This is a genomic window from Rhodococcus sp. F64268, from assembly GCF_023015605.1.
Taxonomy (GTDB): domain Bacteria; phylum Actinomycetota; class Actinomycetes; order Mycobacteriales; family Mycobacteriaceae; genus Rhodococcus.
In genome coordinates, this window is record NZ_JALKAI010000007.1 from 1 (window position 1) to 56,045 (window position 56,045).

Sequence of the window (56,045 nt, forward strand, 5' to 3'; positions counted from 1 at the left end):
AACTGCCCGGCCCGGCCCGCGGGGTCTATTACGACGCCTACGTGATGATCGACATCTACTCCCGCTACATCGTAGGAGTGCATGTGCAGACCCGCGAGTCCGGCATCCTCGCAGCGGAGTTCATGACAGAAATCTTTGCAGTGCATGGGGTTCCAGATGTGGTGCACGCGGATCGGGGTACGTCGATGACCAGCAAGCACGTTTCGACCCTGCTCGCCGACCTCGAGGTGGTCCGTTCGCATTCGCGACCGAAAGTCTCCAACGACAACCCGTATTCCGAGTCGCTGTTCAAGACCCTCAAGTACGGACCCGAGTTCCCCGAACGCTTCGGGTCCCTCTACCACGCGCGCGAGTTCATGGCTTCGTTCGTTCACTGGTACAACCACGAACACCGCCACACCGGCATCGGCCTGCACACCCCGGCCGACGTCCACTTCGGGTTGGCCTCGCAGAAGGCTGCCGAACGCTCCACCGTGCTCGACCAGGCCCGACGGAATCACCCTGAGCGATTCTGCACCTCGAAACGGGGACCGAAGATCCTCGACCTGCCTTCCGAAGCCTGGATCAACAATCCCGCCACCAGCGACGGCCTCGAAGCCATGACGGATCAAGCCGCCGCGTAACACCTGCTGGACTCAATCACCTTGACAAGTTCCGCCCGGGGTAGAACGGTTCGACGACGGGAGCTGCGGCAAGCTGTTCCCGTACTGGGGTGTCGAAGTTGTATTCGGGCATGCCGGTCACACAGATGCGCCAAGGGGCGTCCTCATCCATCCGCTTGTCGGTGAAGCGTTCGACTTCCCATCCGTCGAAGACATCCCAGGTGGGATATGGGCGACGGTTGTCGTAGTCGAGAATGGACGGGCTGCCTGCGGTCCAATGAGCCCGTTGCACTCGAAGTGATGTGTAGAAGCGGATTTCCATGCGAGTCCAACCGGCGTCAGTGGGCATCGCAGTGTGCATTAGAACGTCGCACACGTGGATTTCGGTGACGGGGCGACCCAGGTGGGTGGTGGGTTCGACTTCTAGGATGCGGTGGTTGATCGTGCCGGTTCGCGGTGTAGGTGGGGACTTGTACGCGTGGGCGACATCCTTGAAGCCGGGATAGAGGGTGGCAGGGTCGGCGGTGCGATCGTAGTTGTTTTCGCTCTCGATGTAGCCGCGGGCCACTTGTATTTCTGGTGAGTCAAGGTCGATGCCGTCTGGTGCGGTCCAGCGGTGGGACATGATCTTCGCGTCGGCTTCGAGTGCGGCGAAGGGGTCGGGCTCCGGCGGGGGTTGTGGAGTCGCTGCCGGTGCACACGCCGAGATGACGGCGACAAGCGTCGCGGTAGCGAGAAGCCGGACATACGTCAGGATCGAATGTATCGCTGCGGGAGCCATTCCGGACGATCCAGCGCTCCTATTCATCATCTTCGACAACTGTGGGCCACCCAGGGTAGAACGGTTCGACGACGGGAGCGGCCGGAAGCTCCTCCTCTTGAGGTGCTTCCGGGTTGTATCCCGGCATGTTCTCATCGCAGATGGTCCACATGGACCGCCCGTTGTCGCGGTAGCTATCTGCTCGTTCTATTTCGAGGCCTTCGAATACATTCCACGTCGGATAGGGAAGTCGATGCTCGTAGTCGAGTGCTGGAGTGGTGGCAGGGCGGGCGGTGGTCAGCCGGATTCGTAGGGGCGTGTACAGCCATCTACGGATGCGTATCCATGCGTGCTTTGTGGATATCGCGGTGTGCATATAGTTGCTGCACACCAATACTTCTGTGACGGGTTCGCCGATGTGGAGGGAGGGTTCGATCAGGAGGATGTGGTGGTAGACCGTCCCGTATTCAGGTATGGGAGTGGCTTCCCATGGGCTTTGGACATCCCAGAATCCGGGGTGGACGCTGGCTCGATCTGACGTGTGGCTGTAGGTGCGTTCGCTTTCGATGTAGGACCGGACCGCTTGTAGTATTCGTAAGTCGAGTGAAACCCCGTCTGGTGCAGTCCACCGATGTGACAGCAGTTTTGCGTCGGCGTCGAGTGCTGCGAAGGAGACCTGTTCGGGTTCGGGTGGTGTCGGCGCGGGGGCGGGTGTTGTGCAGGCTGCTGTCGTGAAGGTCAATGCTGCGGTGACGAACACGATGATGTTTTTTCGGGTGGTGGACTGTCTCATCGTGGGTTGCTCGACTCCCTTGTGGTAGGTGCGCTTCCGAATGTGGCGCTGGATTCCAGGTCCGTCGCTATGGGGGTGAAATCGTGCAGTTCGTTCTCGATTGAATGATTCACTGCAGGAGTCGTTTCGGAGGTGATTATCGTTCTACTCGCTGTCGTCGACAACGGTGGGCCAGCCGGGGTAGAACGGCTCGACAACGGGAGCCGCAGTGAGCTGTTCGGTAATGGAAGTATCCCGGTTGTATCCCGGCATGTGTGATGTGCAAACTCGCCACGGGGCGTCATCGTCCATCCGCTTGTCAGTGAAGCGTTCGACTTCCCAGCCGTCGAAGACGTTCCAAGTGGGGTATGGCAGTCGATGGTTGTAGTCGAGAGCGAGTGGGGCGTCTGGGGCCGAGTCAGCTTGTTGTATTCGAAGCGAGGTATCGAAAGAAGTCTCCATGCGGGTCCATCCGGCTGCGGTGGGCTTGGCGGTTTGCATATGGACGCTGCAGACGTGGATTTCTGTGGCGGGCCGTCCCAGGTGGGTGGTAGGTTCGACCTGGACGATGTGGTGGGTGATCGTCCCGGTCCGCGGTGTAGGTGGGGACATGTACGCCTGGGCGACATCCTTGTAGCCGGGATAGAGGGTGGTGGGGTCGGCGGTGCGGTCGTAGTTGTTTTCGCTCTCGATGTAACCACGGGCCACTTGCATCTCTGGTGAGTCGAGGTCGATGCCGTTTGGTGCCGTCCAGCGATGGGCCATGATCTTTGCGTCGGCAGCGAGTGCGGCGAAGCGGTCAGGTTCCGGTGGGAGCGACGGAGCGGTCTCGGGGGCACACGCCCCCATGACTGCGGCAAGAGTTGTGATGCCGACGGCCCGGATGAGCATCCAAGTCGAATGATTCACTGCGGAAGTTCCGGAGATGATCATTCTCCTACTCGTTGTTGTCGACGAGGGTCGGCCAGCCGGGGTAGAACGGCTCTATGGCAGGGGGTCCCTGAAGTCGTTCTTGCACTGGAGTATCCGGAGTGATTCCCGGTATCTGCGACATACAGATGCGCCACGGATCGTTCTCGCCCATCCGCTTGTCGGTGAAGCGTTCGACTTCCCAGCCGTCGAAAATGTTCCAGGTGGGATAGGGGAGTCGATGTTCGTAGTCGAGATTGGGTGGGGGGTTGGTGGCTCGCTCGGTCTGTTGGAGTCGGAGTGATGTGTAGAAGCGCCTTTCCATGCGGGTCCATCCATCAGCGGTGGTCATAGCGGTTTGTGTGTGGACGTCGCAGACATGGATTTCGGTGACGGGTTGTTCGAGGTGCGTGGTGGGTTCGACTTGGAGTATGTGGTGGGTGATCGTGCCGGTTCGTGGTGTAGGCGGTGATTTCTGAACATGGGCGATGTCGTTGAATCCGGGGTAGAGGGTGGCGGGGTCGGCGGTGCTGTCGTAGTTGTTTTCGCTCTCGATGTAGCCGCGGACCACTTGGAGTTCCGGGGCGTCGAGGTCGACGCCCTCGGGTGCGATCCAGCGGTGCGACATGATCTTCGCGTCGGCCTCGAGTGCTGCGAAGCGGTCGGGCTCCGGCGAAGGTGGGGGAGCGGCCTGCGGTGTGCACGCCGAGATGACGGCGGCGAGTGACGCGGTAGCGAGAAGCCGGACGTACCTGAGGATCGAATGTATCGCTGCAGGAGTCATTCTCGACGATCCAGCGCTCCTATTCGTCATCTTCGACAACTGTGGGCCATCCGGGGTAGAACGGTTCGACGACGGGAGCTGCGGTGAGCTGTTCCTTGACTGGAGTGTCGAGGCTGTATCCAGGCATACGTGTCACGCATATGCTCCAAGGGTCGTCGTCATCCATCCGCTTGTCGGTGAAGCGTTCGACTTTCCAGCCGTCGAAGATGTTCCAGGTGGGATATGGCAGCCGGTGTTGATCGTCGAGTATGGGTGTGGTTTCAGTTCGCTCGGACTGTTGAACCAGAACGGACATGTATGCGCGCCTTTCCATGCGCGTCCATCCGGTGGCGGTGGGTTCTGCGGTCTGCATGTACACGTCGCAGACATGGATTTCGGTGGCGGGTCGCCCTTGGTGCATGGTGGATTCGACTTGGAGGATGTGGTGATCGATTGTCCCGGTCCGGGGTGTAGCCGGAGACCTTGGGATATCGGCGACGCCGGTGTATCCGGGATAGAGGGTGTTGGGGTCTGCGGTGCGATCGTAGTTGTTTTCGCTCTCGATGTAGCCGCGGGCCACTTGTAGTTCTGGTGAGTCGAGGTCGATGCCGTCTGGTGCGGTCCAGCGGTGCGACATGACTTGTGCGTCGGATTCGAGTGCGGCGAAGCGGTCGGGCTCCGGCGGTGGAGCCGCTGCCGGTGCGCACGCAGAGATGACGGCGGCGAGTGTCGCGGTGGCGAGGAGTCGGATGGGAAGTCGGCTCGAATGCTTCACCGCGCAAGCCATTCCGGATGTGTCCGCGCTCCTATTCATCGTCGACGACGAGTGTGGGCCATCCGGGGTAGAACGGTTCGACGACGGGAGCTGCGGCAAGCTGTTCCTTTATTGGGGTGTCGAAGTTGTATTCGGGCATACCTGTCACACAGATGCTCCACGGGTCTTCGTATCCCATCCGCTTGTCGGTGAAGCGCTCGACTTCCCATCCGCCGAAGACGTCCCAGGTGGGATACGGGCGACGGTTGTCGTAGTCGAGAATGGTCGGGCTGCCTGCGGTCCAATCAGCCGGTTGCAATCGAAGTGATGTGTAGAGGCGGGTTTCCATGCGAGTCCAACCGGCGTCAGTGGGCATAGCAGTTTGCATCAAAACGTCGCACACGTGGATTTCGGTGACGGGTCGACCCAGGTGGGTGGTGGGTTCGACTTCGAGGATGTGGTGGTTGATCGTGCCGGTTCGTGGTGTCGGTTGTGACTTGTACGCGTGGGCGATGTCGTTGTATCCGGGGTAGAGGGTCAAGGGGTCGGCGGTGCGGTCGTAGTTGTTCTCGCTCTCGATGTAGCCGCGGGCCACTTGTAGTTCCGGGGCGTCGAGGTCGACGCCCTCGGGTGCAATCCAGCGGTGCGACATGATCTTCGCGTCGGCTTCGAGCGCAGCGAAGCGGTCGGGCTCCGGCGGGGGTGGTGGAGTCGCTGCCGGTGCGCACGCCGAGATGCCGGCGGCGAGCGTTGCGGTAGCGAGAATCCGGACATACGTGTGGGTCGAAAGAGTTTCTGCGGGAGCCGTTCCGGAGGTGATCATGCTTCTACTCGCCATCGTCGACGACAGTAGGCCACCCGGGATAGAACGGTTCGACGACGGGAGCTGCGGCGAGTTGCTCTGTTATAGGGGTGTCGCGGTTGTATCCCGGCATCCTTGTTCTGCAGATGCGCCACGGATCGCTCTCGCCTATCCGTTTATCTGTGAATCGTTCGACTTCCCAGCCATCGAAGATGTTCCAGGTGGGATACGGCAGGCGATGCTCGTAGTCGAGAGTAGGGTGAGTGTCAGTCGCCTGATCAGTCTGCTGGATCCGGAGGGATGAGGAGAAACGCGTTTCCATGCGTATCCAGGCGGTGGCGGTCGGCATGGCGGTTCGCATGTAGACGTCGCAGACGTGGATTTCTGTGGCTGGTCGGCCTAAGTGGCTAGTGGATTCTATTTGAAGGATGTGGTGGTCGATCGTGCCGGTTCGTGGTGTCGGTGGTGATTTCTGAACGTGGGCGACGTCGTTGAAGCCTGGGTAGAGGGTGTCTGGGTTGGCGGTGCGGTCGTAGTTGTTTTCGCTCTCGATGTAGCCGCGAGCCACTTGGATCTCCGGTGAGTCGAGGTCGACGCCGTCGGACGCGAACCAGCGGTGCGACATGACTTGTGCGTCGGCTTCGAGTGCGGCAAACGGGTCAGGCTCGAGCGGAGGTGGAGTCGCTGCCGGTGCGCACGCCGCGATGGCGGCAGCGAGTGTTGTGGTGACGATGAATTGGATGACCGCGCGGGTGCATGGTTTCTTCATCGTGTGGCGTTCGGTTCTCTATTTGTGGGCGCGACACTTCCGTAGGCATCGATGTAATACTCACGGAACTTCGAGAAGTCGATTCCGTGGGTATCCAAAATTATGTCGGCCAGGTTGGTAATTCGATCGAGCGGTGGGTCTCCGCTCGGGTACGTGAGGGTGCCGTCGGATCCCAGTATTCCCAGCGAGCGAAGGTCATACACGATATCTGGATCCTGCGGTAGCCCGTACCGTCCGACTGCATTCTCCAGCAGGTTGTACGCGTTCGGCGCGCTGTATCGACTGAAGTCTCCCGTGAACGGGGTTGCCTCCGGGTCTTCGAATGCGGGCACGAACGCGTCTCGGATGGAGGTGCTGTTGACGTCCATCATCAATCCGACCGTGCCGCTGAGGCGAGGATCGAGTGCGACAAGATTCCGGATGACCGTGTAGTTCGTATTGAACGTGTCTTCCCGGCGTTGCTGCACGAACTCGTCGATCCGAGCTCGATCGTCGAACATTTCCCTTCCGGCGTTGTAGATCCCGGTGTCGAGCAGCGCTTGGAGACGACCCGCGTTGGAGGCACCGAGGTACGAGGGACCTTCGACGAAATCGTCTGCGTAGTACCGACCGAATGCAGTCGCTGCGCTTCCGAATATGGCACTGGATTCCTGGTCCGTCGCCATGAGGGTGAATATGCGCCGCGCGGCTTCGTTGAAATTGGGCGATTCGAGGCTGTCTTGTTTCCAGTCACCCACGTTATCCGCCCTGACAAGCTCGGGGATGTACCCGTGCAACCCATCGGCGAATGCTCGAACCAGCCCGGGATTCACCTCACCGATGTTGGGGGTGTTGTCGCCGTGGACGTCCATCAAACGGTCGAAGTTCTCTTCGTGCGCGAGATACTGAGACAGATCGAGTGCAGCACGCTCCGCTCGGTCGACACGTGCGGGGTCGCCGGCAGCGTGGGCGTCGCCCATTTCGTGGGTCATCCAATTGGTGAGGCGTCCTGCAGATTCGCCGCCGTCGTCCCAGTCATGAGTGAACAGTGGTGTGAGGATGTCGTCGCGTTGAATGTCGGGGCGGCCGTCTCCGTCCAGGTCTCCTGCAAGCACGCGGGCACTGACGTCGTGGTTGCTGGCGGCGACGTCGAGCATCGATTCGCCGGCGTGACCGACCGTGATGGGGATGGTGTCGTACGGCCCGGTGCCGGATCCAATCGAATCGATCACGGATGCTTGCGATGCGGCAGATTCGACGAGCTTCGTGCCGAGTTCGGCACCGGGAGTGCCGCTCCCGGTTCCGACGAACTCCCAGAATTCGCGTCCGCGGATCACCGAGTCGATGTACGCGGCGTCCCCCGGATTGGCGAGTGCGTTGCGGTGCGCCGTGGCTGCGGCCCCCGGCTCGGACTCGAGCTCGCTCCGGACGTCGGGCGGCAGGGTGTCCATGAATGCGGACAAGGTGGGCGGGACCTGGTAGCCGTCGAGCTGGGCCGAGCCCGGACGCGCTTCGACGAGGTCGCGGACGTCCTGGGGTAGGCGGTCCCATCCGCCGCGGTCGTCGTCGACGTCGCGGACCTGTTCGTTCGACAGTGCGAGGATTCCGTTTGCGAGACTGTCGCGGGCGTCGAGTGCTGAGGTGCTGCCGTCGGCAAGGAGTTGCTGCTGCAACTCCATGACGCCATCCGCTCCGGCTTCGCCGTACAGGTTCTCGAGGTAGCCGAACGCGCCCGCTGGGAGAGCCGTGACGACCTTGCCGTTCGCAAGCTCCTCGAGAGACTGCGGGTCGAGACCTGCTGCGGCAAGGTTCGTGGTGAACCGTGCCAGATCTTCGGACGTGACCGTGCCATCGGTGAGCATGGCCCAGTCGTGGGCGGCTTCGTCGGGGGAGAAGGCTGCTGGTGCTGGTGTGACGTCGATGAGGTTCGAGATGATGCCGGTGATGCGGCGGGCATGGTCGTCGTCCACCTCGCCGACCACCCGCAGTGCGTCCTGAATCATGCCCCAATGCGCGGCGGCGTCGGGTTCTCCCTCGTAGACCCCGGTGAAGTCCGGCCCGGCGGTGACGCCCCCGTCACCGACAATGAAGCCGGCTCGTTCGGCGGCGGCGATTCTGTCGAGAGCTACGCGTGCTGCGTGTGCGAGATCTTCGTGGGCTCTTCTGGTAGCGGAGGCGATTTCGCGTAGTTCGTAGCAGATGGTGGTGTCGGACTTGCGTTCGCGGTCGAGGTGACCAGCTGCGGCGTCGGCAGCGATACCTGTCCATGCAGACCAGAGGTCGTTGGTGGCTGCGTGGATCGAGTCGCGGGCGTCCTCGAGTCGGGTGGCGACCGACTCGGTCGAGGTCGCCTGTTCGGACAGTGCAGACCATGTCCATTGACGCACATCGGATACCGAGGGAATCACGCGGACACTGCCCTCGCGAGCTCGTCCCTCAAGTATTCGTCGGTTTGTGAGTAGTCCTCACACACGCGGTTCATGGTGTCGTGCAGTGCCCATGCCCGATCAGCGAGGATCAGCAGTGCGCGACGGGTTGCTGCCTCGGCGTCGCCGAGCGCCGCGGCGACGGATGAGACCTGCAGGTATCCGTTTGTCGAACGAGCCCTCATCGGTGAGGTGTCTATCTCGCAGATCTCTTCTGCATGCAGATCGAAGTGGCGTGACACCGACCGGATTTGTGGCAGGTCGGCTTCGAGCGTGTTGGTCATCCCCATGATCCCCCATCGATCGGTCCCCTTGTCCGATCCGCCACAGACTAGCGCCTCGGTCGGTGTTCGCCAATTCCGCGGTCGGCCGGTCGAGGTGTCGGCACCCTTCGCTAGGGTTCGCAACCGATCTTGAATGCGCAGCGAGGGGGAGCGGTGGACGGGGACTATCGTCGGCAGAGCGACGTCATCGAGTTCTGGCGAGCGGTGGAGTTGTTCAGCCCTCAACAGGTACCGAAGGTCGACAAGTTCGACACCCTGTCGCCTGTGGAGAAGATGACGCTTCACGATCTGCTGCCGTGGGAACACGGCCACCGTCTGCGTCTACCGCCGCGCCGCGCCGGCTACGAGCGGCAGCACATCATCTACCTCGGCGTATATCGCATCGACGAAGTGTGGTCCGCTGTCGACGAGATCCTCGCCCCGGGCGACGAGAACTACGATCCGCGGCCGTCGGGGGAATGCGCCGTGGCCGCACTTGTCGTCGACAGATACGGCTGTGTTGTTTCCGGGTCCGAGGTGCTGTCCGGGCTGGCGTGGGCGGCCGGGCGTACCTGCAACCCGGGCCCGGCTTCCACGTCCTGGCTGCACGGACTGGACGAAGCGCAGAAACTTCTGGCCGAACTCCTCGACGACGAACAGCGCATCAACCCCCGTTGCGGATGCCGCCTCCCCCTGGACGCCGAACGGCTCTCAGCGATACGGCAACGTATCGCCACGCTTGTGGGAGTGAACGGCATGATCGACTGCGCCGAGATCCGTGTTCGGTCGGTGGAGGTCAAGCAGTCCGACGGTCTCGACGGCACCGACTTTCTCAACAGTTTCATCGCCGCCGACCTGGGGAAGGTGGCCGGTCGAGTCGCCGCCGGGGACATCGGCACAGGCCTCGCGCACTACCTCACCGAGGATGCAGCCCTCGACACGGCGCGGCGCGTCGACGTCAGTGCTGTGCCGGCTGCGTCGTTCGTGGCGTGCCGACCCGAAGCAACTCCGCCCGGCCGGTGGCCAGGAAAACCCGAACATCCCTTGGCGCTCGGGCAACAGTTCGCCGTCAACACGATCATGGATGAGTTACACAGCAACGCCGGGATTTTCGCGGTGAACGGGCCGCCGGGAACAGGGAAATCGACGCTGCTGCGGGACCTCGTCGCCGCGGTCGTCGTCGAACGCGCCGATCGACTCGCACATCTCGCGAGCCCGGCCGACGCGTTCACGGCGACGCCGCACCGCTGGAAAGCCGGCGAGTACACGAGGGTTGTGCAGCGGTGGGCAGACGCCTTCCACGGATTCGAGATCGTGGTGGCGTCGTCCAACAACGGTGCCGTCGAGAACATCAGCTTCGAGATGCCCGCGGTCGACGCCATCGATTCCGACCGGTTCGACACCGACTATTTCGCAGACATCGCAACGGCGCTCTTGAACGACACCGGCAAGGATTCGAAGGCCTGGGGGTTGACCGCCGCCCGGCTCGGACGAAAGAGCTACCGCACCGGATTCACGAACACGCTCTGGTTCGACGAGAAGAGCAGCGGAAAGAAAGCCACTCGACGAGGACTGCAGTCGATCCTCAAGGAATTCGAATCGGCCGGGCCGACCAGATCGTGGCACGACGCCGTCGCCGAGTATCGCCGCGCGCGGGACGTTGTCGCCGCGATGATCGATGAACGTCAGCGCGGCTACGAGCAGTATCGTGAACGAGCACACCGCGACAGCGAGCTCCGAGGAGTACTCGACCAAATAGCGGCCCACACAGAGACACTCCGCTCTGCGGCTGACATCGAGGTGGTGCAACGCGGTGCCATCGACCGCCTCCAGCAGGGCCGGGCCGCAGTCGACAACGAGCTCGCCGCGCACAACGAGCAGCGTGTCGCGTGGTGGCGGATGAGCCGCGGCGCACGTGAGCAGCGTCGGCGGTGGCAGTCGCACCGCACCCGATTGACCGACGCACTCGCGGGATGGGACGAGAAGTACACCGCCGCGTTCGTGGCACATCAGCAGACTCTCCAGAAACTGGTTGACCTGCAAAGCATCCACGGTCAACTCGTGCAGCGATCCGACGCAGTGCGGTATCGGCGTGACGAACTCGACCGCTCTCTCGACGAGTTGCGTCAGCGATGGGGCCGGGCGATGCCTGGGCTCGAGTGGGCCGACGACCCGGCCCGGGAACTCGCGGCGCCCTGGTTGGACGAGGCCCTGAACGAGGCACGGTCGCGACTGTTCGTGGCCGCGCTCGACCTTCACAAGGACTTCCTCGCGCAGGTGCCGAAACAGATGCGTCAGAGCCTGCACGGGGCGATGGACGTAGTCGCGGGGAACGAGCCACACGACCTGGACCCGGCTGCCGTCGCCGATGCGTGGCGTGCGTTGTTCTTCGTCGTGCCGCTCGTGTCGACGACATTCGCCTCCTTCGACCGGGTGTTTCGCGGGCTCGGACGTGAAGCGCTCGGCTGGTTGCTCATCGACGAAGCCGGGCAGGCGACACCTCAGAACCCCGTAGGGGCGATCTGGAGGTCGCGACGGACCGTCGTCGTGGGCGACCCGCAACTCGAGCCTGTGGTGACTCTGCCGTTCCGGGCACAGCAGGAGGTGCGGGGTGCGTTCGGCGTGGACGAACGGTGGTTGCCTGCGCGGTCGTCGACACAGTCCATCGCCGACCGTCTCACACGGTGGGGAACGACCTTGCCAGGCGACGACGAACCGATCTGGGTAGGTGCGCCCCTGCGTGTGCACCGGCGATGTGCCGAGCCGATGTTCTCTGTCGTCAACACCATCGCGTACGGCGGCACGATGATCCACGGAGGGAATCCGCAACCGGACCGTGAACTGCCGCCGTCGCAGTGGTACGACGTGACCGGGACGTCGAACGGCCACTTCGTGCAGGCCGAACACGACCGACTCGTCGAACTTCTCGAGGACCTGATGAGCAGGGATCATCCGATGAACGACGTGATCGTGCTCAGTCCGTTCAAGGACGTCGCGCGACGTCTCGCGGGGCTTCGTTCCCGGTACGACGGGATTACCGCCGGAACCGTGCACACCGCACAGGGACGGGAGGCGAAGGTCGTCGTCCTGGTGTTGGGAGGCGACCCGGCCCGTGAAGGCGCGAAGCGGTGGGCGTCGTCGAAACCGAACCTTGCAAACGTTGCCGTGAGCAGGGCGAAGCAGCGCCTGTATGTGATCGGGGATCGTTCGGCGTGGTCGCGGCACCCGCGGTTCGATGTGCTAGCAAGGGAATTGGGCGGCAACCCTGCGCGTAGTCGGTGACTTACCAGAACCGAACACCGCGCGCAGGTGTGGGCCGCGATACGGGCCAGACATGTCAGGACCAACCTCAGTTTCCGCTGAACGGAAATCGGTATGTAATTGCTCCGCATGGTTCGGAAGGGTCGCAGTTGTGACGTGAGTCATGACACAACTAGTGATTCGGAGTGATGAATGAACCCACGCGTGCCGGCGTCGGTCGAAGAGCCACACTCGTCTCGTGACGCCAAGACGGTGGTCGATCGATCACAACTGCGTAAGGTCACCTTGTCGAGCCTCCTGGGTACGACGATCGAGTACTATGACTTCTTGCTCTACAGCACGATGGCTGCCTTGGTACTGGGCGATCTGTTCTTCCCCGCGTCCAATTCGGCGGTCTCGACCATCGCGGCCTTCGGAACCCTCGCTGCCGGCTATGTTGCACGGCCGATCGGTGGTCTGATCTTCGGGCATTTCGGCGACAAACTGGGCCGCAAGTCGATGCTCGTGATCACGATGGTCATGATGGGTATCGCGAGCTTCGCCATCGGGGTGCTACCCACATACGAGCAGATCGGTGTGCTGGCGCCGATCCTCCTCGTGACGATGCGCGTGGTGCAGGGCGTCGCGGTGGGCGGCGAGTGGGGTGGTGCCGCGTTGATGGTCGCCGAGCACGCAGATCCCCGTCGTCGCGGGTTCTGGACCGGGCTCATGCAGCTCGGCTCGCCTGTCGGCTTCCTGCTGTCCACGCTGGCAGTGATGATCGCGACGCTACTGCCCGACGAGTCGTTCAACTCGTGGGGGTGGCGTATCCCATTCCTCGCGAGCGCATTGCTGCTGGTGATCGGCCTCTACATCCGGATGAGCGTGGTCGAGAGCCCTGTGTTCGAGGTTGCCGCGGAAAAGGCGAAGGAAGCTGCTGCAGCGAAACCTCCTGTGCTGCAACTCTTGCGCAGTCCGCGGCCACTGATTCTCGCATGCGCGGTGGGAATCGGTCCGTTCGCGCTGACTGCGCTGATCACGTCGCACATCATCTCGTATACGAAGACCATCGGGTATGACACGTCGACGGTCATGCGCGTCCTCGTTGTGATGTCGATGGTGTCGATCGTCGCGATCCCGGGTTTCTCGACCTTGTCGGACCGGATCGGCAGGCGTGCTGTGAGCCTCACCGGCGCTGCCGCGGCGGTGCTGTATGCGTTCCCGCTGTACGCGCTGATCAACTCGGGCGACACCACGCTACTGGTGATCGGCCTACTGCTCGGGCAGGTCATTCAGTCGGCGATGTATGCGCCGCTCGCTCCACTCCTGTCGGAACTCTTCGGCACGGGAGTCCGCTACACGGGGGTTTCGCTCGGCTACCAGCTCTCGAGCCTGATCGGTGCCGGCTTCACTCCACTGATCGCGGCGAGTCTGCTGGCGGCTTCGGACGGGTCGAGCCTACCGCTCAGCTTGTTGCTTGCGATCACGGCAGGCATCACGATCATCGCTGCATGGGTGGCGTCGGAGACGAGTGGGAAGGATCTTACGACCGGCGAGCACGTCGGCTGAGCGTCAGGTGGGCACGGAGGTCACCGCGATGGCGTGCTCCGTGACCAGGATCGTGGGCCTCCGGGCCGGTGTTACAGGCCGTGAGTCATGGAAACAATTCGTGGACAAGATCTTCGGCGGACAACGCCCTGCCCGGCTTCAATCCTCGGTGGAATATTCGTCGCTGGACGAACGATATTGCACCAAGAGCAAGCGGATCAGGCCGACGGCGACGATGGCCTGGCCCAGCATCAGTGCCGACGGCAGGACGATCAGTTCCCAGCCGGTCGACGCGAACGCCAGCGCCCACACGATGATCGCGGTGGCCAGCGCGATGGTTGTCAGCTGACCGACTCCCATGAGGATCATCGCCCATCCGCGCAGGCGCCGCTGAACGATGCAGACAGCACCGGCAACGGCTCCGGCGAACGAGGTGGGTATCCCGAGCAGGGTCGGAAAGACCACCATGATCTCGACGCCGCCTCCGACTTCGACCACCCCCGCGAACACCAACTGCGGAACGGCGAAAAGCCAGATCGGTACTGTGCACAGAACCGAGATGATCGACACGGTGCGGAGCATCTGCATCAGGTGAACGTATCCGAAGTGGGCCGCTGACGGCGGGTCCCTCGTCCGGACTGTCGGCGTCCCACTCGATCCTCACGCCGGGGGCGCTTGCTGCGGAGCCGATTTCGTCGTGGGCGTGGTGAGGCCCTCTCCGGATAGCGAACCGAGATCGACGTCTCGTCCGGCGAGTAGCAGAAGGAGGGTAAGCATCGGTCCTCGGATCTCAGGTCCGGTGCCTGTCGACCACGCGATGTCGGTCGCGCAGAGATGCGATGCGCTGAAGCGGTTCTTCTGGAACACTTTCGACTTCCATCCTGTACCGAAGGACGCGATGTGTGTCGCGGCGTCTGCGGCCACCTCCGGCGAGACGCTCAGCGTGCGGCCGAGTGGGATCGCGATGTCCTGTCCATGGACGAGAATGTCGACGAGCGGTTCGCGAGGGGAGAGTCTAGGCCGGTATCGCTGCCAGGATCGGACCCGGCGGGACGAGGTTGTCCGGACTCGCCGAGCAGGCCCTGGTCTCCAAGCAGACCGCCACGCACCTCGTGGACCAGCTCGAACGCGCAGGATACGTCGAACGAGTAGTCGACCCCGCCGATGCCCGCGCTCGCCTCGTCCGGATTTCACCGCGCGGCGAGGAACTGATTGCCGTTGCCCGCGCCGAGGAAGCCGAAATCGACAAGGACTGGACGAAGCACCTCGGAGCCCAGCGCATGCACGACCTACGCGAGACACTGACGCTGTTGCGCGGCATCACCGATCCGTCGGCATGATCCGAGTTCTACTTCGATAGGTGCGCCGGTCGGAGCGAAGCGAAACCTATACATTCCATGCACGCTGTAGGTAGTCTCCCGAACGGCCGTCCAGGTTCGGGAAGGGACAACTCGATGAAGCTCCTCAGATGCGCTGGTGCCGTCGCAGTGGCAACGACGATGACGTTGTCGGGAACGCTCGCTCACGCCGACCCGGCGCCCCCGGTCGCCGAGCCATACACCCTGCAGGAGCTCGTCGGTCCGTACCCGTCCGACCTTCCCGCGCGTGGCACCTTCATTCCGGTACTCGACGGATTCACCGGGATCCGCGATACCCGACCTGACCTGATGCAACGCAATCTCGATCAGACCGTGGAGATCAACAACGGTGCGTCGGCAGTTGCTCAGCAGCGGGCATTGTTCGACAGCAACCACGAACGACTGCTGTCGTTGTCGGACGGTCTCGGCGAGGGGCTCGGCGAGACGTTCCGTACGGCGCTCCATGAGGGACGGCTGCCCAAGGTGCAGGCACTTCTCGGAGGTGAGCTCGGGCGTGCCGTCGGCATCGCGAACCTTTCCCTCCTGGAGAAGCAGCACTGGAGCAATCCGCGGCCGTTCGAGGTGGCGCCCGACCGGATCCACTACTACTTCGGTGACGGAGTCAGCGGCGCTGCCGATCCGTACGCCGAGGTCGGAGGGACGAGTTCGTACCCCTCGGGCCATACATCGAGTTCGTACCTGATCGGCATCCTGCTGGCGGACATGCTTCCGGAATTGGCACCGCAGATCCTCACCCGAGCATCGGAGGTGGGCAACAGCCGGATCGTGCTCGGTGTGCACTACCCCCTCGACGTCATGGGCGGGCGCATCATGGGCCACGCTGCGGCTGCGGACCGGTTGAGTGATCCGGCATTCGCACGCTTGGTGGATGAAGCCGCGGCCGAGCTGCGAGCAGCCCTCGAATGGTCGGTGGGTGAGCCTCTCGACGAATACATCTCATCCGACACGCCGTATCGCCCGATCGGTACCGCGCTCGCCGAGTACAACGAACGGATGACGTACGGATTCGAGCGGATCGATCCGTCGATGACGAACGATATTCCTGCCGAAGCCGCAGTCCTGTTGCGTGGAGTCGCCCCCGACTTCACCGACGAGCAGCGGCTCGACATCCTGCGGCGCACCGCGATCCCCGCGGGTTATCCGCTGGATCAGGCGGGGCCGAATGGCGGGTGGATGCGTATCGATCTCGCCGCAGCATACGAAGCAGTCTGACGTGGGGCATTTTCCCGTGCGGGCGTCTTGTCGATCGATTCTTCGATTGCTGCGACAACCAGCGCAAGCTCGACAATCATGTGAGACAGGTGCGCGAGAAGCGTTGGTGTGACGGTCGCTCCGCAGGCTAGAACTGTCCCGTCCCGGTTCTTCGTCGCCTCCGACGATGGACGACGCTCCACCTGGGCCCCGGGTGGGAGTGCCGTCCAAGACAGGCGACCATCATGCCCCGAGCCCGCTCGTTCTCCGGCGCAGTGCGGAATTGTGCTTCCGTCGTATTCACCGCCGCTGTCCTGCTTTCCGCCGGTGTGGGTGCCGCGACCGCGCAGCCCTCGGCCCCGATGGTGGTTCCGTTACCGTCGGCCGACCCGTTCTACACGTACGACGGACCATTGGACGGCGTCGCACCTGGCACGGTGCTCGACACCCGGACGGTGCCGTACGGGTTCCATGATCAGGCGACACCCATCACGAGCACACAGGTGCTCTACCGAACCACCGACCAGTTCGACCGGCCGACCACGACGGTCGCGACAGTTCTACGACCTTTGGTGCCAGGACCGGACCGGATGATCTCGTACCACATGGCATACGACGCGCTCGGGTCCGAGTGCGATCCCTCGTATACCCTCACCGGGCACGGCACCTACAGTCAGGCAGGCACGTTCGAGCAGGCCGTGATCACCGGCTATCTCGCGTCCGGATACACCGTCGTCGTGCCGGACTACGAGGGCCCGGACCTCGAGTGGACCATCGGAGGCCAGTCCGCGTACGCGGCGCTCGACGGAGTGCGTGCCGCGGAGTCGGTTCTGGGACTTCCCGCGTCGACACCGGTGGGATTGGCCGGTTACTCCGGCGGTTCGGTGCCCACCGAGTGGGGCGCCGAGGTTGCGCCGACGTATGCGCCCGAACTGAACATCGTCGGCGCGGCAGCGGGTGGCCTGCCGGTGAACCTGGCCCACAATCTGCCCTACGTCAGTGGCAGCGCGGGCTGGGCGGGCGTCATCCCTGCTCTGATCGTCGCGTATCAGCGCACCTACGGCCTCGACACCGCGGCATTCCTCAACCCGTACGGGCAACAGATCGTCGACACGGTCAGCTCACAGTGCATCAACGCATTCGCATCGAAATACCCGGGGTTGACCGACACCGATATGCTCCGAGCTCCCTACACGTCGCTGCTCGAGGTCCCCGGCGTGGTCCGTGCCATCAACGACAACATCATGGGCACGGCGGGTACTCCGCGGGTGCCGATGCTGCTGGCGGTCGGAGACGTCGACGGCACCGGTGATTCGGTGATGATCACCGCCGACGTCGAAGGGTTGGCGCACCAGTATTGCGAACGTGGTGTCGACGTCACCTACGCGAAGTACGACCGACTCTCGCACGGTGAGGCATTCATGCCGTTCCAAGCGCAGACGGCGCAATTTTTCACCGACCGCTTCGCCGGCGCACCACCGGCCGGGAACTGTGCCGTGGTCGGGCCCGGAAACGACCTCGCCCCCACACCGGTTCCGTGACCGCCGGACCAAGCACATCTTGACCCAGCCCATCACTCGGATGGCAAGGACGCAGTGCCATCTCATTGCGGCGCTCACGGCAGCTGCTGAGCCGGCACTCGCGTGTAGGAGGGGTACCGGCATCTGCACGAGTGCCGAGCTGTACCGGGCGGCGGTGGCACGGCTGGGGCGCTGACGCGGCAAAGCTGGTCGTGACGCGGCGAGAGGATCGCTGAGGCCCTCGATGCGTGTGCTGCACAAATAGACAGAAGCGTCGTTCCGGAAAGGTTGTTTCTGTCTACATGTGACGCGGAACCGTGACACGACGTGCACAACGGGCGAATCGTTCCTGGTTAGGGGCAGGAGGATCTCGCCCTTACTGCTGCGCAAGCCTTCGACGAGTAGGCGTTCGAGGGCGCCGCGCTCGGACCGCAGCACGTCGAGCGTGCCGTCTTTGGTGAGTGTGCGTTCCACGACTCCACCGGGCCGGAACGCCGTGTCCAACGCGACTGCGCGCCGAGCTCTGCGCGGTCGACGGGATCACTGCGGAGGAGGTTTCCATCGTCGGCGATGCCATCAACGTTTGGGATCGCCTTCGCGCCGAACTGCAAGCGACCCTGGCCTCGAGCACGGACGCCGAGCGGATCTGCACGGCGCTGTACTCCCACGCGGACGTCACGCTGCGCATGACATTCACCGTCGCGACTACGTCGACTTCTACGGCAACGAATACCACGCCAGCAACGTCGGGCCAACCTTCCGCCCCGAACAGGTGCCGTTGTTGCCGAACTGGAAGCACCTTCCCGTCGGCTACCGTGGCCCGGGCGGGCACGATCGTGGTCAGCGACACCGACGTTCGCCGGCCGCACGGTCTCCGCCCGGAGGCCGGAGAAGTAGCAGCACGGCTCGTTCCTCGAATTGACCTGGGGTGGAGGAGGATCCATGGCGATCGCGAGCGGGTCCGAGTTTTCGTTCCTGCGGGGTGGCGACCATGTGACCCTCCGCGCCCCCGCGCCGGGTCCCGACGGCGAGGTCATCCGGTTCGACGAATGCTCCGGCCGCATCGTGGCATTCGAGTCGGGCTGACACGGACGAACCCGAGAAAGACTGAGCACGGCACCCGGTAATCTCCGTGTTCCCCCCTCGCTCGGTCCCCTCGTCCGATCGGCGACACAGAAGCGTTCGGGGTGATCGATCGCCAATTCGACGCAATAATCACCGGACCGTCGGATGGCGGAAGCAGCGAACTGCTCGTACGGCGGTCGGGACACTGGCCCGACCGAGCACATGTCGGTGCCCTCGCCTATCGTATTGACGGTTGATTCGATCGTTGGACGAACCGGGGAGGTCGGCCATCGGCAGAGGGGGGAGATTTGCGATGCAGTCATTTCGGTCTCGGCGGGTTGTCGGCGCACATCAGCAGGCCGCCAATGTCGGAGCGCAGTCCCAGAAATCGGCGCCGGTCTCGTCGCCGCAGGGGCTGATCAATCGGCGTAAACCTCGGTCCGGAGACATCCTTTCGGCGTTTCGCGCTCTCGATACGGCGATCGACAGACGTGCGCAGCTGGAGATCATGCAGTGGCTTCGCGACGAGTACGACACGCGTCAGGGCGGGGTGCTACTCGGTTGTCTCCAGCAGTGCTACTTGGGGCCTCCGTTCGTCGACCACAAGCTTGACCTGCTGCACGACATCGTCGAGCACTATCACGCGGCCGATGCGGTAGCCGATCCGTTCGCGCAGGCCAGAGGGTTGGTCCGTAGCGGTTCTTACGCCTACATCGAGGTCTACTCCGACGGTTCCTTGGTTCCGGTCCGGCCCGATGGAACGTGCAGTGGCGGCGGAATTCTCTGATCGATCGACGTCGAACCTTCGACGAAAGGACTACCTTCGAGAGTGAACGCAGTCAACATCGCCCCGATTGTGAACGCGGTCAATCGGATGCAGGGGCAGGTGAACGACCTGACTGTGCAGGTCGGTCGGGTCGACGCGAACGTCGGGCGGGTGTCTCACGACGTGCAGACCACGCGCGGGGAATTACAGGCCCTCACCGCCGAATTCCGGCAGTTCGTACATAATGCCCAGCTCACTGCCAACGTGCAACGGTCGGAGACTGCACTCGGCAACGCCGAGGCCGCCCTCGACCGCGAGTACGGGCACTACAAAGTTGTCCGCCGGACATCGGTCGGAACGCTGCAGGCCTTCGACGTCGGGAACGTCACCAACGACACCGTGCAGCAAATCTCCGAAGAGCTGATGATCCAGACCCCGCGCTACTGGCTGGCACCGGCGCTGGTGGCATTGGCGGCCTGGTCCCGCGACGACCGAGAGCTCGCCGACAAGTCGGTGCAGACGGCGTTCACCCGCGATGGCGCGAAGACCAGCCTGTTCTTCGCGTTGGTGCTGCGCAGGCAAGGTCGCGTCGATGCATCGGCCCGGTGGCTGCGGTATTACCTGTCGGCTTTGGATCCCCGCGCGCTGGGGCGCGAATTCGCCGTCGTCTATGAGGCGGCGGCTCACGACGCATTCGGCACGCACGGGTATGTCGTCGTCGGGACCCAGCTGTCCGAGTGGAACGGCAGATTGAGGACCGACCCCATCGGTACTCGGCGCGCAGGCGCGTATCTGGGTCGACGAACTGACAACCCTGCGGGGAGCAGTCGACGAGTCGATGTATCCGGCTCTCGTGCGGCACAGTCCGCAATGGCCGCAGTACAAGGAGTTGTTGGAGTACGCGTCGGCGCTCGGATTCGCCACCGAGAAGTACCGGCGTATCAAAGACACTGACACTCCGCTTGCGCTGTCCGTGCAGGACCAGCTCGACGACCTGCTCGAACACCTCGTCACCGAGTACGACGAGGAGGAACTGCCGTACCAGCGCGAGGCGGCATACCACCGTGCGGTGATCGATAACGGCGGCGACACGGGCAGGGCACACATCGACGCGGACTCGATCAGTGCCGCGCTCGAACAGACGATGGACGCGGTCTCGTTGCAGACTCAGATCGCCGTCCACCCGGACGCGATGGGGGTGTCTGTCGGCGCACAGAAACTGGCGATCGGCGTAGGACAAGATGATCTCCGTGCTGCCATCGGAGACTTCACCACCGGCTATCGTCGCGGATTCATCGATGTCGTTGAAATCGTTCTTGCACAGGATCATTCGCAGTTTGCGGTCGCTGTGGGGTTTCCGGGATGGAAGACAGACACTGCAACGACACAGGAAAGGTCCGAAGCAGGTCTCGGTGAAGTGTGGCATCAGAGCTACGCCGCCTACATCGAATCCGTTCGGTTCAAGCCCGGAACAGCGATCGGAGCGGCCGTGCTGGCGGGCGCGGTCGGGCTGTTCTGCATCGCAGCGTTCGATCTCGTCGGAATTCTGTTGACCTTGGCGGTCGTGGCCGGCGCCGGCTGGTGGGTGACCAAGAAGAAACGCGCCGCCGACGCGATGGTGCGACAGGCCGAGAGCGATCGGGGGCAGGCGCTCCAGTACTCGATCGATATCTACCGGACGGCGGTCGCCGAGTTCGTCGATGCTCGTCTCGCTTACCAAGAGGCAGACGGCAATGAACAGGAACTGCTCAACCTCGTCGACACGTGGCCGACAGTCGTGGGGCAGGAGAAGGGTCACTGATGAACCATTCCGATGCCACTATCGTTCGACGAACCAGGCTGGCCCCGTTCGTCCCCCCATCGCAGGAGACAGTGAGTACCACGACTGGGATCATCGCCAGGGATGCGGTGCGACGATCACCACGTCCAGCAGGCGAACGCTTGAGCCGCAATCGTGTGATCGCCGGCGACCTACCGGAGTGGTCGCCGATGCCGCCCGGGGAGATCCCGGTGGTGTCGCGTCGAGTATCCGAGACGAACCCCCGATGACAGTGGGTGCGGCGAGTACCTATGAGGCGTGGGTGACGGCATTGCGCACCTGGGGGCGCAATCCTCGGCACAATCTGGATGGGCTTCCCCCGTTGACGGCCGACTCCTTCCCGCCGGATACCTACCAGCGGCTGCTCACTCACTTGCACAACGCGCAGTCCGCGGTGATGATGCGCGCTGATGAACAGTACAGCCGGGACATGTCACGCGCTCGAGACGAGCACGAGATGGCACAGGCGTTGCTTGAGCTCCGCAGGGCGTGCGCTCGTAGACTGCAGTTGATCCGCCATCCCGGACTACCGCGCGAGTTGCGTCAACCGTTGGAAGAGGGTGTAGCCGAGGATATTCGGCAACTCCAGAAGCAACTGGAGGAGGGCGCCGTCAGCGGCGTCGTAGACATTGCCGCACGGGAACGACATCTGCTCATGGTGCGGCGGGCGCAGCTGACCGTCCTTCTCGACGCCGAGTATCCGCTCGAACGGATTCTCGACCCAACCGGTTCCGGCTGTGCCTCGGCGCCGAATGCCGACACGATCGGATCGGCGGCTCCCGCACTCCCGCCGACGACCGGGTCCGCACGCCGCCGCGTCGTCCTGGACTGACCGAACCCCACGCACCAACCGGGAGGCGCAATGCCCAACCAGATTTCGACCGCAGACGTCATCACTCGCTACTTGAAGGCGCGTGTACCCCTGATCGTCGTTCGAACGATCGAGAGCCCGCGTGCTCTCGACGTCCTCCGCGGGGTCGGCGGAGCGCTCGGCTCGATGTCGTTCTACTGGCATTCGCGGACACGCGGTCTGTTCGAACTGTCGGGGCAGGCGCCGGTCATCGAAGACAGATCGCTGGTCGGTGCCTTGGAGTTCACCGCCTCGACGTTCGTCAACCGCGCGAACGCGAACATCATCCTGAGCGACATCGAGGATGTTGACGACGACAGGCCGACGGCCCGGCATCTGGCGGAGTTGGTCCGGTTGGCCGACGAACGACAAGGATCGATCATCCTGATCACCGCGGGCCAAGTGTGGAGCGGCTTGTCTCGCCTCGGCATGTCGGTGGACCTCGACCTGCCGGATGTCGACGAACTCGAACAGGTGGTAACGGCGCTCGTCGACGACCACCGTCCGTTCATGAGCATCGAATGGGGAGTCGGGGAAGTCCGGCAGGCTGCTGAGATACTGGTTGGGGTGACACAGGCGGAAGCGGTCAATGCCGTGACGACGATGCTCGCCAAGGGTGCGTTGGGATGTGACGACATCGCCGAACTGTCCGAGTTCAAGGATCAGATGTTCGGCGAGATCAGCGGGATCGAGCGGGTCAAGGTCAAGGAGGGTGACTATCAGGTCGGAGGACTGTCCACGCTCCGCGAATGGTTGTACACGCGGCGTGAGTTGATTCGTGCCGACCTGAGCAGGTCGCCTCTCCATCCGCCACGAGGAGTCTTGCTCGTCGGCGTTCCAGGATGCGGCAAGTCGTTGAGTGCCAAGGCCATTGCATCCGAATGGAGGCTCCCGCTGTATCGCCTCGACATGGGGGCAATCATGGGCATGTATGTGGGGCAGTCAGAGGGGAGGCTCAAGGAAGCGCTGTCGATGGCCGATCGAGTCGCACCGTGTGTGTTGTGGGTCGACGAGATCGAGAAGGCCCTGGCGGATCGGGGCGGCGACTCCGGGGTCACGCGCCGATTGATCGGACAGCTGCTGTTCTGGCTGCAGGAGTCCACTTCCAAGGTGTTCATGGTGGCCACTGCGAACGACGTGACAAGTCTGCCTCCGGAACTGCTGCGGAAAGGACGGTTCGACGAACTATTCTTCGTCGACCTACCCGACGAAGCGGATCGAGCCGAGATCATCTCCCTCTATTTCCGTAAGTACCTGCAGTTAGAAGCGGAACCGACGTTGCTTGCCGAACTGGTGCAGATGTCGGAGGGGTTCGCCGGATCGGATATCGAATCCGTGGTGCACGACGTCGCGACAACGATGTTCGTACGAGGAGACACCCAGATGACCGACGATCTCGTGCGAGGAGTGTTCGCGAACGTCGTGCCGTTCAGTCGAACCAACCCGGAAGAGGTCGCAGCCATTCGCGCGTGGGGCAAGGATCGTGCATTGCACGCCGGCCGAGCACGTGCCGGTGCGAGGCAACCGATCGGGGTTGTCGGTCGCCGGGTGGTCATGACCGGCTAATTTCCGCGGGTTCGTTACCGCGCGATCAGAGCATCTTTCTGCGCCTCGACGAGTGAATGGGGGTAGTGGAGCAGCGACATTGCCGGTGGGTGTCAGTCCGGCATCGACGAGGAGCGCGTTGAGTTCGTCGGGGGTGCGTTGACGGCCACCGTCGGTTTGAGTGAGCATCTGCAGATCGATGGCCTTGGCCAAGAGGCTCGGGCATTCGGATGTTCGACCATTTCGACGAGAACCACGTGGCTGCCGACGGGCGTGGTCGCTGTGTCCCGGTCGAGGATCGTGGTACAACGGGCGTCGTCCCAAACGACCCTGAGCGACCGGAGTCTCGACTCCGATCGCACATGGCCATGGCATCGGGTTCCGGGGTTCCGGCCGCCGCACCCGGGTTGGTGCTGACCGGCTCGCTCGCCCTGTGTGCGCTGGTGGCTGTGCTCACCGTCGTCGGTGTCGGTGTCGGTGTCGGTGTCGGTGTCGGCGTCGGCGGCAATGCCTGCCCGCTCGGCTACCGTCGCCCAGTCCTAGCGGCGCACATCGGATATCGAGGGACATGTGGAGACTGCCCTCGTGCGTTCTGTTGTCAGATATCCGTCGGTCTGGGAGTAGTGTGGGAATTTTCATTCGGGCCGGTGAGTCATCCCACGACGGGATTAGGATTGAACTGCCGAGAAGCCCTGCAACAGAAAGAAGCTTCGCAAAACCGATTTCACTCTCGTCATAGAGCCGGAGGGCTTCCTCGTCGACAAGCAGACTGTATTCGCGCCTGGTGAGGCGGAACGTGCGAGTCAATGGGGATGCGCGCTCATCGGCGCTGATGGCGATTGACGGTTCTGCGAGCCTGGAAGGAGATTCCGACATGCGCCCCACCGGCCTCACCGCAAACCTGAACGTCCCGAACATCGAAGAAGCCCGTAGCTTCTACGCCGACTTTCTCGGGCTTTCCGTCGAGGAGATGAATCTGGGATGGGTTGCCCGGTTCAGTACTCCGGACGGGCGTGCAAGTGTTCAACTCGTCAGCGGGGACGAATCAGCGCCGGTGGATTCGGCTTTGTCCGTGCATGTCGGCGACGACGTGGAGGCTGCCTACGAGGAGGCAAAACGACGGGGGCTCGAGATTGTGCACCCGCTGACGACCGAGCCGTGGGGTGTACGGCGATTCTTCGTCCGCGCGCCGGACGGCACCGTGGTCAACATCGTGAGCCACTCGGACGACGGTCAATAGCTTTTCGGCGGCATCGACCCCGCTGCGTCAATCGGCTGCGTCGGGACCAGCAGTTCCCAGCCAGTCGAGGCGAAGCCGAACGCCCACACGACGATGACAAGCGCCAGCACCACCGTCGTCACCTGGCCGAGGGTCATGAGGACCTGTCCGGGGGTGGGACCGCGGCATTGACGGACTTCACGTTCCGCGCCGAGACCGTCACACGACGCGGGTCACTGCGATCGCGCGCTCGTGCAGACTGCCGAGGATCAGGGTGCCGTCGTGCTCGACGACTCCGGTGACCATGGCGTAGTCGGCTCCGTTCTGCTGCAGGTCGTGGACGATCGAACCGTCCGCTGCCACCCCCAGCACCCACGCGGTGCGGGCAGGGGCGGGCAGGAGCCGGTCGGGCAACATCCACAACGCTCTGCGTAAGAGACCCGGAAGCGGAAGTAGAGTGTCCAGCACAGGGTTTCGTGGTGATGCGAGAGTCACCCAGATCAATCCGTCGCTGCCGAGGGCGATGTTGTCGGGGAAGCCGGGCAGGTTGTCCACCAGTGTCGACTTCGGGGCCGCGCAGCCAGTAGCGGTTGAGTCGGTAGGCGGCAGTTTCTGCGACGATCAACGCTGAGCGGTCGGGCGTCAACGCCACGCCATTGGCGAATTGCAAACCGTCGAGCAGCGTCTCCACTTTGCCCTTGGGTGACAGGCGGAACAAGCGGCCGGTGCCGGAGTGTTCGACCAGATCGCCCATCCACTGCTCCAGCGGCCACCGACGCGAGGATGCGGTGAAGTAGATCGTTCCGTCATTCGGGGTCGGCGACCACATTGCTCGCGAAGTTCAGTGGCTCGTTGTCGACCGTGTCGACCAACACCGTGACCGAATGTCCCGGACCGGGCCAGTGCAGAAGTCCGCGCTCAGCGTCGCACACGAGCAGCGACCCGTCCGCGCCCGCGTGGAGGCCCAGTGGGCGACCGCCCGTGTCGAGCACGGCGGTGACCTTTTCGGTGTCGATGTCGACGCGCAGAATCTCGCCGGTATCGATACCGGTGTAGATGCATCCATCTGCGCCGAGAACAACGTCTTCGGGGCCGCCCCCTGACAGCGCGATCCGTCGTACCGGCGGTAGCGGGGGTGTGCTCGTTTTCCTCTTTGCTCGCGCTGGTGCGGAGGGCGGTGCCCAACGGTGAGGAGAAAGCCGCGTCGAGGAACGGGAAGTTGCGGTCATGTCATCTACTCCTACGACGCACGCGAGGTGAGCGTGATGGTACGGCGCTTCTTGCACATCCTTGTCGAACGGATGTGTCGGTGCAGGAGGTCGCTCGCGGTCAGGCGCTGCAACGTACGTCGCTAATTCCCGGTCGAGCTCTGTGTCCTGAGGCCGCTGGCGGCCGAACCGGACGTGAACACCTCTGCGGTGGCACTGTCGAACAACCGCATGGTGTCGGAGATGAAGGCTCGCCGCGTCACTCCCGTCGCGCGTAGGGCCGGCCCGTGGTCGAATGCGACGACCACCGCAACAGCACGCGCGAGGACGCGCCAGCCTTGCATGACCGCCACGCGGATCGACGCTGATGTATGAGCGAATCCGACACGCAGGCGATGGCACTGGAACGGGACGTGGTGGTGCTCGTCGTCGAGGATTCGCTCCGACACGTCGACCAGCAGCGCGTCGTCTCCGCCCTCGGCGAGGGCGCGGTAATAGCGCAGTGCGACGACCTCCGCGATGGTCAGGACCATGAGTTCGAACCGTAGACCCGTCAGCCGGCGGAGCTGCACGAAAGTGGTGTCGGACCAGTGCCGGCCAATTATCGGAATGCCGGCGGATTGCAGAAGTGACGCCAGCATCCGCGCATGGTTCTGCTCCTCGGCGACGAACAGTCGCACCGCGGCGGCATAGTCGGAGTTTCCTGCGGCATCGGCCTTTGCGATCAGGTGAGCTCCGTCGCCGCTCTCTCCGACCTGGAACTTCTGCAGACTCCGCGCCACCGCAGGATGCAGACGGCAGTCGTGGGACCAGTCCGGATCGGGTGTAACGGCGCGCCGCGACGCTCTTGCCATGAAGTCGGCGCACCAGGTCTCCATGAAGAAAGAGTAGCGCCGCCCCTGGCTGTACGTCATTGACCCAGAACGGTGTTTCAGTGAAACTGACCCACCATGGGGATAGCCGGGGTGGGAATCGATGGTCTGAGCACGCTACGTCAACGTCTCGGCCGCTGGATTCAGGCCAAGACGATCAAGGGGATCGAACCCGGACCATACGACATCGAGGTCCGTAAGAACCTCCGCGTCCCGATGGACGACGGCGTCATCCTCCTCGCCGACCTCATCACCCCGATCGGCGACATCGATCCGTGCCTGCCCACCGTCGTGATCCGCGGACCCTACGGGCGCAGCGGTGCGGTGGCGGGTTCGGCGCGCGCTCTCGCCCGCGAGGGTTTCCGGGTGTTGTTCCAGAGTTGCCGAGGCACGTGGGGGTCCGAAGGAGAATTCACCCCGCAGATCGACGAACAGCGAGACGGTATGGCCACACACCGCTGGGTCCGCGCCCAGCCGTGGCACACCGGGCCGGTCGCGACCCACGGCCCCAGCTACATGGGATTCACCCAGTGGGCGGTGGCCGCAGAACTCGAACGTGTGGACCCCGACAACGCCCCGGACGCACTCTGTCTACTCGTCACCATGCCCGACTTCGGTGCGATCACCTGGGACAACGGCGCATTCTCCATGCGCAATGCGCTCGGCTGGACACAGATGATGGACAGGATGAACCACCGGGAGTTTCTCCCGCTGCTGCTGGGGCTACGCGGCCCGGATTCCAGACTGCGGACGGCGTTCGACGTGCTGCCGCTGACTGCCGGCGACGTCGCAGCAAACGGACGGAAGGTCGGTTGGTACCAGGACTGGGTCACCCGCGAGGACCTCGCCGACCAGTACTGGACCCAGCAGTCGCACACCGCGTCCGTTCCCGAGCTCACCGCGCCCACCTTCATGGTCACCGGCTGGTACGACATCTTCCTGCCCTGGCAACTCCGCAACTACGCCCAGCTCGTCGAGGCCGGCAGACCGCCGCGCCTGACCGTGGGACCGTGGGCCCACCAGTCCCGCGGTATGGCCGCGCCGACGATCACGGGCACAGTCGAGTTCCTGAAGGAGCAGTTTGCCGACGCGCCCACCACACGCGTCGCACCGGTTCGTGCGTTCCGCACCGGCGCCGACGAATGGCACGATCTGGCTACGTGGCCACCCGAAGGCGTTTCCACCGAATGCCTGTTCCTTCTGCCCTCCAGCAGACTCGGACCCGACAAGCCCGCTGGTGGCAGCACCACCTACATCTACGACCCCTCCGATCCCACTCCTGCCCTCGGCGGCCCGAGTCTGGATCCGAAATCGGATCCGGTGGACAACACCGAACACGAGCGCCGGGCCGATGTCGTAGTGTTCCGCGGTGACGTCCTCGCCGAACCGCTGACTGTCGCCGGTGAACCTGTGGCCCGTATCCGATTCCGCTCCTCGCAGCCCAGCGCCGACCTGTTCGTCCGCATCTGCGATGTGCATCCGGACGGTCGTGCGATGACGGTGTGCGATGGGATCCGCCGGATCGGCTCCGTAGGAACGAAAGGCACCGATCCCGAAGCGGATTCGGATGGATTCCGCATCGTCGAGGTACGCCTGTGGCCGACCTTCCATGAGTTCGCCGCCGGTCACCGCATCGGGATTCAGATCAGCTCCGGCGCGCATCCGCGCTACGCTCGCAACCCGGGATCGGGTGAACCCGCTGCCACCGCGACCGCGCTCCACCGGGCGGAGCAGGAGCTCTCCCACGAATCGGCCACGCCGTCGTGTATCGAACTCCCGACGTGGTCGCTTTGATCGCTGTCTCCGTTTGCGGGATATGGCTCATGCCGGCTGCGGTGTAGCCATGACCGAGTCGAACGAGCGGCTGTATCCGGATTCCGACCTCGAGGCCCGGTTGGTGGAATGGCTGCCGCACCAGCGGTGGTGTGCCGCGAAGGGGCACAGGATCACCGGCGTGAGAGTCGTGTTGCGACAACCCCTGGCCGAGGAGTCAGGGTTCGGCGCCGACCACGTGCTGGTGGCGGTCACGTTCGACTCCGCACCCGAACAGATCTATCAGGTGCCCCTCGGTTATCGATCGCACCTGCCGGACGAACTGGCACCGTCGACGATCGCCGCTCCGGATGAGGCAGCCGGCCGCTCCGTGTTCGTCTACGACGGGCTCCGCGACCAGGAGATCATCGGTCTGTATGCGAACAGCAGCTTGGCGCGTGGCGCGACCCGCGGTCCCATCGAACTACACACCGTCCCGGGCACCGTGATCGAGCCGGGGATGCGGGGGCGCGCACTGAGGGTCGAACAGTCGAACACCTCGGTGGCACTCGGAGAACAGTTGCTGCTCAAGATGTTCCGCCGCGTTACTTTGGGGATCAATCCCGACGTCGAACTCCATCTCGCGCTTGCCGCGGGCCAGTGTCGGTCGGTCGCGCCGATCCGCGCATGGCTCGAGGCGGATATCGAGGGTGTGCGTACCACTCTCGCGATGGTTCAAGACTTCGCGGCGAACTCCGCCGACGGTTGGTCGATGGCCTTAGGAAGCGTCCGCGACCTGCTCCTCGAGGGTGATCTGCGCGCCGACGAGGTCGGCACCGACTTCGCAGGTGAGGCGCACCGGATCGGTGTCGCGGTCGCGGAGGTCCACGCTCATCTCGCAGAGGGTCTCGGCGTCTCGGAGCGCCCGGCATCGGACCTCGCTGCGGGTATGGTGCGCCGGCTGGATGCCGCAGCCGCTGAAGTGGACGAACTCGCGGTTTTCGTGCCCGGCGCGCGGGCGCTGTTCGAGGAGGTGGCGGCACTCGACCCGATTACGGTGCAACGCATCCACGGCGATCTGCACCTGGGTCAGGTTTTGCGGACACCCGAGCGGTGGCTGCTCATCGACTTCGAGGGAGAGCCGGCGAAGCCACTGGCCGAACGGAGGGAGCCGGACACGGCGCTGCGTGATGTGGCCGGCATGTTGCGGTCGTTCGACTATGCGGCGCATCATGCGGTGCGCGAAAGTGAAACCGAGGGTGTCGCGTCCCAGCGGGAGTTCCGGGCGGGGGAGTGGGCGCAACGCAGTTCCGCCGCGTTCTGCGACGGCTACGCTGCTACCGCCGGATCCGATCCGCGAGAGGTCGGTGTCCTGCTCCGCGCATACGAGGTGGACAAAGCGGTCTACGAGGTGGTGTACGAGGCGCGGAACCGGCCGACGTGGTTGAGGCTGCCGCTCAATGCCATTCGACGACTGACTCGGCCGTGACTGCGGTGCCCTTCCCGGCCCCCTTGCACCGTGATCCACTTCACCCGGTAGATCGTGGACTTTTGTATTGCGCACAATAGAACCGTGCACTACCTTTATTTTCGTGTCCGATCACTTCGCGCTCGACCAGCAGGTGTGCTTCGCGCTCTACCGGGCGTCGCGCGCCACCACAACCGTGTACCGGCCGCACCTCGAGCGGCTGGGCGTCACGTACCCGCAGTACCTCGTACTGCTGGCGCTCTGGGAACGTGACGCACGCGGCGTGCACGATCTGTGCGACGCCCTAGATCTCGATACCGGCACGTTGTCGCCGCTGCTCAAACGGCTCGAGACCGCCGGGTTCGTCGAACGTCGACGGCAACGCGCCGACGAACGCCGAGTCGTCGTTCACCTCACCGATGCTGGCAACGCGCTACGCGAGGAGGCCGAGGACATACCCGGCTGCATCGCGCGCTCGAGTGGGCTCGGCGTCGACGAACTGGTCGCGCTTCGAGACACGCTTCACGATCTGACCGCCGCGCTGCAGGACGCAACCGGCGGAACCTCCGAAGAAGGGTAGGACCCCCATGAAGATCATCTACACCGCAGAAGCTCTTGCCACCGGTGAGGGACGCAACGGTCACGCCCGCGCCAGCGACGGAAAGCTCGACGTGAACCTTGCGATCCCCACCGAAATGGGCGGCAACGGTGAGGGCACCAACCCCGAGCAGTTGTTCGCCGCGGGATACGCGGCGTGCTTCCACTCCGCCCTGCAGATGGTCGCGCGTCAGGAAGGTGCCGACGTCAGCGATTCCGCAGTCGGTGCTCGTGTCGGTATCGGCCCGACGGACGCGGGCGGTTTCGCGCTCGCGGTCACTCTCGAGGTCTCACTGCCGAATTTGACGCACGACACGGCGCTCGAGCTCACCGAGAAGGCGCACCAGGTCTGCCCGTACTCCAACGCGACGCGTGGCAACATCGACGTCGTGCTCGCGGTGGCGGAAGACTAAATCCGTCACCTGTGCCCGTTGTACGCGGTGGACATCGCGCCCGGATTGTCACGGCGCAGATCGAACTTCGGTTGGATCGACGTCGCTATACGCCGTTGAAGTAACCAAGAAATCCGAGCGATCCCGAATCGGGTGTGAGTACGGACGTCAAGCTTGCGCTCCATATCGTGCAGGTATTCGCCGACTGGCGCTGCGACGGCGACCTACCCTGGTGAAATGACAATTCTCGTGACGGGAGCAACCGGAAACGTCGGCAGACTCGTGGTGGACGAACTGATGCGCGCTGATGCCCCACACGTGCGCGCCTTGACCGTGAATCCCACGCGGGCGGCACTACCCGGCGACGTGGAAGTCGTCGAAGGGTATGTGGGCAAGCCTGATTCACTCAGCGGGGTGTTCGACGGCATCGACACCGTGTACCTCGCACCGGTTCCCGCGGCAGCGCGGGAAGTCGCGATCCTCGCGCGCGGCGCCGGGGTGCGCCGGTTCGTCACCCTCACAGGCGGACCGGGAACCGACTGGTACGGCATCGAGGCCGACGTCGAAGCGTCCGGCCTCGAATGCACCCACCTCGAACCCGGCGAGTTCATGACCAACGCGACCATCTGGGCAGAGCAGATACGCACGACGGGTGAGGTCCGCGGCACGTATCCGACCGCGGCGAATGCCCCGATCGCGCTCGAAGACATCGCTGCGGTCGCGGCGCAGGCACTGCTCGGCGATTCCCATTCCGGGCGCACGTATGAACTCACCGGGCCACAGTCGCTGACCCATCCGCAGATGGTGCAGGGCATCGGTTCGGCGCTCGGGCGCCACGTGCCGTTCGTCGAGGTGTCGCGGGAGGAAGCGGAAGCGGTGCTTGCTCGGTCGATGGGTGAGTACGCCGGGTGGTATCTGGATGGCCGGGCGCTGCTCGTCGATCATCCGCAATCGGCATTGACGACGGTCGAGGAGATTCTCGGCCGGCCCGCGACGACCTTCGCTCAGTGGGCCGCCGCGAATGTCCAGTTGTTTCGCTGACCCGTAGAGCACCTCACTCGTGCGGCGTGACGAGTGCGCCACCCGGGGACAGCTCCACGGCGTCGATACCTGACCGCCCCGCATGGTGGACGAACTCGGCTCCGGGACCGAAGAACAATCGGGGGCGCACGGAATCGAGTCCGACCGGCCACAAAGTGCCGTAGTGGATCGGTACCGCCAGGCCTGCGGCCACGAGGCGCGCGACGACCGCCGCCCGGGACGGATCGAGGTGGCCGTTGCCCAGGGTCGGGCCCCAGCCGCCGACGGGAAGCAACGCGATGTCGACGGGGCCGACGTGGCCTGCGAGGCCCGGATACAGATCGGTGTCGCCGGCGAAGTACGTCCGGTGGTCGCCCTCGACGACGAAGCCGATCGCCGGCGCGAGTTCCGGGCCGCGTCGCCAGCGTCGACCGTCGTGTCGGGCGGGCACAGCGCGGACAGTGACGCTGCCGATCCGGATCTCGTCGCCGGTTCGCAGCGGCATCAGGCGGTCGTCGAACCGGCGCAGTGCGGGCAGACCGTCGATCGCTCCCCACGGGGTCACGATCGGAGTGCTCGGATCGAGCAGCCGCAACGACGGTAGATGTGTGTGGTCGGCGTGCAGATGCGAGAGCAGGACCGCGTCAGGGCTTCGCACATGCGGCCCACTGGGAGTGGGACCCCGTCGGCGGCGCAGATGCGCGACGCGGTCGGTCAGCACCGGATCGGTCAGGACCACCGTCCCCCGGTCCGCGATCAGCGTGCTGGCGTGTCCGAGCCAGCGCACACCGGACGGGACGGCATCTCGACCCGCAGTGGCGTTCACGACCCTTACGATTCCAGACGAGGGAAGGAACTGCGATGCGCACGGTGAGTGGCATGGTTCGGGTGCTCGTCGAGTTCCTTGTGCTGTGGGGGTCGTCGGCGCTCGCGATCATCGTGCTCGACCGCATCCTCGGCGGCATCACCTTGGATCCGTCCGGCTTCGCTCCGATTTCGACCCTTCCGGCCGCGCTGGCGTTGTCGTTGGTCTTCGGGTTGTTCAACGCGGCACTGTGGCCCGTGATGATGCGGTTGATGTCATGGATCGGCCCGGTGCTGTTGTTCGTCGGGGTGTTCGTGGCCGGCGGACTGATCATGCTGTTGACGCTGTACCTCGTGCCGTTGGCGTCGGTGGACCGGTGGCAGGATGCGTTCTTCATCGCCGCGCTGCTGTCGCTGTTCACGTCCGTGGTCTCGGGCGCCATCGCTTCTCGGTCCGATGTCGCGTACCGGTTGATGCAGGTACGCCGACAACGGTTCCGATTGCGTCGCCGCAGGGTGCTCGCGGACGCGTCCCCGGGGTTGTTGTGCATCCAGATCGACGGACTCGGCTACGACGTGCTGCGCCGCGCGATCGCCGACGGTGTCACCCCGGGTTGGCGAAGCTGGTGCGCGAGACCCACCGCCTTATGCCGTGGCATACCGACTGGAGTAGCCAGACGGGCGCGACCCAACTCGGCGTGCTGCACGGCTCGAACCACAACGTGCCGGCCTTCCGCTGGTACGACAAGACCACCGGACGCATCTCCGTATTCAGCAACCCGGCCGACAACGAACAGCGAGAACTCGAACGCAGCGACATTCCCGGGCTGCTCGCGCGCGATGGTGCGAGCCGCGGCAACCTGTTCACCGGTGGCGCGCACGACAACGTTCTCGTCGTCAGCCGCATGCGCGGTGCGCGCCTCGGTGGCGGTGCCGGCTACCGCGACTATTTCGCCGATCCGGCGAGTGCACTGCGCACCGTCATCAGGATGGTTGCCGAACTGCAACGGGAAGTACGTCAGTCTCTGCGGCAGAAGCGAAAGGACATCCGGCCGCGGGTGCCGCGGGGCGGGCTGTATCCATTCGTTCGGGCGTTCGCGACGGTGCTGGCCACCGACGTCGCCGCTGCCGCGGTGGTCGGAGATCTGATCAAGGGGCGCAGCGCCGTCTATCTCGATCTGATCGGGTACGACGAGGTGTCGCACCACTCCGGTATCTCCAGGCCCGAAACGCTTGCGGTGCTGACCAAACTCGACGACGTCGTCGAGATGCTGCTCTCCGTGGTGGCGCAGGCCGACCGGCCGTACCGTGTGGTGGTGCTGTCCGACCACGGCCAGAGTCAGGGCGCGACCTTTCTGCAACGCTATGGGGAAACACTGGGGCAGTTGGTAATCCGTCTGGCTTCGACGCGAGAGTTGGATGCTGTCCGGCATAGGTCTGGATCCGACGTCTCTTCCCAACCTGGAGCAGAACGACGTGGATATGCCGCTGCGAGTGTGCATTCGCCGGCCGCCGGCGAGGAGGTGCATCCGTCTACGGGTGAGCCGATCGTGCTCGGCTCGGGCAACCTCGGTCTGATCTATTTCCCGGACCTGCCCGGTCGTGCCGACATCAACGCCATCGAGGGCGCTCACCCGGGGCTACTCACCGGCCTGCGGGAGCATCCCGGGATCGGCTTTCTGCTCGTGGCGGCACCGGCGGATCCGTGGTACTCGGACCGCACGGCCAGGTCGACCTGACCACCGGTGAGGTCACCGGCGACGACCCGCTGGCGGTGATGGGCGACGACGCGCTGGTGAAGGTGCGTCGCACCGACACCTTCGACAACGTCGCCGACATCATGGTGGGCGGCGCGTACTGGCCCGACACCGACGAGGTTGCGGCGTTCGAGGAGCAGGTCGGTTCGCACGGTGGGATGGGCGGACCGCAGAGCACGCCTTTTCTCATCTACCCCGCAGACCTGCCTGCACCGCCTGCGCCACTGCATGGTGCCGAGACGGTGCACAAGGTGCTGGTCGGATGGCGGGATCATTCGACCGGATCGCATACAGCGGAAACTCGGCGCGACACGGCAACGCGCGGCGGCAACCTGGGGCGCGCGAGGCCCCGAGGCTGATTGCGGAAGGCCGGCTCGAGCCTTGCGATTCCCGACGGCGTCACACCCGAGCTCTCCGCTCAGATGGGCTTCCATACGCAATACACTGGCAGGTGTGGAACCGGTCGTCGATTATTCCACCCGCGCAGTAGCGGAACCGCTGCGCGGACTGGTCGACGGCTACCTCGGCTATCGCATGATGGGGTTCCCCGCGGGAATCCACCGCGGCCTGCCGTCGCGGCACATGACGTTCATCGTGAGCATCGGGGCCCCGATCGTCGTGTGCGCGCAGACCAATCCGGCGCAACATCCCGACAGCTACCGGTGTGTACTCAGCGGTCTGCAGGCGTCGACCGCGCTGATCGCTCACGACGGCAGCCAGGAAGGTGTCGTGATCGAACTGTCGCCCGTGGGGTGTCGCGCCCTCTTCGGAATGCCGGCGGCCGAGTTGTGGGACGGCTCCTTCGAATCCGCCGACGTGCTGGGACAGGTGGGGGACGAGCTCTGGGAGCGACTGCAGGAACACCTCGGTTGGCCGGAGCGGTTCGATGCGTGTGACCGGGTCCTGCTCCGGCTGCGGCGGGAGAAGCCCGTTGCTCGCGAGTTGGCGGCCACGTGGCAGGGGATCGTGCATGGCGGCGGGGCGCTGCCCGTCTCCCGGCTCGCAGCGCATACCGGCTACTCTCGCCAGCACCTGACCCGGTTGTTCCAGAACGAATTCGGGCTCGGACCGAAGCTGGCGAGTAGGGTGATCCGGTTCGAACGGGCCCAGCTGGCGCTGCGGTCGCCGCGATGGCGCGGATCTGTCGCGGACGTCGCTGTGTCGTGTGGATACTCCGACCAGGCGCATTTGACACGGGAATTCGTCGATCTTGCCGGCTGCACGCCTCGGGAACTGATCGGTGGGGATCTTCCAATCGTTCAAGACGATGCCGCCCTCGAACCATGATGCTCGATATGTCAGCACATCGATCGACGCCGAGTTCCAGGGAGTTCCTCATGAACACCGTCACGCCGCACTTGCTGTACGAGGACGTGGAGAGCGCGTTGTCCTTTCTGACTCGAACTTTCGGGTTCGAGGAGACACTGCGCTACAACGATCCCGCCGGGTATGTCAGCCACGCCGAGATGAGACTGGGCGAGGCGGTGATCATGCTGGGCGATCCCGGCCCGGACTACCGCGGCCCGGGCCGTCGCGGTGGCGCGACGGTGCAGATTCACGTCCAGGTGGACGATGTCGATTCGCTCTATCGTCGGGCGCAGGAGGCAGGGGCGAAGATTACTGCCGATCTCGAAGACCAGTCGTACGGCGACCGCAGTTTCTCCGCGGACGACCCCGAGGGCCACGCGTGGACGTTCGGACAGACGATCCGCGAGGTGGCGCCCGAGGACTGGGGGGCCGTCGCTACCTGAGGACTCGGTGTAGCCATGTTCGAAGCGATGTTTCTCCACTCCGGCGCCGGGGAACCCGGTGGGCATGTCCGTCCTTGTCGCAACCGAGAGCACCCGAGGCACTACCCGGCGCACCGCCACGGTGATCGCGGGGTCGCTGGCCCAACACGGATTCGAGGTCACACTGGGCACCCTGTCCGACCTCGAACGGGCCGCGGAGTTCGAGGCCATAGTCATCGGGAGCGACGCGGAGGGTGACGGCTGGCCCGACGTCGCGCGCGAGGCGTGCACACGTCACGCCCCAGCTCTGACGCAACGGCTGGTCTGGCTGTTCTCAGGCCCTGCGCCCGACGGAGCGACGAGCAGCAACATCGACCTGTCCGAACTGGCGGAGACGGTCACGGCACGGGACTACAAGTACTTCCCGTCGACTGATACCGAGCGGATTCTGTCGTGGACGGCGTTCATCGCCGATGAGCTCCTTGGGCACAGCTGACCAGGCAGGTTCCGTAGCTCCTGGTCGGAGGCCAATCGCGCGGACTAACCGCGCGCGGGAGGCTCGCGTCGATCCAGCGCCTCCACCACTACGGGGGCAGCGAGCTCCACAGCGAGCAGCAAATCATGGAAGCGGTGGGGCCGACCCAGGGTGGCGCGGGTCGCGAGCCGGCCGACACCTCCGAGCGCCATCAGTCCGGCCAGGATCCGCATTCGGTTCAGGACCGGTTGTGGGCGAGCCGCGGCGTCGAGCCAACTCAAACCGTAGCCGGCGAAGACGGGACCCATGAAGCGCACGTGTGAATCCACGGTCGCGCCATAAGTCATGCCGGGTTCCCCGGATACTCCGCCGACGAGCTGGATCCCTCCGATCGCGATGCAGGTCCATCCGGTCACGCGTCCTAAGATTCTCAGGGCCGACATGTGTACATACTCGCAGATTTGACGGTTTCCTGGACCAGGCCGAAGGCGTCGCCTTTTTCGGCGCCCCCTGCCCTTCGAACTTTCGGGGGCAGGCTCCGATCATTGAGGACAGATCATTGGTGGGCGTGTTGGAGTTCACCGCGTCGACGTTCGTCAACCGTGCGAACACGAGCATTATCTTGACCGACATCAAGGATGTCGACGAACTCGAACGGGTGGTGGCGGGGCGGTGCAGGCTTTCTCACCTGATGTAGGTGATCGGGCGTCCGCCCCGGTGAACGGTAGTCGCGACGATTCCAGCTTCGCGCAACCGCGATTGTGCGCGCGGATGGCTGGGATCCGCGCGGGAACGTGGGCTCACCATCCAGGGTAGGCCGGCAGCGTTTCTGGGGGTGTGTCGGATGTGACTATGAAGTACTCGTTTTGGATTGCGTCGGGAGCGTACTGGTGTCCCCATTGTCGGCATGCCTGGGTGTGGTCGCGTCCGGATGAGCCGTCGATGTTGATGTTCCAGCCGGTGAATACGTCGTAGGTGGGGGCTTGCCATTGTGGATTCCCGTTTTCGTTGACGGGCGGGGTGGAGGTGGACCCGATCGAAGGTGGCACCGGAGTCACATTGCTCGTTCGCTGAAGAACGAATTTGAGGTTCGGGCCCCCGGTGGTAACGGAGCGGCTGTAGTGATCATCGGTGTTTCTCACTGCGACGTTGGATGTTTGGTGGCAGGAGTGTGCGATGAAGCCGGTCTCGGTGGGTTCGATGCGCATGATGTGGAAGTAGGCGGTACCGAAGTGCTGTGTGTTGAGCGGGGGAAACTCGTCATACTGGTCTTTCGTCTCTTGGTCGATGGCGCGGGCGAATCCGCGATAGCTGTCGGTGACGGAGTTGGCGAGTGCGATCTCATTGGCTTCGATCGCGGCGCGGGCGAGGGTGGCCTCGGTGCTGAAGAGATCGATTCCGGGTTCGGCGGACCAGACGATGGTGGAGGTGAGCCGAGTGTCAGGAACGCGGTACGGCCCCGATGTAGAAGGTACTGAGGTACTGGATGATTCGGATGTAGGCCCCGCGTCGTTGGCTGTGAAGGTGGGGATACACCCGCTCAGCAGTGTTGAAGCAAGCAGGCATGCGAGCAGCGTTGCAGGTGCGGATCTCATACGGGCCACCTGCTCATTCGGGTGGGCTCACCGTCTCCGATAAAGACCGACTCGAATGCTCGTTGGTCGTCGTCGCTACCGAAGATGTTGTCGTAGTAGGCATTGATTGCCACCGAGTGCTGATCGATGTACTCGTCGACACGTCGAATGCCGGAACGTTCGAAGGCGCCGGGAGTTTCGTCGACGATACCTTGCCTGACTCGCTCGATGTTCTGTAGTTCTCCGTTGTCTGTGTGTCCGTCCATGAGTTCCCCATATGTGATCAAGGTGCCGGCACGACTTGCTTCCGGTGGGAGATCGGTAGCCGGCACCCGGCCCGAGTCGACGAGTTCGGTGAGGATCGTGTACTTGATCTCGTTGTCGGTCATGCGAATCTGGTCAGGACCGGCTTCGTACTGACTGATCCGGAAACGGGCTTCCGGCGATCCGGAGAACCGATCGGTCAGGTTGCCGTCGGCATCGATGATGTTGCCCGAAAGCAACGCTCCAGCGGTGTAGACAGCGCCCGATGCGGCGACACCCCACGGTGGAGGTAGGTAGCTCAAACCGGTTGCAGTGATGGCCTGCCCGGCCCCGAAGTGTCCGGCACGTGTTGCTGCCCGGTCGGATTTCGCTTCGCCGGAGTCGCTCAACCTGTCGCCGAGTTCAGTCCTGAGACCGCCCTCCACGACAGCGCGGAGCCTTCCTGAGGTTTCTCCGAGCGTGATCGGGGGCGGATCTACGTCCGAGCGGGCGAACGCGCGGTCGATCTCGTGTGCCGCCGCGAGTGCGTGGCCGCTGATGAGTGTTCCCGCGTGCGGGTCGCTGTCGAGCAGCGAGAAGATGCGCGTTGTCTCGACCGGGCCGAGACAGTCGAAGCTCTCGTGATAGGCCAGTCTCGGATCATCGGTCACCATGTCGATCACGTACGGCGACAATGCGCCCGCGATCGACTGCGTCAGTGCCGGGTTGACCTCTCCGAGAGCGGATCTCCCGTCGCCCACTCCGGGTATGTCCATCAGCCGTCTGTATGGGTTGGTGTTGTTTGCATCGGTGAAGGCGACGGGGGAGTCGGAACCCGACGATGACAGCATCAGCGCGAGCGAGTGCGCTGCCTCCCCTGCGCGTTCGGCGCGGACGGTGTCGTCGGGGCCGGTGACTGCTGAGTTTTCGGGGATCCAGCCCACGAGACGGCTCAGTGTCGCTCCGTCGTCGTTCCACTCGTGCTCGAACAGCGGCATCAACGTTCGGGTGTTGTCGGATGCGGTGAGCAGTTCGTAGGAGGCGTCCTCGTTCCGCAGTCCTATGTCCAGGAACTTCTCTGCGACCGGCTCGTACGCATCTCGGTAGAGTCCGCCTGTTCCTGAGGCGATGTCGAGCAAGCGTGAGGCCGCATGGTCGAGCTCGCTTGCGAATTGCGTGCCGGGAACGACTCCGGGGTTGGCCTCGCCGAGAAGAGCTGCCACGTCGGCGAGCCGTTTGTCCACGTATACGTCGTCGAAGAAATCTCCCATGAAGCGTGCATCCTCACCGGGATTACGGATCCGAGACAGGTTGTCGCGCAGTTCATCCGGGACTAGTTCGTAGCTGCCGGTGTTCTGGCCGTCGCCCACGTTCTCGTTCGAGATCATGAGTAGTCCGTTGGCGAGTGCATCGAGTTGGGACGCGGCATCGTCGTCACCGGATTCCTCGCGACCACGCAGAACGTCGGCGACATCGAGGAGGCCGTCCGTGCCTGCCTCCCGGTAGAAGTCGCGCAGGTATGTCAGCACGGCCGTCGGGACATTGTCGACGGTGTCTCCGCGTGCGAGCGCGTCGAGCTGTGCGGGAGAGAGCTGGGCGGCAACGAGGATGTCAGCGATCCGCTGGTAGTCGGTGAGCGTCAGAGTGCCGTTGCGTGCTGCGGTGCCATCGCCGGCTGCATCGGATCGGGCAAGGGTTTCGTACCGGGCGAGAAGGCTCGGGTCGAGGTCGGAATCCCGTCGCACCCTGGAGAACGCATCGGCGACGGCAACGGTCGCAGCAGTGTCGGCGGTATCGACTGCTACGAGATCTGTGGTGATGATCCTGGTCAGGATGTTCGCGCGTTGGCTCAGTGCCGCCATCTGGATGACGATCTGGGATCCGCTCGAGTCCGGCGAGTCCGATACGACAGGTGGCGGCGGTGTCACGGTGCCGTCGTCGGCGACCGAGAATCCGGACCCGCGTGCGTCTTGGATGTGGGAAACTGCTGTTCCGACCGCATCCTGCAGTCGCCCGGCGTGCGTCGTCAGTTCGGCCGCGGCATCTGCCAGGGCGGTGGCGAGGGTGCGGCCCGGGTGCAGGACGTCGTAGACGTGGCTGCGCATCGTGTCGCCGGCGCCTTCGGTCCAGAATGTGTAGGAACCGGCCGCGGCGTGACTTGCGTTTCGGAACTGGCCGTCCAGGGTCGCTGCCGCTTCGGTCCACGCGGTCGCCATGGAATGGAGCGTATTGGGCGACCATGCGAGTACCTGCGAGACGGTAGGGGTCACCACAGTGAGGATCCGTCGACCGAAACAAGCTTCGCTGCAGTCTCATCGTCGGTGGCATCGTATGCTTCGGCACTCGCGACCAGCCGGTCGCGGGTGTCGGCGAGGTGGTGGGCGACCTGCTGGAGTCCGGTGTGAGCCAGCAGAGCGTGCGCCATGACTGCGGTCGCGATCGATGACCCGGGCAGAGCATCGATTACGGAACTGCACGCGCCGTCGGTACGGACGGCACCTGCCTCTGCGCCTGTGGTGCCCATCGCCGATGCGAACTCCCGCACCAAAGCTGTATCGACGTACATGTATCCCCCCGATGCATCCGGCCCCCGCGGATGATCGGCTACGGTATCCCAGCCATACCGATACGTCGCGAGGGGGGTCCGTGGGTTCTGTTGTATCCGGGCGAGGGGCAGGCTCGGACCTCGATCCGCTGTCCGGGCATCTCGACGATCTGGTTTCTGCTCTGACGACTGCGAGCGCTTCTGCGAGCAGTGCGACGGTGTCGGTGCGTGTGGGTGCTGATGGGTCGTTGCAGGATCTGCAGATCGACGACCGGGCGCTGCAGGGTGGCGGGGCAATGCTGGCTTCTCACTTGATGCAGGTGATCGGGCGTGCGCATGCGGAGTTGGGGGAGCACCGTCGAGCCGCGGAGTCCGCGCTGCGCGCGGATGCGCGGATCGCGGAGGCCATCGCTGCAGTGGCCGGTGCTGCTGACGCGCCGCGTGCGCCCCGGTGAACGGTGGTTGCGACGATCCCAGCTTCCCGCTAGCGCGATTGTGCGCGCGCGGATGGCTGGGAGACTCGCGGGTGCACGTCAGAGTCCGGCACCGAGCATCGAGATCACTCCGCGCGCGGTCGCGCGCATCGACCACGCGAATGTCTCACGAGGTGTGAGGTGCGCGAGCTTCCGTGCGCCGGAGTTGATCGTGCGGAACCCATCGGCCCTCGAGGGGCGCATCGTGTCACGCTCGTCGCGGTGCGAGACCGGGTTGATCTCGGCGAGTGCGACCGCGTGCTCGGCGACGACGGACAGGGCGATGCTTGCGTTCGCCGGTTCCCAGCTGTAGCGGTCGGCGAATTCTTTCTGGTTGCGGTCGATCGCACCCAGTGCGCCTTCTGAACTCGGAGTGAGTGCAGTGAGATACCTGCCGATCCCGGGATTCGCGACCACGAAATCACGTAAGGCCAATGCGAGGTCGACGAGGGCGTCCTCCGGATCGTCGGCGGTGGGCTCGGGGAGTGGGGTTCGCGCGACGATGCCGTCGGCGACGATGCGGTGGAGTCCGTCGAGGTCGCCGACGTGGCGGTACACCGACATCTCACTTACCCCCAGATCGCTGGCGATCGATCGGATGCTCAACTTGGGCAGCGTGATACGCGCGCCGGCGTCGACGAGGCGTTCGGGGGTGACGAGCCGAGGCCGCCCAGGTGAGGACATGCCGAGCATTCTCCCATGGATCGTTGTAAGGTTAGACTAACTCACATTATCTGAATGGCTCCGTACGACGAAGATCGAGGTTGTTATGCCGGACGAGGTACCGTTCACAGCCGACCGGGTCGCCGACCTGATGGAAGTGCTGCGCACACCCGAACACCAGGCCGGGCTCGAGGAGGCGACGTTCACCGTCGTGTCCGTTGTCGATCGCGCGGCCGGACTGATCCGAGTGAGCGGCACGATCTCCGGAACGCATTCACTCCAGGACTGGGCGGGCCTCAACATTGCCGTTCGACTGTCACTTCCGGAGCAGTCGGCCGAGTTCGCGGGGATCGACGGAGCACCCGACACTACCGCCCGTGTCTACACCATCGCGGACGTGGACATCGAGAGTAGGACGGTCGCGCTCGACATCGTCCGTCACCATGAATCGTCGCCGGCGATGAACTGGCTCGGTCGGGTGGGCAGTGGAGATGTCGTACCGATCGCCGGTCCGCGCCCACACCGTGTTCCGGGACCGGGTTCGCCACGCATCCTGCTGGCCGACTCCTCGGCGCTGCCCGCGGCGGTCCGCATCCTCACTCGTCTACCCATCGAGGGTTCTACGGTGCTCGTCGCTGCAGCGCCCGACGACGAGATCGCGCTTGCCGAAAGCGATCTCGGGGAGCGGAGGAACTCCGTTACGGTGCAGCGGGTTGCGCCGGGCATCGAACGGCCTCTCGCAACCGCGTTCGCCGGGATGGAGGTGCCGACCGGAGCATCGGTGTGGGCGGCGGGGGAGCGCGAGGACGTACGGGAGGTGCGCCGCCGCTGTCGGAACGACCTCGTATTGGCGGCCGAGAGCATCCAGGTTTTCGGCTACTGGAAGCGCGGAATATCCAACACGCGAATTGATATCGCTCGGCTCGAAGCTGCGCGGTCGTCGATGGAGGCAGGGCGCGCCGTTTTTGCGACCGACGACCTCGACATCGAGATCTGACGCGAGCTCGTGAACATCTCCGGGGTGTCTGTACGCACCCCGGAGTGTCACGTGTCAGTTGTGCGCGGCAACGTTCGGGGCGATCTGTCCTTCTATCAATTCGCTGATCGTGTAGTCGATCGACAGTGGCGAGGCATTGCGCAGCGCTGTGAGGGATGCGGCGTCGACGTCGACGTACCGGCCGTCGGCGACGGCCGGAATCGATGTGAAGACCGGATCGGACAACGCCTGCTGTGACCCACCCACTGCGAAGAAACTCAACAGCAGGATGTCGGCATCGAGTTGGCGCGCATTCTCGGGAGAGATCGTCGCCGACCCGGAGCCGTCGCCCGTGTCGGGTAAGGAGCTGATGGTGTCGGTGAGGGTCATTCCGAACTCGCCGAGGATTACGCTGCTGAAATCGTCGGGATCGTTGACGGCCTTGTAGCCGACAGGCGTGGCGATGCCGAGCGTGTATGTCACGCCGTCGAGTTCGGGGTTGCGCTCGACGGCCTCGTCGATGTGGGTCTGGACGTCGTCGATGAGGGTTTCGGTGGCGTCCTCGCGGCCGAGTGCGCGACCGATCTGGCGGGCCTGGTCCTGCCACGGGATCGTCAGGTACGTGGCGCTTTCCGGACCGACCACGGGTGCGATCTCGCTCAATTGGTCGTGGTAGGTCTCGAGGTCTGCGAATGTCGTCGCAACGATGAGGTCGGGCTGCAGCGCTGCGATGGATTCGAGGTCGAGATCGACCACATCGAACCCGGCTCGGGTGGTGTTGACCCGCGTCGGTTCACCTTCGATCAGATCGGTCTGCCACGGCACCTGCCCATCGGGGGACAGTGGGAAGGATGCGGTGCCGACGGGTTGTACGCCGAGAGCGAGCACGGTATCTGCCTCCTGCCAGCCGAGTGCGACGACGCGCTGCGGATCGGCGGGAACCTCGACGGTCCCGAATCGGTCGGTGATGATTCGGGTTTCTTCGTTCGTGGGGGTCTCGGTGCCGGCGCAAGCGGTGCCGAGTGCAGTCAGTAGGGCGAGTGTCAGAAGTGCGGGTGCTGTGCGTGTGGCACGGCGTGGTGGGCGCACGTTGTGCTCCTGTCGAAAGCGGCCGGGTAATAGTTAGGTTAGACTAACCCACATAATTAATCTTCGCTCAACCCGATATCGAGGTGCAGTACGTATCGGGACTCCTCGTAGGTGCGTGCCTGCACGGCGCGACTACGAGTGCGGGCGGAGGTTATTCGCGGTCGGGCACCAGGACGGCGGCGCCGCGGACTCGGTCGTCGGCGAGATCGGTCAATGCTCGGTCCGCTTCCGACAACCGGTAGCGCACCGTGCTCACCTGGATCCGGTGCTCACCGGCGAAGCGCAGGAAGGTGTGCGCGTCGTCGCGTGTATTGGCTGTCACCGACCGGATCTCCCGCTCGTAGAACAAGTGCTGCTGGTAATTCAGCGGAGGGACATCGGTCATATGGATGCCGGCGAGGGAGAGGATTCCACCACGGTCGAGTGCTTCGAGTGCGGTCGGGATCAGATCTCCGACGGGTGCGAACACGATGGCGGCGTCGAGCGGGACGGGTGGCCTGTCGGCCGAGCCCTGCACGGATTCTGCGCCGAGTTCCTCGGCGAGCGCGCGGGCGTCGGCGCTCCTGGTCATGACATGAACCGACACTCCGCGGTGCATCGCCACCTGCGCCGCAATATGGGCGCTACCACCGAAACCGTAGATGCCCAGGCGCCCGCCCTCCGGAACGGCCGCGCGCTCCAATGCGCGGAACCCGATGATGCCGGCGCACAACAAGGGCGCGAGTTCGACATCGTCGTAGCCCTCCGGGAGTGGAAGTGCGAACTGTGCAGGGACCGTGACGTATTCGGCGTATCCGCCGTCATCGTCCCACCCGGTGTATCGCGAATGGGGACAGAGGTTCTCGCGCCCGCGCAGGCAATACCGGCAACGTCCGCAGGTGTACCGGAGCCAGGCGACGCCGACGCGGTCGCCCGGTGAAAAGCCGCTGACCGCGTCGCCGGTCCGGTGCACGGTACCTACCACCTCGTGCCCGGGAACCACGTGGCGCCGGTGGACGGGCAGGTCGCCTTCCGAGACATGCAGGTCGGTTCTGCAGACCCCGCAGGCCTGGATCTCGATGAGTAACTCGTCGGGACCCACCGTGGGGATCGGGCCGGGTTCGAAGACGAGCGGGTGCTCGTGGATCGGTCGCGGGTCTGCTACCCGCCACGCCATCATCGTCCCGTTCGAGTTCACGGCGACCCCCGGTTTTCTCGAGCCTGCCCCACTGTAGGTCGGATGTCGCGGTTCGCGGTACGGAAATCCTCTGCGTCAGGACGCCTCGAATCGCGCTTCGACGTCGGCGCTGAGCGTGATGCGGTCGGGTTCCAGAGAGTAGCCGGGACCGTTCTCTTCGGACGCCGACGCCGCAGCGGAACGCATCGCTCGCATCATGGGTGCACCTCCTGCACCTGGGCTCGGGCCCGGCTGAAGACCCAGCATTCCTGGATCGGCAACGGCGAGAGCACGGAAGTCGCTGTAGCCCAAGCTTTTCGTGTAGCCCTTGGCTTTGGCGAGGGCATCGCGGACTGCGAGGTCGCGGACCTTCGCCATCCGCTTCTCGCGGGTCTTGCGGGTGATCCACCAGTTCAGGTTTGCGATCGCGACGGCCTCGACCTCGGAGGCAGTGTCGACGAACGCGCTGACCGCGTCGAACTCGCGGAATGTCACGGTGAGTGACGCCGAGGAGGTGTACCGCCAAGGGCGGGTCTTGCCGTCCTTGCTGTACGGGCGGTGTCGACTGTGGCGTACCTGATCGAAGGTCCAGCGAGTGACCGGGCTGTTGTTGCGTTCGCGCAGCTCGGTGACGAGGTCGGTCAGGGTGACGATCGCGGCGGTGACCGGGTCGGCGGCGTGCTCGCGCGTCGTGCCGTCAGCGTGCACCCGGAGCGCGACCGTGCACCGGTTCGGGGCGAACTCGCGTTCGGCATGGCCGGTGACAGTGACGATGACGGGATGATCGCTCATGGACGCGAGTGTGCCAGTCCGAAGCGGGCCGGTGGGGGAACTGCGGGCCTCAAAGCTACTCGAGCGGATCGATCGGACTGTCGGTGATCAGTGCGGTCAGGATCATCGGGGCGTCGCCGTCGCATTGATTGAGCGACACCGCGACCCAACGGGAATCCGATTCGGTGACCGGACCCCAGACCGCCAGATCACCTAGGCAATCCTTGGCGACGAGTGTGCGGAAGGGTTCAGTGGTGGGCGGCTGCCATAATGCGGGCCCCATCGTCACCGTGCGGTGAGGCCCCCAGCGGCGGGTCAACTCCGCAATCAACGACGTGAGATGGCCTTCCGCTGCCTCCTCCGCGACGTTCCATTCCGGTGCGTATACGCCGACGAAGTCGTTGCTCTCCCAGAGCGGGAACAGCTGGAAACCGGCACCCCGGGTGATCGTCCATTCGCCGGTGTTCGGTTCTCCCTCATCGGTGGTGGGCCCGGAGGTGGGGAGTGGAACAGCGAGTGCGGCTGCGATGTCCGACACGGCGCGATCCGCATCGAACTCGTCACCCGATCGGGCCGTCATCGTGTGTGCCTGTTCATCCGCGCGTCTCTCATGTCGGCCAGAGTGCCAGCGGGGTCCGACAATTGCGACGTACTCATGTGCTGCCGCATCTGGCGGGATCGCGGATCTCGGGCACGACGCCGACACGTAATCAGGATTCCATCGGAGGGGTGGGGATCAACGTGGTTCCGAAGGTGATGCGGATGGCGTTGTCCTTCTCGGTCCGGTAGGAGGCGAGTACTTCGTTGAATTTCGCCTGGATTTCGGCGAGGTCGTCGGTGTCGACGTAGAGCGGTGTCGCGCCGAATCCGAGGTAGTTCCTGAGGGTTCGATCGCCGCTGTCGATGAATTTGTCGAACTCTTTGCCGAGCATGCCGAGGAACGAGACGAAGGCGCTGCGTAATTCGGCGTTGCCCACGGCGTCGAGGTCGTCCTGGCCGACGTGCGCCATGCGCTCGCCGAGCGCGAGCGTGCGTTCGATGGTTCCGCGGACGCGTCGTTCGTCCACGACGGTGACGACCTGTGCGTCGATCAACGCGGACACGTGGCGGTAGAGCGTGGCCTGGGTGATGTCGGGTAGTTCCTTGCGGAGCTCTGCGGTGGTCAGACTTCGACCACCGAGCTGTTGGATGATCCGCAACCGTACCGGGTGCAGCACGACGTCGGCTATCGACGGTTCGCCGTCCATCTGGCCCTTTCCTCCATTGTTCTCACTCTGATAATGTTCTCACTATCGAGTCCAGGTTACCGCTGACAGAAGGGCCACCGCCATGGCCGACCTATCGCATTCCGAATCTTCCCTGCACCTCGCCTTCACCGGCTGGGAAGCACTCTTCGTCCGTCGCACCCACTTGTCGCTCCCGAGGTCGTCGATAGTCCGTGTGGAGGTGCTGCCGGGGTGGACCTCCGAAGTGCTCGGCATCCGGAACGGTCTCGCAATCTCCGGTTTCCTCAAAGTGGGCACCTTCACGCATCCCCGCGGCACCAAACGGCTCGTCGTCATGAAGCGAGGTGAACCATTGCTGCGCATAGTGCTTCGTGGCCGCGTGGCCGGCGACGAGTTCGACGAACTACTCGTCAGCAGCCCCTGCTCCGTCGAACTCGCTCGCGGTCTTCAAGGAGCTTCGGCGTCATGACCGGCATTGCAGTCGAACACCTGACCAAGAGATTCGGCATGGTCGATGCTGTTGTCGACACGAGCTTCACCGCCGAGCCTGGACGAGTGACCGGATTCCTCGGCCCCAACGGAGCAGGCAAATCCACCACCTTGCGGATGCTCCTCGGCCTGATCCGACCCGATGCGGGCACCGCCCGGTTCGGCGGGGTCCCGTACGTGGACCTCCCGTTTCCTACCGGCACTGTCGGTGCTGTGCTCGACATCGCCTCTGCGCACCCCGCGACCACTGCCCGCGCCCACCTGCGCACCTATTGCGCACTCGGGGGTCATCCGGTGCGGCGAGTCGGCGAGGTGATCGACTCGGTCGAACTCGACCGGTTCGCCGACCGCCGCGTCGGCACCTACTCGACGGGAATGCGACAGCGGCTCGCGCTGGCCACCGCACTTCTGGGCGATCCCGAGGTCCTGGTCCTCGATGAACCGTCCAACGGTCTCGACCCCTCGGGCATCGTATGGTTGCGCACATTCCTTCGTGAGTTCGCAGCAGGCGGTGGCACCGTGCTGATCTCGAGCCACGCGCTGTCCGAACTGCAGAACACCATCGACGACGTAGTGCTCATCGATCGTGGGCACATCGCGTGGACGGGCGAACTCTCCGAACTCGTGGCCACAGGGGACACGCTCGAAGAGGCCTTCCTTTCCCTCACCGAGAGGGCGGTTGTGAAATGACGAACGCGGTCCGCGGTGAGTTCTTCCGGCTGTTCTCCACGCGCTTGCCGTTGTGGGCGTGTGTCGCGGCCGTTCTGTCCGGTGCCGGACTCACCGGTGTGCTCGGCGTGGTGGGTCCGGAGAACGCGTCGCCGCCGATGCCCGGCCTCGATACGCCGGAGGGCGTGGCGATCGCCGTGGGCTTCACCGGTCTGTTGCTGTTCGTGCCCGCACTGTTCGGAACGATTGCGGTCACAGGCGAGTACCGCCACAAGACCATCGGCACCACTTTCCTGGCGGTTCCGCGACGAGGGGCGGTCCTCGCCGCAAAACTGTTCGTCTACAGCGTCTTCGGTCTCGCATTCGGGTTCTTGATGTCGTTGTCGTCGGCGCTTGCGCTGTGGGCGGTCACGGCCTCGAGGGGCATCGACCTCGGCGCCACGACGGGAGGTCTCGCGGCGGTCCTCGCTCGCGTTGCCGTGGCCGCAGCGATCTACACATTGCTGGGTGTGGGGATCGGCGCGCTCGTGCGCAGCCAACTCGTCGCGGTCGGGATCGTGCTCGGGTACTTCTATTTCCTCGAGCCGGTGCTCATGATCCTGCCTGGTCTGAACACGCTGTATCCGTTCATGCCGGGAGGGGCGACATCGGCGTTGACGAACTTCACGTTCCTGAGCGACACCATGGCGGGGGAGATGTCGTCGGGGGCGGCGGCCTTGCTCACTCCCGCGCTCGGTGCACTCGTGTTGCTGATGTATGCGGCAGTGGCATCGGCGGCGGCTGTGGTGGTTCCGCTGCGGCGTGATCTGGCGTGACCGTCGCACGTGGCTCAGGTCACGGGCATGTAGTTCGAACGATGGATACCGTTAGTCTTGCGAACGGTACAACGTACATGCAGTCGGTTACATCGGCCGACCTTGCGCGGTCGCGTGCCGCGACGAGCTCGACGGCTTGCGTGTGCAGGCCGGTGATCGAAGGACCTTGTGAACAATGGGCAAGACCTCGAACTCTGCGATGCCGAAGATTGCAGCAGCTGTTGTTGTGATCGCCATCGTCGTTGTCGGGATCATCCTTCTCTCGCCGCGGGGCGAGGACGACGGCGACATGGCCACGACTTCGTCCTCGGCTCCTGTCGCGGGTCTGGAAGGTTTGGAAAGTGTGCCGCAGAATGCGACTTCGTGCCCCCGCGCGTTCGACAGCCCTGAGGTGACCAGCGCCGCGATCGCAGACCCGGCCATGTCCTGTGAGTTCGCCGAAGCGGTGCGTCGCTCCTACCTGGACCAGCCGTTGCGATACGGGCTGGTGACAGTCGAGGCGCGCGAGCCGGCCACCGGGCAGAACCAGACCATGAAGTGCTCGGGAAGCCCTGTGGTCACCTGTGTCGGCGGTGACGTCGTCGTATACCTGAACTGATCCGCGGTGTAGCGGGCACGGCGAGGATCGTCGCGATGATGCGGGTCGATCCCACCTGATTGCGCATGCCGATCGCCGGAACATGCGATGGTGGCAGAGCGAGATGATCCCTCGAGGATGTGCAGGTGACTTCCGTGCCCATCGACAACGATGTGTACAACCGTGAAGGTGCAGCGTGGTGGGACGAGGACAATCCCCTCAACATGCTGCACGGGAGTCTGACATCGGGTCGCTTCGCGTATTTCCTCGAGGTGCTCGAGAAGAGGGTCGGTCGCGAATACACAGGACTGCGTGCCCTCGACGTCGGGTCGGGTGGTGGGTTCCTTGCCGAAGAGTTCGCGAAGATCGGATTCGGTGTTGTCGGTGTCGACCCGTCGGGGATTTCCCTGCTCACAGCGGGCAGACACGCGGCCGAGGGAAACCTCGAGATCGACTACCTGCGCGGTAGGGGCGAGATGCTGCCGGTTCGCGATTCCTGGGTAGACGTCGTGTATTGCTGCGACGTGCTCGAGCATGTCACCGATCTGGACGCGGTGATCGGCGAGGTCTTCCGGGTGCTCGAACCGGGAGGATTGTTCTTGTTCGACACCATCAACCGGACTTGGACCAGCCGACTCGTTGCTATCAAGATCATGCAGGAGTGGCGATGGTCCCGGCTCTTCGACACTCCGATCCACGACTGGACGATGTGCGTGCGGCCGGAGGAACTCGCGGAGGTCATGAGCAGGCACGGACTCCGCGCCGGAGAGATCGTGGGTCTCGGACCACGGTCGAAGAATCCGTTGCGGGTACTCGACATGGTGCGGGGCGCGCGGGGCCGGCTCCCGTGGGGAGAGGTGAGCAGGCGGCTGGACTTCGGACGAACGAGATTCACCGGTATCTCCTACATGGGTTACGCGGTCAAGATGTGACACGAGCCCGAGCCCGAACATTGCTCTGATGGATCGGTACCGAGAACTGAGGAGGACCCGATGAGTGAACCGAAACCGCACACCGTCTCGCCGGAATGGCTGTACGAGCAGCTCGCCGACGAAGACCTGGTCATCGTCGACGCGACCACCCACCTCACGATGCCGCCGGACGGGTCGGTGCAGATCGAGCCCGGTCTCGCCACGTACCTCGAAGCCCACATCCCGGGTGCGGTGTATGCAGATCTGTTCACCGACTTCTCCGATCATCATGCCGCCCAGCCGTTCACCGCCGCTCCGTCCGAACGCTTCGCAACGGCTGCCGGTGCCGTCGGAATAGGGGACGGCCGCAGGGTGGTGGTGTACGACCAGTCGAGTGGGATCTGGGCTGCCCGTCTCTGGTGGCAGCTGCGGCTCGAGGGGTTCGACGATGTTGCCGTCCTCGACGGTGGGCTACCGGCCTGGACGGCAGCGGGCTACCCGGTGTCGGACGAGCAGGTCATCCCGCACGCCGCCACTTTCACGTCGCATCGCCGTCCCGAACTGCTGCGTTCCACCGGCGAAGTGCGTGGTGCGCTCGACGACCCGCACACACTGATCATCAACGCTCTCGACCCGGCGACCTATCGAGGTGACAGCCCGTCGTACCCCCGCCGCGGGCACATTCCGGGCAGCATCAACATTCCGTTCGGTGATCTCGTCGATCCGTCGACCGGGCGTCTGAAGCAGCCGGCCGAATTGCGGGCGGTGTTCGAGAAGGCGGGTGCGCTCGACCCGGACGTGCACCCGGTGACATATTGCGGTGGTGGTATCGCCGCGTCGGGTGTTGCACATGCGCTCGCGGTGGCTGGACGTTCCGACGTCGCGGTGTACGACGGATCGCTCAACGCGTGGACCGCCGATGAGTCGCTGCCATTGGTGGAGGGGCCGGATCCTCGCTGACGCAGGTCGGTTCGCGCGCTCGCCGGTCTCCCGCTGCCGAACAGCACTCGCGGGAGATCGGCGGGCGCGCGACCAGCCCTCAGGGGTAGTTCGGGTTGTTGAACTCCGGAATCTCGATGCTGATCGTCCGCAGCTCGGACATGTAGAGCAGCACGAACTGGCGGAGCAGTTCGTCGAAGGTCCAGTACGCCTCCGGGGCCAACGGCAGGGGAAGTAGCCCCTCGCGCACCGCGATGAATGGCCCCCATGCCACATTGAGGAGGTTGTCCCACAGCAACTCTCGGGGGATATTCAGCCAGTTGGCGATTTCGTCGCCGAGCGTGAAGCGCGTCAGGGCGCCCAGGATCGGCCGGCTGAGGAGTGTGAAATCGAGTCCGGCGCCGAGATCGAGGAGCATGTCCGCGAGTTTGAGGCCTTCGGAGGTGGGTGCCAGCACAGGGTCGAGCGACGCTTGGGCTTGGGACTCGGCGTCGTCCCAGGTCGCGGGGATGTACTGGTCCTCGATGCCGAGCATGTGGGCACTGATCTGCCAGGAATGGAGGAACCCCTCGGACTCATTGGCCGGAATCGGCACCTTCCACTGCTTCAACACGCGCATGACGGTCGTGGGGAGGCTGTGCCAGGTGACCATCATGTCGTGCTGGCTGATCGGAATGTCTTCGGGTGCGGCGCCCTCCCAGTGCGGCGACTGCGGCAGAAGATGACGTACTGCAGCATGCACGAGCCTGGTTTTCACGGCGGTGACGATCATCTCGCCGTCGTCGAGGTACGCGTTACGGGAGCCGATGTCGTAACCCAGCTTCGCGGTCTTCGAGATACGGCGCTTCATGTTGGCGCCGCCCTTCGAGTAGTACACGGCGCGAGCCTCTTTCGGGATCACCGTGCTCATCATGCCGCTCGCGAAGCCGTACAGGACGCCGAGATAGAGGCCGCGCTTCTCGTTGAAACGCACCGCGGTCTCGAGCTTGCCGCGGTCTGCCCACTCCGGCAGTTGACGTGCCCGCTCCATGAAGTCCTTCAGGTCGGCGGGAAGTCCGTCGGGCAGGGGCTGTCCGTTCTTCGTCCATGTGCGGAGGAGTTGATTGACCCTGGGTACGTCGCCTCGGTCGAGTAGCGATGCGACCAGCGGGTCGGCTTCGGTGTCCCAGACGGTTCGCGGATCTGCGCCGCTACCGGTGCCCGGGATCGAGCCCGCCGGCGACCACCGCCAGGGTTGTGCGTTGGCGGGCGTCGCGAGCGCGATTGCGCTGAGAGCGCTCAGAGCCCCGCCGGCCGCCAGAATCTTTCGCCTACTGAGATCGGTCATGCCATCTACCCCCGATGAGATGCAGAGAGAAACAGGGTTACAAAATCCGTTACTGCGTATCATTTTGTAACACGGTGTGACGACGTACGTGTGCAGTTTTGCCGAAATTGCCGCACGGAACGGCGTGTAGCCTCGGATTCCCCAGGAGGTGATCGTGGATTCTCAACCACAAGCCCGAACAGCGGCTTCGGAATCTCTACTCGAGCGCGCTTTGCTCGAAGCTGTCGAGAATGCCGATGAGGCCGACACCGTGCGCACGCGTCTGCTGGACGCAGCCCACGAACAGTTCTGCCGTTCCGGAATCCAGCGCTCGTCGATGGAGGAGGTCGCCAGGCGGGCGAACCTGTCGCGGGTCACGCTCTACCGAAGATTCGAGACGAAGGATGCGCTCGTCGAGCAGGTACTGCTGCGCGAATTTCGTCGATATTTCGATCGGTTCCTCGTCGATATCAGATCCGCACGCACCGTCGCCGATCGTATCGTTCTCGGATTCGTGAGCTCGCTGACCGCAATCCGTACCAACTCGTTGATCGGTGGTCTTCTCGACGCCGAACCGACACTCCTCGCAGGATTGCTCGTCGATGACGGTCGGATGCTCGCCATCGCACGGCAGTTCGTCGCGGGGCAGCTTCGCCGCGAACAGCAGGCAGACACCATCTCGCGCGAGATGGACATCGATCTCACCGCGGAGATGATGGTGCGGATCGCAGCGTCGTTCCTCATGGCCCCGACCGATCTGGTCGACCTCGACGATCAGGATCAGCTTTCGGTGATCGCCCGGCAATTCATCGTGCCGATGGTGGTGTCCTCGTAGTTCACTCCGCGATATGCAGCACGTTCGCGAGATGTGCGACGAGCGTCGTCATGCTTGCTCCGGGCCCGCGAAATCCCACATAGCCGTCGGGTCGTACCACGACGATCTCCGGGTGCGCACCGAACCCGTACATCCGTGCTGCGTTGCCCCGCTCGTCGCGGAGCACCCGTCCGTCGGCGGCCTGGGCGAGGTCCGGTGTGAGAACGTACCCGCGCACCAGGCCTCCGAATCTGTCCGCGATGCCTTCGGCCAGGTCGGCCGACTCCTTCACGGCAGGCCCGGTGGGGGCCCACAACAACACAGTGTGGCCCGGGTGGCGCAGGAGGTCGTGCAGTCGCAGTGGTGCGGCCAGTGCATCCTGACGCAGCTCGCGAGCATCGGGCGCCCGATTGCCAGGGACGGGGCCACCACCATCTGTCGAGCCCCCGACGATCGGGCTGTTCCGGTAGTTCAGTAGCAGCTGGGCTTCCCTCAGAATGATTGTCTCCACGTCGGTCTCGCCGCTTCCGATACCCTCACGTGCGTGACGCACGGTGCGACCCACTACGTCCTCGCCGATCGGCCGGCGTTCGACGTCGTAGCTCGCGAGCAGACCGTCGGCAGCATTTCCACTCACGGCGAGCGCGAGTTTCCAGCCGAGGTTGTACGCATCCTGAATTCCCGTGTTCATACCCTGTGCGCCCGTGGGCGGATGGATATGCGCGGCGTCGCCCGCAAGGAACACCCGCCCGGCGCCGTAACTATCCACGATCCGGTGGCTTATCCGAAACACCGACGACCACCGCATGTTTCGCGCGCGTGTGGGCTCCGGGGCCAGACGATCCAGCACGGCCTGGATGTGGGCGAGAGTCGGCGGGTTCTTTCCCTCGAGGCCATGGGCGACTGCGCCGTCCCCTCTGGTGGTGGCCAGATCGGGTGCGACCAGCGACGATACGCGGTACCGCTGGTCGCCCGGTAGCGGGATGCACACCATCAGGTCAGACGTGGAACCGTTCTCCTGCGTCATTGCACGTACGGCATATCCGGAGGGCAACGACCAATCCAGTTCGACATCGGCGAGCATGTACTCCTCGGGAAACGCGTCGCCCTCGAACGAGGATCCCAATCCTTTACGCGTCGCGCTGTGGGCCCCATCGCAGCCGACGAGATAGCGTGCCGACAGGTGCTCGGTGCCGTCCGTGCTGCGCAGGGCGGCGACGACGCCCCGTGAGGACTGCTCGAAGCCGGTGAGTTCGACGCCGTACCGCACCTTCGTGCCGCGTTCTGCCAGTGCCCTTCGGAGTACCTCTTCGGTCGCGTACTGCGGCATGCACGTGAAGCGATACGGCACATCGTCGGGCAGTTCGAGGTCGACTCGCATTGCCTCGTCGCCGTTGACGAACACGATCTGCCCGTGCATCGGAGTCGATAGATCGAGCGCGGGTCGGGCCACTCCCATCGCGTCCCACACTTCGAGAGTTCGAGGCTGGATCCCCACGGCCTTGGCGTAGTGCGTGGGTGTCTTCAATTTGTCGATGACGACGACTGAGACGCCCCGGCGGCGAAGTTCGATTGCGGCTGTCAACCCGACGGGGCCGGCGCCGACGACCAGGACGGAAGTTTCACTGACCTCGGACACGATCGAGCCTTTCGGTCGAAGGGGTTCGGGCAATTGTCTCCCGCACGGCCGGTACTCGGGCCGGAATCGGCCGCGCCGACCGAGGGCGACATAATCGACCGCCGAGAGCTGGAAGCGAGGAGGAGTCGTGGAGACGAGGGCACTGCCGGTTTAC

Annotated in this window: 58 protein-coding genes and 2 pseudogenes (1 of these 60 running past the window's edge); 32 read left to right on the top strand and 28 right to left on the bottom strand. The window is 64.2% G+C overall.

The window, feature by feature from the left end:
* On the top strand, window positions 1–623 hold a 623-nt coding region (locus MWU77_RS17250; RefSeq protein ID WP_247274324.1), incomplete at its 5' end, for an integrase core domain-containing protein.
* Between the two features lie 16 nt (window positions 624–639).
* Here MWU77_RS17250 and MWU77_RS17255 read toward each other — a convergent pair.
* The 9 genes from MWU77_RS17255 to MWU77_RS17295 form a co-directional block, all read right to left on the bottom strand.
* Window positions 640–1,413 carry a hypothetical protein gene (locus MWU77_RS17255; protein WP_247274325.1) on the bottom strand — a complete coding sequence of 258 codons (774 nt, stop codon included), beginning with the start codon at window positions 1,411–1,413 and terminating at the stop codon, window positions 640–642.
* A complete protein-coding gene (locus MWU77_RS17260) occupies window positions 1,403–2,155 on the bottom strand; it encodes a hypothetical protein (RefSeq protein ID WP_247274326.1) in 753 nt (250 codons plus the stop codon). Before MWU77_RS17260 ends, MWU77_RS17255 begins: the two co-directional genes overlap by 11 nt.
* 144 nt (window positions 2,156–2,299) lie before the next feature.
* Window positions 2,300–3,043: a hypothetical protein gene (locus MWU77_RS17265; RefSeq protein WP_247274327.1), complete on the bottom strand. Its 744-nt coding sequence runs from the start codon at window positions 3,041–3,043 to the stop codon at window positions 2,300–2,302.
* 28 nt (window positions 3,044–3,071) lie between these two features.
* Window positions 3,072–3,827 (bottom strand): hypothetical protein, encoded by a 756-nt coding sequence (locus tag MWU77_RS17270; RefSeq protein WP_247274328.1) that lies wholly within the window; start codon window positions 3,825–3,827, stop codon window positions 3,072–3,074.
* A 19-nt stretch (window positions 3,828–3,846) separates the two neighbouring features.
* Window positions 3,847–4,581 (bottom strand): hypothetical protein, encoded by a 735-nt coding sequence (locus tag MWU77_RS17275; protein ID WP_247274329.1) that lies wholly within the window; start codon window positions 4,579–4,581, stop codon window positions 3,847–3,849.
* Window positions 4,582–4,612: 31 nt separating this feature from the next.
* Window positions 4,613–5,398: a hypothetical protein gene (locus MWU77_RS17280; protein WP_247274330.1), complete on the bottom strand. Its 786-nt coding sequence runs from the start codon at window positions 5,396–5,398 to the stop codon at window positions 4,613–4,615.
* Entirely contained in the window at window positions 5,388–6,131 is a 744-nt protein-coding gene (locus MWU77_RS17285) for a hypothetical protein (protein ID WP_247274331.1), read from the bottom strand. The genes MWU77_RS17280 and MWU77_RS17285 overlap by 11 nt, the downstream gene beginning before the upstream one ends.
* On the bottom strand, window positions 6,128–8,518 hold the full coding sequence (locus MWU77_RS17290) for a WXG100 family type VII secretion target (protein WP_247274332.1): 2,391 nt from the start codon (window positions 8,516–8,518) through the stop codon (window positions 6,128–6,130). Before MWU77_RS17290 ends, MWU77_RS17285 begins: the two co-directional genes overlap by 4 nt.
* Window positions 8,515–8,820 (bottom strand): hypothetical protein, encoded by a 306-nt coding sequence (locus tag MWU77_RS17295; RefSeq protein WP_169689733.1) that lies wholly within the window; start codon window positions 8,818–8,820, stop codon window positions 8,515–8,517. The genes MWU77_RS17290 and MWU77_RS17295 overlap by 4 nt, the downstream gene beginning before the upstream one ends.
* Before the next feature lie 153 nt (window positions 8,821–8,973).
* Between MWU77_RS17295 and MWU77_RS24990 the strand changes: the two genes are divergently transcribed.
* Both MWU77_RS24990 and MWU77_RS17305 read left to right on the top strand, forming a co-directional pair.
* The gene (locus MWU77_RS24990) at window positions 8,974–12,081 is read left to right on the top strand and encodes an AAA domain-containing protein (protein WP_247274333.1); all 3,108 of its coding nucleotides are present in this window, start codon (window positions 8,974–8,976) and stop codon (window positions 12,079–12,081) included.
* Between the two features lie 171 nt (window positions 12,082–12,252).
* Window positions 12,253–13,608: an MFS transporter gene (locus MWU77_RS17305; RefSeq protein ID WP_169689735.1), complete on the top strand. Its 1,356-nt coding sequence runs from the start codon at window positions 12,253–12,255 to the stop codon at window positions 13,606–13,608.
* A 138-nt stretch (window positions 13,609–13,746) separates the two neighbouring features.
* Here the strand turns inward: MWU77_RS17305 and MWU77_RS17310 are convergent, their stop codons facing one another.
* Complete coding sequence (locus MWU77_RS17310) at window positions 13,747–14,175, bottom strand: hypothetical protein (RefSeq protein ID WP_169689736.1); 429 nt, start codon at window positions 14,173–14,175, stop codon at window positions 13,747–13,749.
* A gap of 470 nt (window positions 14,176–14,645) precedes the next feature.
* On the opposite strand from MWU77_RS17310, the gene MWU77_RS17315 reads away from it, so the two are divergent.
* The 10 genes from MWU77_RS17315 (at window position 14,646) to MWU77_RS17360 (ending at window position 24,962) form a co-directional block, all read left to right on the top strand.
* On the top strand, window positions 14,646–14,927 hold the full coding sequence (locus MWU77_RS17315; protein ID WP_247274334.1) for a MarR family winged helix-turn-helix transcriptional regulator: 282 nt from the start codon (window positions 14,646–14,648) through the stop codon (window positions 14,925–14,927).
* 114 nt (window positions 14,928–15,041) lie between these two features.
* Complete coding sequence (locus MWU77_RS17320; protein WP_247274335.1) at window positions 15,042–16,178, top strand: phosphatase PAP2 family protein; 1,137 nt, start codon at window positions 15,042–15,044, stop codon at window positions 16,176–16,178.
* Window positions 16,179–16,402: 224 nt separating this feature from the next.
* On the top strand, window positions 16,403–17,698 hold the full coding sequence (locus MWU77_RS17325; protein ID WP_374229901.1) for a lipase family protein: 1,296 nt from the start codon (window positions 16,403–16,405) through the stop codon (window positions 17,696–17,698).
* Between the two features lie 921 nt (window positions 17,699–18,619).
* A complete protein-coding gene (locus MWU77_RS17330) occupies window positions 18,620–18,763 on the top strand; it encodes a hypothetical protein (RefSeq protein ID WP_247274336.1) in 144 nt (47 codons plus the stop codon).
* 292 nt (window positions 18,764–19,055) lie between these two features.
* Window positions 19,056–19,529 carry a hypothetical protein gene (locus MWU77_RS17335; protein WP_247274337.1) on the top strand — a complete coding sequence of 158 codons (474 nt, stop codon included), beginning with the start codon at window positions 19,056–19,058 and terminating at the stop codon, window positions 19,527–19,529.
* A gap of 42 nt (window positions 19,530–19,571) precedes the next feature.
* A complete protein-coding gene (locus MWU77_RS17340) occupies window positions 19,572–20,462 on the top strand; it encodes a hypothetical protein (protein WP_247274338.1) in 891 nt (296 codons plus the stop codon).
* Entirely contained in the window at window positions 20,401–21,309 is a 909-nt protein-coding gene (locus tag MWU77_RS17345) for a hypothetical protein (RefSeq protein WP_247274339.1), read from the top strand. The genes MWU77_RS17340 and MWU77_RS17345 overlap by 62 nt, the downstream gene beginning before the upstream one ends.
* Window positions 21,310–21,553: 244 nt before the next feature.
* A complete protein-coding gene (locus MWU77_RS17350) occupies window positions 21,554–22,159 on the top strand; it encodes a hypothetical protein (protein ID WP_247274340.1) in 606 nt (201 codons plus the stop codon).
* Between the two features lie 30 nt (window positions 22,160–22,189).
* Window positions 22,190–23,743, top strand: coding sequence for an AAA family ATPase (locus MWU77_RS17355; protein ID WP_247274341.1), 1,554 nt, complete (start codon window positions 22,190–22,192; stop codon window positions 23,741–23,743).
* Between the two features lie 853 nt (window positions 23,744–24,596).
* Window positions 24,597–24,962: a VOC family protein gene (locus MWU77_RS17360; protein WP_247274342.1), complete on the top strand. Its 366-nt coding sequence runs from the start codon at window positions 24,597–24,599 to the stop codon at window positions 24,960–24,962.
* Here MWU77_RS17360 and MWU77_RS17365 read toward each other — a convergent pair.
* From MWU77_RS17365 to MWU77_RS17385, 5 genes and pseudogenes are all read right to left on the bottom strand, one after another.
* A complete protein-coding gene (locus MWU77_RS17365) occupies window positions 24,956–25,099 on the bottom strand; it encodes a hypothetical protein (protein ID WP_247274343.1) in 144 nt (47 codons plus the stop codon). The two genes, MWU77_RS17360 and MWU77_RS17365, sit on opposite strands and share 7 nt — an antisense overlap.
* Before the next feature lie 61 nt (window positions 25,100–25,160).
* Window positions 25,161–25,496, bottom strand: coding sequence for a hypothetical protein (locus MWU77_RS17370; RefSeq protein WP_247274420.1), 336 nt, complete (start codon window positions 25,494–25,496; stop codon window positions 25,161–25,163).
* 76 nt (window positions 25,497–25,572) lie between these two features.
* A pseudogene (locus MWU77_RS25000) lies at window positions 25,573–25,770 on the bottom strand (SMP-30/gluconolactonase/LRE family protein); the annotation flags it as partial.
* Window positions 25,748–26,170 carry an SMP-30/gluconolactonase/LRE family protein gene (locus tag MWU77_RS17380; protein WP_247274344.1) on the bottom strand — a complete coding sequence of 141 codons (423 nt, stop codon included), beginning with the start codon at window positions 26,168–26,170 and terminating at the stop codon, window positions 25,748–25,750. The pseudogene MWU77_RS25000 and the gene MWU77_RS17380, both read right to left, overlap by 23 nt.
* Window positions 26,171–26,292: 122 nt before the next feature.
* On the bottom strand, window positions 26,293–27,027 hold the full coding sequence (locus tag MWU77_RS17385) for a ferritin-like domain-containing protein (protein WP_247274345.1): 735 nt from the start codon (window positions 27,025–27,027) through the stop codon (window positions 26,293–26,295).
* 72 nt (window positions 27,028–27,099) lie between these two features.
* Here MWU77_RS17385 and MWU77_RS17390 point away from each other — a divergent pair, with 72 nt between their 5' ends.
* From MWU77_RS17390 to MWU77_RS17410, 5 genes are all read left to right on the top strand, one after another.
* Window positions 27,100–28,815 (top strand): CocE/NonD family hydrolase, encoded by a 1,716-nt coding sequence (locus tag MWU77_RS17390; RefSeq protein ID WP_247274346.1) that lies wholly within the window; start codon window positions 27,100–27,102, stop codon window positions 28,813–28,815.
* A gap of 49 nt (window positions 28,816–28,864) precedes the next feature.
* On the top strand, window positions 28,865–30,262 hold the full coding sequence (locus MWU77_RS17395; protein ID WP_169689742.1) for a hypothetical protein: 1,398 nt from the start codon (window positions 28,865–28,867) through the stop codon (window positions 30,260–30,262).
* Window positions 30,263–30,365: 103 nt separating this feature from the next.
* A complete protein-coding gene (locus MWU77_RS17400) occupies window positions 30,366–30,821 on the top strand; it encodes a MarR family winged helix-turn-helix transcriptional regulator (RefSeq protein ID WP_247274347.1) in 456 nt (151 codons plus the stop codon).
* A 7-nt stretch (window positions 30,822–30,828) separates the two neighbouring features.
* On the top strand, window positions 30,829–31,251 hold the full coding sequence (locus MWU77_RS17405) for an organic hydroperoxide resistance protein (protein WP_169689744.1): 423 nt from the start codon (window positions 30,829–30,831) through the stop codon (window positions 31,249–31,251).
* Window positions 31,252–31,467: 216 nt separating this feature from the next.
* Window positions 31,468–32,271: an SDR family oxidoreductase gene (locus MWU77_RS17410; protein ID WP_169689745.1), complete on the top strand. Its 804-nt coding sequence runs from the start codon at window positions 31,468–31,470 to the stop codon at window positions 32,269–32,271.
* A 13-nt stretch (window positions 32,272–32,284) separates the two neighbouring features.
* Here the strand turns inward: MWU77_RS17410 and MWU77_RS17415 are convergent, their stop codons facing one another.
* The gene (locus MWU77_RS17415) at window positions 32,285–33,076 is read right to left on the bottom strand and encodes an MBL fold metallo-hydrolase (protein ID WP_169689746.1); all 792 of its coding nucleotides are present in this window, start codon (window positions 33,074–33,076) and stop codon (window positions 32,285–32,287) included.
* A gap of 35 nt (window positions 33,077–33,111) precedes the next feature.
* On the opposite strand from MWU77_RS17415, the pseudogene MWU77_RS17420 reads away from it, so the two are divergent.
* From MWU77_RS17420 to MWU77_RS17435, 4 genes and pseudogenes are all read left to right on the top strand, one after another.
* A pseudogene (locus MWU77_RS17420) lies at window positions 33,112–35,170 on the top strand (alkaline phosphatase family protein).
* A gap of 94 nt (window positions 35,171–35,264) precedes the next feature.
* Window positions 35,265–36,098 carry an AraC family transcriptional regulator gene (locus MWU77_RS17425; RefSeq protein ID WP_247274348.1) on the top strand — a complete coding sequence of 278 codons (834 nt, stop codon included), beginning with the start codon at window positions 35,265–35,267 and terminating at the stop codon, window positions 36,096–36,098.
* Between the two features lie 50 nt (window positions 36,099–36,148).
* A complete protein-coding gene (locus tag MWU77_RS17430; protein WP_169689748.1) occupies window positions 36,149–36,562 on the top strand; it encodes a glyoxalase/bleomycin resistance/extradiol dioxygenase family protein in 414 nt (137 codons plus the stop codon).
* A gap of 64 nt (window positions 36,563–36,626) precedes the next feature.
* The gene (locus MWU77_RS17435) at window positions 36,627–37,037 is read left to right on the top strand and encodes a flavodoxin domain-containing protein (RefSeq protein ID WP_169689749.1); all 411 of its coding nucleotides are present in this window, start codon (window positions 36,627–36,629) and stop codon (window positions 37,035–37,037) included.
* A 44-nt stretch (window positions 37,038–37,081) separates the two neighbouring features.
* Here MWU77_RS17435 and MWU77_RS17440 read toward each other — a convergent pair whose 3' ends face one another.
* The 4 genes from MWU77_RS17440 to MWU77_RS17455 all read right to left on the bottom strand — a co-directional run bounded on the left by MWU77_RS17440 (window position 37,082) and on the right by MWU77_RS17455 (window position 41,399).
* Entirely contained in the window at window positions 37,082–37,459 is a 378-nt protein-coding gene (locus tag MWU77_RS17440; protein WP_240959825.1) for a DUF4345 domain-containing protein, read from the bottom strand.
* A 357-nt stretch (window positions 37,460–37,816) separates the two neighbouring features.
* On the bottom strand, window positions 37,817–38,611 hold the full coding sequence (locus MWU77_RS17445; protein WP_169689751.1) for a hypothetical protein: 795 nt from the start codon (window positions 38,609–38,611) through the stop codon (window positions 37,817–37,819).
* A complete protein-coding gene (locus MWU77_RS17450; protein WP_247274349.1) occupies window positions 38,608–41,049 on the bottom strand; it encodes a hypothetical protein in 2,442 nt (813 codons plus the stop codon). Before MWU77_RS17450 ends, MWU77_RS17445 begins: the two co-directional genes overlap by 4 nt.
* A gap of 50 nt (window positions 41,050–41,099) precedes the next feature.
* Window positions 41,100–41,399 (bottom strand): type VII secretion target, encoded by a 300-nt coding sequence (locus MWU77_RS17455; protein ID WP_169689753.1) that lies wholly within the window; start codon window positions 41,397–41,399, stop codon window positions 41,100–41,102.
* A gap of 80 nt (window positions 41,400–41,479) precedes the next feature.
* Between MWU77_RS17455 and MWU77_RS17460 the strand changes: the two genes are divergently transcribed.
* Window positions 41,480–41,833: a YbaB/EbfC family nucleoid-associated protein gene (locus tag MWU77_RS17460; RefSeq protein ID WP_169689754.1), complete on the top strand. Its 354-nt coding sequence runs from the start codon at window positions 41,480–41,482 to the stop codon at window positions 41,831–41,833.
* Window positions 41,834–41,911: 78 nt separating this feature from the next.
* Here MWU77_RS17460 and MWU77_RS17465 read toward each other — a convergent pair whose 3' ends face one another.
* Window positions 41,912–42,535, bottom strand: a complete 624-nt coding sequence (locus tag MWU77_RS17465; RefSeq protein ID WP_169689755.1) for a TetR/AcrR family transcriptional regulator — start codon at window positions 42,533–42,535, stop codon at window positions 41,912–41,914.
* Window positions 42,536–42,620: 85 nt separating this feature from the next.
* Here MWU77_RS17465 and MWU77_RS17470 point away from each other — a divergent pair, with 85 nt between their 5' ends.
* On the top strand, window positions 42,621–43,511 hold the full coding sequence (locus tag MWU77_RS17470; protein WP_247274350.1) for a siderophore-interacting protein: 891 nt from the start codon (window positions 42,621–42,623) through the stop codon (window positions 43,509–43,511).
* Window positions 43,512–43,565: 54 nt separating this feature from the next.
* On the opposite strand, the gene MWU77_RS17475 is transcribed toward MWU77_RS17470, so the two are convergent.
* From MWU77_RS17475 to MWU77_RS17495, 5 genes are all read right to left on the bottom strand, one after another.
* Window positions 43,566–44,579: an iron-siderophore ABC transporter substrate-binding protein gene (locus MWU77_RS17475; protein ID WP_169689757.1), complete on the bottom strand. Its 1,014-nt coding sequence runs from the start codon at window positions 44,577–44,579 to the stop codon at window positions 43,566–43,568.
* Window positions 44,580–44,730: 151 nt separating this feature from the next.
* The gene (locus MWU77_RS17480; protein WP_206040318.1) at window positions 44,731–45,738 is read right to left on the bottom strand and encodes a zinc-binding alcohol dehydrogenase family protein; all 1,008 of its coding nucleotides are present in this window, start codon (window positions 45,736–45,738) and stop codon (window positions 44,731–44,733) included.
* 93 nt (window positions 45,739–45,831) lie between these two features.
* Entirely contained in the window at window positions 45,832–46,527 is a 696-nt protein-coding gene (locus tag MWU77_RS17485) for an SIMPL domain-containing protein (protein WP_247274351.1), read from the bottom strand.
* 55 nt (window positions 46,528–46,582) lie between these two features.
* Window positions 46,583–47,086 carry a hypothetical protein gene (locus MWU77_RS17490; protein WP_169689760.1) on the bottom strand — a complete coding sequence of 168 codons (504 nt, stop codon included), beginning with the start codon at window positions 47,084–47,086 and terminating at the stop codon, window positions 46,583–46,585.
* Between the two features lie 130 nt (window positions 47,087–47,216).
* Entirely contained in the window at window positions 47,217–47,753 is a 537-nt protein-coding gene (locus MWU77_RS17495; RefSeq protein ID WP_169689761.1) for a helix-turn-helix domain-containing protein, read from the bottom strand.
* 82 nt (window positions 47,754–47,835) lie between these two features.
* Between MWU77_RS17495 and MWU77_RS17500 the strand changes: the two genes are divergently transcribed.
* The 6 genes from MWU77_RS17500 to MWU77_RS17525 all read left to right on the top strand — a co-directional run bounded on the left by MWU77_RS17500 (window position 47,836) and on the right by MWU77_RS17525 (window position 52,153).
* Window positions 47,836–48,201, top strand: coding sequence for a hypothetical protein (locus tag MWU77_RS17500; protein WP_169689762.1), 366 nt, complete (start codon window positions 47,836–47,838; stop codon window positions 48,199–48,201).
* Window positions 48,198–48,911 carry an ABC transporter ATP-binding protein gene (locus tag MWU77_RS17505; RefSeq protein ID WP_169689763.1) on the top strand — a complete coding sequence of 238 codons (714 nt, stop codon included), beginning with the start codon at window positions 48,198–48,200 and terminating at the stop codon, window positions 48,909–48,911. Before MWU77_RS17500 ends, MWU77_RS17505 begins: the two co-directional genes overlap by 4 nt.
* Window positions 48,908–49,705 (top strand): ABC transporter permease, encoded by a 798-nt coding sequence (locus MWU77_RS17510; RefSeq protein ID WP_169689764.1) that lies wholly within the window; start codon window positions 48,908–48,910, stop codon window positions 49,703–49,705. The genes MWU77_RS17505 and MWU77_RS17510 overlap by 4 nt, the downstream gene beginning before the upstream one ends.
* A gap of 175 nt (window positions 49,706–49,880) precedes the next feature.
* Window positions 49,881–50,303, top strand: a complete 423-nt coding sequence (locus tag MWU77_RS17515; RefSeq protein WP_169689765.1) for a serine/threonine protein kinase — start codon at window positions 49,881–49,883, stop codon at window positions 50,301–50,303.
* 125 nt (window positions 50,304–50,428) lie between these two features.
* Complete coding sequence (gene ubiG / locus MWU77_RS17520; RefSeq protein WP_169689766.1) at window positions 50,429–51,214, top strand: bifunctional 2-polyprenyl-6-hydroxyphenol methylase/3-demethylubiquinol 3-O-methyltransferase UbiG; 786 nt, start codon at window positions 50,429–50,431, stop codon at window positions 51,212–51,214.
* A 60-nt stretch (window positions 51,215–51,274) separates the two neighbouring features.
* Window positions 51,275–52,153: a sulfurtransferase gene (locus MWU77_RS17525; protein ID WP_169689767.1), complete on the top strand. Its 879-nt coding sequence runs from the start codon at window positions 51,275–51,277 to the stop codon at window positions 52,151–52,153.
* 79 nt (window positions 52,154–52,232) lie between these two features.
* Here MWU77_RS17525 and MWU77_RS17530 read toward each other — a convergent pair whose 3' ends face one another.
* A complete protein-coding gene (locus MWU77_RS17530) occupies window positions 52,233–53,459 on the bottom strand; it encodes an oxygenase MpaB family protein (protein ID WP_169689768.1) in 1,227 nt (408 codons plus the stop codon).
* Window positions 53,460–53,613: 154 nt separating this feature from the next.
* Here MWU77_RS17530 and MWU77_RS17535 point away from each other — a divergent pair, with 154 nt between their 5' ends.
* Entirely contained in the window at window positions 53,614–54,273 is a 660-nt protein-coding gene (locus MWU77_RS17535; RefSeq protein ID WP_169689769.1) for a TetR/AcrR family transcriptional regulator, read from the top strand.
* A 1-nt stretch (window position 54,274) separates the two neighbouring features.
* Here MWU77_RS17535 and MWU77_RS17540 read toward each other — a convergent pair whose 3' ends face one another.
* Window positions 54,275–55,891, bottom strand: a complete 1,617-nt coding sequence (locus tag MWU77_RS17540) for an FAD-dependent monooxygenase (protein WP_169689770.1) — start codon at window positions 55,889–55,891, stop codon at window positions 54,275–54,277.
* A 127-nt stretch (window positions 55,892–56,018) separates the two neighbouring features.
* On the opposite strand from MWU77_RS17540, the gene MWU77_RS17545 reads away from it, so the two are divergent.
* On the top strand, window positions 56,019–56,045 hold the start of the coding sequence (locus MWU77_RS17545; protein ID WP_169689771.1) for an AraC family transcriptional regulator. 741 nt of this gene lie beyond the right edge of the window; 27 of the gene's 768 nt are visible here — the first part of the coding sequence; it begins with the start codon at window positions 56,019–56,021; its stop codon lies beyond the right edge, outside the window.

What these genes read in the sequence shown, in the direction of transcription:
- MWU77_RS17255 (WP_247274325.1), bottom strand. Translation starts at nt 1,413, where the DNA reads ATGATGAATAGGAGCGCTGGATCGTCCGGAATGGCTCCCGCAGCGATA.
- MWU77_RS17260 (WP_247274326.1), bottom strand. Translation starts at nt 2,155, where the DNA reads ATGAGACAGTCCACCACCCGAAAAAACATCATCGTGTTCGTCACCGCA.
- MWU77_RS17270 (WP_247274328.1), bottom strand. Translation starts at nt 3,827, where the DNA reads ATGACTCCTGCAGCGATACATTCGATCCTCAGGTACGTCCGGCTTCTC.
- MWU77_RS17280 (WP_247274330.1), bottom strand. Translation starts at nt 5,398, where the DNA reads ATGGCGAGTAGAAGCATGATCACCTCCGGAACGGCTCCCGCAGAAACT.
- MWU77_RS17285 (WP_247274331.1), bottom strand. Translation starts at nt 6,131, where the DNA reads ATGAAGAAACCATGCACCCGCGCGGTCATCCAATTCATCGTCACCACA.
- MWU77_RS17295 (WP_169689733.1), bottom strand. Translation starts at nt 8,820, where the DNA reads ATGACCAACACGCTCGAAGCCGACCTGCCACAAATCCGGTCGGTGTCA.
- MWU77_RS17305 (WP_169689735.1), top strand. Translation starts at nt 12,253, where the DNA reads ATGAACCCACGCGTGCCGGCGTCGGTCGAAGAGCCACACTCGTCTCGT.
- MWU77_RS17310 (WP_169689736.1), bottom strand. Translation starts at nt 14,175, where the DNA reads ATGCAGATGCTCCGCACCGTGTCGATCATCTCGGTTCTGTGCACAGTA.
- MWU77_RS17320 (WP_247274335.1), top strand. Translation starts at nt 15,042, where the DNA reads ATGAAGCTCCTCAGATGCGCTGGTGCCGTCGCAGTGGCAACGACGATG.
- MWU77_RS17325 (WP_374229901.1), top strand. Translation starts at nt 16,403, where the DNA reads ATGCCCCGAGCCCGCTCGTTCTCCGGCGCAGTGCGGAATTGTGCTTCC.
- MWU77_RS17330 (WP_247274336.1), top strand. Translation starts at nt 18,620, where the DNA reads ATGGCGATCGCGAGCGGGTCCGAGTTTTCGTTCCTGCGGGGTGGCGAC.
- MWU77_RS17335 (WP_247274337.1), top strand. Translation starts at nt 19,056, where the DNA reads ATGCAGTCATTTCGGTCTCGGCGGGTTGTCGGCGCACATCAGCAGGCC.
- MWU77_RS17350 (WP_247274340.1), top strand. Translation starts at nt 21,554, where the DNA reads ATGACAGTGGGTGCGGCGAGTACCTATGAGGCGTGGGTGACGGCATTG.
- MWU77_RS17355 (WP_247274341.1), top strand. Translation starts at nt 22,190, where the DNA reads ATGCCCAACCAGATTTCGACCGCAGACGTCATCACTCGCTACTTGAAG.
- MWU77_RS17360 (WP_247274342.1), top strand. Translation starts at nt 24,597, where the DNA reads ATGCGCCCCACCGGCCTCACCGCAAACCTGAACGTCCCGAACATCGAA.
- MWU77_RS17365 (WP_247274343.1), bottom strand. Translation starts at nt 25,099, where the DNA reads ATGACCCTCGGCCAGGTGACGACGGTGGTGCTGGCGCTTGTCATCGTC.
- MWU77_RS17380 (WP_247274344.1), bottom strand. Translation starts at nt 26,170, where the DNA reads ATGACCGCAACTTCCCGTTCCTCGACGCGGCTTTCTCCTCACCGTTGG.
- MWU77_RS17385 (WP_247274345.1), bottom strand. Translation starts at nt 27,027, where the DNA reads ATGGAGACCTGGTGCGCCGACTTCATGGCAAGAGCGTCGCGGCGCGCC.
- MWU77_RS17390 (WP_247274346.1), top strand. Translation starts at nt 27,100, where the DNA reads ATGGGGATAGCCGGGGTGGGAATCGATGGTCTGAGCACGCTACGTCAA.
- MWU77_RS17395 (WP_169689742.1), top strand. Translation starts at nt 28,865, where the DNA reads ATGACCGAGTCGAACGAGCGGCTGTATCCGGATTCCGACCTCGAGGCC.
- MWU77_RS17405 (WP_169689744.1), top strand. Translation starts at nt 30,829, where the DNA reads ATGAAGATCATCTACACCGCAGAAGCTCTTGCCACCGGTGAGGGACGC.
- MWU77_RS17410 (WP_169689745.1), top strand. Translation starts at nt 31,468, where the DNA reads ATGACAATTCTCGTGACGGGAGCAACCGGAAACGTCGGCAGACTCGTG.
- MWU77_RS17430 (WP_169689748.1), top strand. Translation starts at nt 36,149, where the DNA reads ATGAACACCGTCACGCCGCACTTGCTGTACGAGGACGTGGAGAGCGCG.
- MWU77_RS17435 (WP_169689749.1), top strand. Translation starts at nt 36,627, where the DNA reads ATGTCCGTCCTTGTCGCAACCGAGAGCACCCGAGGCACTACCCGGCGC.
- MWU77_RS17440 (WP_240959825.1), bottom strand. Translation starts at nt 37,459, where the DNA reads ATGTCGGCCCTGAGAATCTTAGGACGCGTGACCGGATGGACCTGCATC.
- MWU77_RS17445 (WP_169689751.1), bottom strand. Translation starts at nt 38,611, where the DNA reads ATGAGATCCGCACCTGCAACGCTGCTCGCATGCCTGCTTGCTTCAACA.
- MWU77_RS17450 (WP_247274349.1), bottom strand. Translation starts at nt 41,049, where the DNA reads ATGGCGACCGCGTGGACCGAAGCGGCAGCGACCCTGGACGGCCAGTTC.
- MWU77_RS17455 (WP_169689753.1), bottom strand. Translation starts at nt 41,399, where the DNA reads ATGTACGTCGATACAGCTTTGGTGCGGGAGTTCGCATCGGCGATGGGC.
- MWU77_RS17465 (WP_169689755.1), bottom strand. Translation starts at nt 42,535, where the DNA reads ATGTCCTCACCTGGGCGGCCTCGGCTCGTCACCCCCGAACGCCTCGTC.
- MWU77_RS17470 (WP_247274350.1), top strand. Translation starts at nt 42,621, where the DNA reads ATGCCGGACGAGGTACCGTTCACAGCCGACCGGGTCGCCGACCTGATG.
- MWU77_RS17480 (WP_206040318.1), bottom strand. Translation starts at nt 45,738, where the DNA reads ATGATGGCGTGGCGGGTAGCAGACCCGCGACCGATCCACGAGCACCCG.
- MWU77_RS17485 (WP_247274351.1), bottom strand. Translation starts at nt 46,527, where the DNA reads ATGAGCGATCATCCCGTCATCGTCACTGTCACCGGCCATGCCGAACGC.
- MWU77_RS17490 (WP_169689760.1), bottom strand. Translation starts at nt 47,086, where the DNA reads ATGACGGCCCGATCGGGTGACGAGTTCGATGCGGATCGCGCCGTGTCG.
- MWU77_RS17495 (WP_169689761.1), bottom strand. Translation starts at nt 47,753, where the DNA reads ATGGACGGCGAACCGTCGATAGCCGACGTCGTGCTGCACCCGGTACGG.
- MWU77_RS17500 (WP_169689762.1), top strand. Translation starts at nt 47,836, where the DNA reads ATGGCCGACCTATCGCATTCCGAATCTTCCCTGCACCTCGCCTTCACC.
- MWU77_RS17505 (WP_169689763.1), top strand. Translation starts at nt 48,198, where the DNA reads ATGACCGGCATTGCAGTCGAACACCTGACCAAGAGATTCGGCATGGTC.
- MWU77_RS17510 (WP_169689764.1), top strand. Translation starts at nt 48,908, where the DNA reads ATGACGAACGCGGTCCGCGGTGAGTTCTTCCGGCTGTTCTCCACGCGC.
- MWU77_RS17515 (WP_169689765.1), top strand. Translation starts at nt 49,881, where the DNA reads ATGGGCAAGACCTCGAACTCTGCGATGCCGAAGATTGCAGCAGCTGTT.
- MWU77_RS17525 (WP_169689767.1), top strand. Translation starts at nt 51,275, where the DNA reads ATGAGTGAACCGAAACCGCACACCGTCTCGCCGGAATGGCTGTACGAG.
- MWU77_RS17530 (WP_169689768.1), bottom strand. Translation starts at nt 53,459, where the DNA reads ATGACCGATCTCAGTAGGCGAAAGATTCTGGCGGCCGGCGGGGCTCTG.